At 72.6% G+C, this 56934-nt stretch carries 52 protein-coding genes, 1 tRNA gene, 2 pseudogenes and 1 riboswitch (1 of these 56 only partly in view); of the genes and pseudogenes, 20 read left to right on the forward strand and 35 right to left on the reverse strand.

The genetic code is table 11. The annotated features are described in order from the left end of the window. Positions 1 to 423 (forward strand): annotated as a pseudogene (locus QP119_RS08910) (hypothetical protein); the annotation flags it as partial. A 132-nt stretch (positions 424 to 555) separates the two neighbouring features. On the opposite strand, the gene QP119_RS08915 reads toward QP119_RS08910, so the two are convergent. The 4 genes from QP119_RS08915 to QP119_RS08930 all read right to left on the reverse strand — a co-directional run bounded on the left by QP119_RS08915 (position 556) and on the right by QP119_RS08930 (position 5294). After that, positions 556 to 2133, reverse strand: coding sequence for an ABC transporter ATP-binding protein (locus tag QP119_RS08915; protein WP_284775435.1), 1578 nt, complete (start codon positions 2131 to 2133; stop codon positions 556 to 558). Next, positions 2133 to 3716: an ATP-binding cassette domain-containing protein gene (locus tag QP119_RS08920; RefSeq protein WP_284775436.1), complete on the reverse strand. Its 1584-nt coding sequence runs from the start codon at positions 3714 to 3716 to the stop codon at positions 2133 to 2135. The genes QP119_RS08915 and QP119_RS08920 overlap by 1 nt, the downstream gene beginning before the upstream one ends. A gap of 314 nt (positions 3717 to 4030) precedes the next feature. Beyond that, positions 4031 to 4504 (reverse strand): hypothetical protein, encoded by a 474-nt coding sequence (locus tag QP119_RS08925; protein ID WP_284775438.1) that lies wholly within the window; start codon positions 4502 to 4504, stop codon positions 4031 to 4033. Continuing rightward, positions 4494 to 5294: an MFS transporter gene (locus QP119_RS08930; protein WP_284775440.1), complete on the reverse strand. Its 801-nt coding sequence runs from the start codon at positions 5292 to 5294 to the stop codon at positions 4494 to 4496. Before QP119_RS08930 ends, QP119_RS08925 begins: the two co-directional genes overlap by 11 nt. A gap of 181 nt (positions 5295 to 5475) precedes the next feature. On the opposite strand from QP119_RS08930, the gene QP119_RS08935 reads away from it, so the two are divergent. Then, positions 5476 to 5961, forward strand: a complete 486-nt coding sequence (locus tag QP119_RS08935; protein ID WP_284775441.1) for a phosphoribosyltransferase — start codon at positions 5476 to 5478, stop codon at positions 5959 to 5961. Positions 5962 to 5965: 4 nt separating this feature from the next. Here the strand turns inward: QP119_RS08935 and QP119_RS08940 are convergent, their stop codons facing one another. Both QP119_RS08940 and QP119_RS08945 read right to left on the reverse strand, forming a co-directional pair. Beyond that, positions 5966 to 7189: an NAD(P)/FAD-dependent oxidoreductase gene (locus QP119_RS08940; protein WP_284775443.1), complete on the reverse strand. Its 1224-nt coding sequence runs from the start codon at positions 7187 to 7189 to the stop codon at positions 5966 to 5968. A gap of 21 nt (positions 7190 to 7210) precedes the next feature. Next, positions 7211 to 8506: an SAM-dependent methyltransferase gene (locus QP119_RS08945; protein ID WP_284775446.1), complete on the reverse strand. Its 1296-nt coding sequence runs from the start codon at positions 8504 to 8506 to the stop codon at positions 7211 to 7213. 136 nt (positions 8507 to 8642) lie between these two features. Between QP119_RS08945 and QP119_RS08950 the strand changes: the two genes are divergently transcribed. The 5 genes from QP119_RS08950 to pflA all read left to right on the forward strand — a co-directional run bounded on the left by QP119_RS08950 (position 8643) and on the right by pflA (position 15365). After that, a complete protein-coding gene (locus QP119_RS08950; RefSeq protein ID WP_284775447.1) occupies positions 8643 to 10043 on the forward strand; it encodes an NAD(P)/FAD-dependent oxidoreductase in 1401 nt (466 codons plus the stop codon). A 33-nt stretch (positions 10044 to 10076) separates the two neighbouring features. Further along, positions 10077 to 10170, forward strand: a riboswitch (TPP riboswitch). A gap of 36 nt (positions 10171 to 10206) precedes the next feature. Continuing rightward, on the forward strand, positions 10207 to 11772 hold the full coding sequence (locus tag QP119_RS08955) for a bifunctional hydroxymethylpyrimidine kinase/phosphomethylpyrimidine kinase (RefSeq protein ID WP_284775448.1): 1566 nt from the start codon (positions 10207 to 10209) through the stop codon (positions 11770 to 11772). Positions 11773 to 12032: 260 nt separating this feature from the next. After that, positions 12033 to 14144: a pyruvate formate lyase family protein gene (locus QP119_RS08960; protein WP_284775451.1), complete on the forward strand. Its 2112-nt coding sequence runs from the start codon at positions 12033 to 12035 to the stop codon at positions 14142 to 14144. A 53-nt stretch (positions 14145 to 14197) separates the two neighbouring features. Continuing rightward, a complete protein-coding gene (gene grcA2 / locus QP119_RS08965) occupies positions 14198 to 14449 on the forward strand; it encodes an autonomous glycyl radical cofactor GrcA2 (protein ID WP_284775453.1) in 252 nt (83 codons plus the stop codon). 40 nt (positions 14450 to 14489) lie between these two features. Continuing rightward, positions 14490 to 15365 carry a pyruvate formate-lyase-activating protein gene (pflA, locus tag QP119_RS08970; RefSeq protein WP_284775455.1) on the forward strand — a complete coding sequence of 292 codons (876 nt, stop codon included), beginning with the start codon at positions 14490 to 14492 and terminating at the stop codon, positions 15363 to 15365. On the opposite strand, the gene QP119_RS08975 is transcribed toward pflA, so the two are convergent. Then, positions 15362 to 15946 (reverse strand): class I SAM-dependent methyltransferase, encoded by a 585-nt coding sequence (locus tag QP119_RS08975; protein WP_284775457.1) that lies wholly within the window; start codon positions 15944 to 15946, stop codon positions 15362 to 15364. The genes pflA and QP119_RS08975 overlap by 4 nt on opposite strands. Before the next feature lie 48 nt (positions 15947 to 15994). On the opposite strand from QP119_RS08975, the gene QP119_RS08980 reads away from it, so the two are divergent. Beyond that, positions 15995 to 17065, forward strand: a complete 1071-nt coding sequence (locus QP119_RS08980) for a magnesium and cobalt transport protein CorA (protein WP_284775459.1) — start codon at positions 15995 to 15997, stop codon at positions 17063 to 17065. 3 nt (positions 17066 to 17068) lie between these two features. On the opposite strand, the gene QP119_RS08985 is transcribed toward QP119_RS08980, so the two are convergent. Both QP119_RS08985 and QP119_RS08990 read right to left on the reverse strand, forming a co-directional pair. Beyond that, positions 17069 to 17839 carry a DeoR/GlpR family DNA-binding transcription regulator gene (locus QP119_RS08985; RefSeq protein ID WP_284775460.1) on the reverse strand — a complete coding sequence of 257 codons (771 nt, stop codon included), beginning with the start codon at positions 17837 to 17839 and terminating at the stop codon, positions 17069 to 17071. Positions 17840 to 17850: 11 nt separating this feature from the next. Continuing rightward, complete coding sequence (locus tag QP119_RS08990) at positions 17851 to 18381, reverse strand: hypothetical protein (RefSeq protein ID WP_284775461.1); 531 nt, start codon at positions 18379 to 18381, stop codon at positions 17851 to 17853. 138 nt (positions 18382 to 18519) lie between these two features. Between QP119_RS08990 and QP119_RS08995 the strand changes: the two genes are divergently transcribed. Beyond that, positions 18520 to 19719 carry a saccharopine dehydrogenase family protein gene (locus QP119_RS08995; RefSeq protein ID WP_284775462.1) on the forward strand — a complete coding sequence of 400 codons (1200 nt, stop codon included), beginning with the start codon at positions 18520 to 18522 and terminating at the stop codon, positions 19717 to 19719. Positions 19720 to 19747: 28 nt separating this feature from the next. Here the strand turns inward: QP119_RS08995 and QP119_RS09000 are convergent, their stop codons facing one another. Then, on the reverse strand, positions 19748 to 20182 hold the full coding sequence (locus QP119_RS09000) for a PaaI family thioesterase (RefSeq protein WP_284775464.1): 435 nt from the start codon (positions 20180 to 20182) through the stop codon (positions 19748 to 19750). A 104-nt stretch (positions 20183 to 20286) separates the two neighbouring features. On the opposite strand from QP119_RS09000, the gene gndA reads away from it, so the two are divergent. From gndA to QP119_RS09030, 6 genes and pseudogenes are all read left to right on the forward strand, one after another. Beyond that, positions 20287 to 21768, forward strand: a complete 1482-nt coding sequence (gene gndA, locus QP119_RS09005) for an NADP-dependent phosphogluconate dehydrogenase (RefSeq protein ID WP_284775466.1) — start codon at positions 20287 to 20289, stop codon at positions 21766 to 21768. 70 nt (positions 21769 to 21838) lie between these two features. Then, positions 21839 to 23194: a DEAD/DEAH box helicase gene (locus QP119_RS09010; protein WP_284775468.1), complete on the forward strand. Its 1356-nt coding sequence runs from the start codon at positions 21839 to 21841 to the stop codon at positions 23192 to 23194. Positions 23195 to 23213: 19 nt separating this feature from the next. Further along, positions 23214 to 24596: a hemolysin family protein gene (locus tag QP119_RS09015; protein ID WP_284775470.1), complete on the forward strand. Its 1383-nt coding sequence runs from the start codon at positions 23214 to 23216 to the stop codon at positions 24594 to 24596. 20 nt (positions 24597 to 24616) lie between these two features. After that, the gene (locus tag QP119_RS09020) at positions 24617 to 25645 is read left to right on the forward strand and encodes a hemolysin family protein (protein ID WP_423777791.1); all 1029 of its coding nucleotides are present in this window, start codon (positions 24617 to 24619) and stop codon (positions 25643 to 25645) included. 3 nt (positions 25646 to 25648) lie between these two features. Beyond that, positions 25649 to 26504 (forward strand): annotated as a pseudogene (locus QP119_RS09025) (3-methyladenine DNA glycosylase). A gap of 43 nt (positions 26505 to 26547) precedes the next feature. Beyond that, positions 26548 to 27945 carry a vWA domain-containing protein gene (locus tag QP119_RS09030; protein ID WP_284775474.1) on the forward strand — a complete coding sequence of 466 codons (1398 nt, stop codon included), beginning with the start codon at positions 26548 to 26550 and terminating at the stop codon, positions 27943 to 27945. On the opposite strand, the gene QP119_RS09035 is transcribed toward QP119_RS09030, so the two are convergent. From QP119_RS09035 to secA2, 5 genes are all read right to left on the reverse strand, one after another. Next, positions 27942 to 28487, reverse strand: a complete 546-nt coding sequence (locus QP119_RS09035; protein ID WP_284775477.1) for a MerR family transcriptional regulator — start codon at positions 28485 to 28487, stop codon at positions 27942 to 27944. The genes QP119_RS09030 and QP119_RS09035 overlap by 4 nt on opposite strands. Before the next feature lie 274 nt (positions 28488 to 28761). After that, positions 28762 to 29382: a bifunctional nuclease family protein gene (locus tag QP119_RS09040; RefSeq protein WP_284775479.1), complete on the reverse strand. Its 621-nt coding sequence runs from the start codon at positions 29380 to 29382 to the stop codon at positions 28762 to 28764. A 5-nt stretch (positions 29383 to 29387) separates the two neighbouring features. After that, entirely contained in the window at positions 29388 to 30125 is a 738-nt protein-coding gene (locus tag QP119_RS09045; RefSeq protein ID WP_284775481.1) for a MerR family transcriptional regulator, read from the reverse strand. A gap of 96 nt (positions 30126 to 30221) precedes the next feature. Next, on the reverse strand, positions 30222 to 30665 hold the full coding sequence (gene odhI, locus QP119_RS09050; RefSeq protein WP_284775482.1) for an oxoglutarate dehydrogenase inhibitor Odhl: 444 nt from the start codon (positions 30663 to 30665) through the stop codon (positions 30222 to 30224). 136 nt (positions 30666 to 30801) lie between these two features. After that, the gene (gene secA2, locus QP119_RS09055; RefSeq protein WP_284775485.1) at positions 30802 to 33102 is read right to left on the reverse strand and encodes an accessory Sec system translocase SecA2; all 2301 of its coding nucleotides are present in this window, start codon (positions 33100 to 33102) and stop codon (positions 30802 to 30804) included. 157 nt (positions 33103 to 33259) lie between these two features. On the opposite strand from secA2, the gene QP119_RS09060 reads away from it, so the two are divergent. The 3 genes from QP119_RS09060 (at position 33260) to QP119_RS11825 (ending at position 34218) form a co-directional block, all read left to right on the forward strand. Further along, positions 33260 to 33336 (forward strand) — tRNA-Pro (locus tag QP119_RS09060). Positions 33337 to 33402: 66 nt separating this feature from the next. Beyond that, the gene (locus QP119_RS11820; RefSeq protein WP_304325167.1) at positions 33403 to 33717 is read left to right on the forward strand and encodes a rhodanese-like domain-containing protein; all 315 of its coding nucleotides are present in this window, start codon (positions 33403 to 33405) and stop codon (positions 33715 to 33717) included. A gap of 60 nt (positions 33718 to 33777) precedes the next feature. Then, positions 33778 to 34218, forward strand: a complete 441-nt coding sequence (locus QP119_RS11825; protein WP_336620419.1) for a sulfurtransferase — start codon at positions 33778 to 33780, stop codon at positions 34216 to 34218. Here the strand turns inward: QP119_RS11825 and QP119_RS09070 are convergent. Genes QP119_RS09070 through QP119_RS09080 form a run of 3 tightly spaced genes read right to left on the reverse strand, consistent with a single transcriptional unit; the run spans position 34158 to position 38484 of the window. Continuing rightward, positions 34158 to 35213 (reverse strand): alpha/beta hydrolase family esterase, encoded by a 1056-nt coding sequence (locus tag QP119_RS09070; RefSeq protein ID WP_284775488.1) that lies wholly within the window; start codon positions 35211 to 35213, stop codon positions 34158 to 34160. The two genes, QP119_RS11825 and QP119_RS09070, sit on opposite strands and share 61 nt — an antisense overlap. Next, positions 35210 to 36985, reverse strand: a complete 1776-nt coding sequence (locus QP119_RS09075; protein ID WP_284775490.1) for an ABC transporter ATP-binding protein — start codon at positions 36983 to 36985, stop codon at positions 35210 to 35212. The genes QP119_RS09070 and QP119_RS09075 overlap by 4 nt, the downstream gene beginning before the upstream one ends. Continuing rightward, positions 36982 to 38484, reverse strand: coding sequence for an ABC transporter transmembrane domain-containing protein (locus tag QP119_RS09080; RefSeq protein ID WP_284775492.1), 1503 nt, complete (start codon positions 38482 to 38484; stop codon positions 36982 to 36984). Before QP119_RS09080 ends, QP119_RS09075 begins: the two co-directional genes overlap by 4 nt. Positions 38485 to 38537: 53 nt before the next feature. On the opposite strand from QP119_RS09080, the gene QP119_RS09085 reads away from it, so the two are divergent. Beyond that, positions 38538 to 39335: a class I SAM-dependent methyltransferase gene (locus tag QP119_RS09085; protein WP_284775494.1), complete on the forward strand. Its 798-nt coding sequence runs from the start codon at positions 38538 to 38540 to the stop codon at positions 39333 to 39335. Here the strand turns inward: QP119_RS09085 and QP119_RS09090 are convergent. From QP119_RS09090 to QP119_RS09110, 5 genes are all read right to left on the reverse strand, one after another. After that, on the reverse strand, positions 39332 to 40006 hold the full coding sequence (locus QP119_RS09090) for a hypothetical protein (protein ID WP_284775496.1): 675 nt from the start codon (positions 40004 to 40006) through the stop codon (positions 39332 to 39334). The two genes, QP119_RS09085 and QP119_RS09090, sit on opposite strands and share 4 nt — an antisense overlap. Positions 40007 to 40058: 52 nt before the next feature. Further along, positions 40059 to 42236, reverse strand: a complete 2178-nt coding sequence (gene der, locus QP119_RS09095) for a bifunctional cytidylate kinase/GTPase Der (RefSeq protein ID WP_284775516.1) — start codon at positions 42234 to 42236, stop codon at positions 40059 to 40061. 17 nt (positions 42237 to 42253) lie between these two features. Next, positions 42254 to 43108, reverse strand: a complete 855-nt coding sequence (locus QP119_RS09100) for a pseudouridine synthase (protein WP_284775497.1) — start codon at positions 43106 to 43108, stop codon at positions 42254 to 42256. An 87-nt stretch (positions 43109 to 43195) separates the two neighbouring features. Next, a complete protein-coding gene (gene scpB / locus QP119_RS09105) occupies positions 43196 to 43777 on the reverse strand; it encodes an SMC-Scp complex subunit ScpB (RefSeq protein WP_284775498.1) in 582 nt (193 codons plus the stop codon). Next, on the reverse strand, positions 43764 to 44609 hold the full coding sequence (locus QP119_RS09110) for a sulfurtransferase (protein WP_284775499.1): 846 nt from the start codon (positions 44607 to 44609) through the stop codon (positions 43764 to 43766). The genes scpB and QP119_RS09110 overlap by 14 nt, the downstream gene beginning before the upstream one ends. Before the next feature lie 116 nt (positions 44610 to 44725). Here QP119_RS09110 and QP119_RS09115 point away from each other — a divergent pair, with 116 nt between their 5' ends. Then, entirely contained in the window at positions 44726 to 45982 is a 1257-nt protein-coding gene (locus QP119_RS09115; protein ID WP_423777789.1) for an Nramp family divalent metal transporter, read from the forward strand. Between the two features lie 36 nt (positions 45983 to 46018). On the opposite strand, the gene QP119_RS09120 is transcribed toward QP119_RS09115, so the two are convergent. The 12 genes from QP119_RS09120 to QP119_RS09175 form a co-directional block, all read right to left on the reverse strand. Further along, complete coding sequence (locus QP119_RS09120; RefSeq protein WP_284775518.1) at positions 46019 to 46828, reverse strand: segregation and condensation protein A; 810 nt, start codon at positions 46826 to 46828, stop codon at positions 46019 to 46021. 62 nt (positions 46829 to 46890) lie between these two features. Further along, complete coding sequence (locus QP119_RS09125) at positions 46891 to 47769, reverse strand: ParA family protein (protein ID WP_284775502.1); 879 nt, start codon at positions 47767 to 47769, stop codon at positions 46891 to 46893. A 134-nt stretch (positions 47770 to 47903) separates the two neighbouring features. Beyond that, positions 47904 to 48854, reverse strand: coding sequence for a site-specific tyrosine recombinase XerD (locus tag QP119_RS09130; protein WP_284775519.1), 951 nt, complete (start codon positions 48852 to 48854; stop codon positions 47904 to 47906). Beyond that, on the reverse strand, positions 48854 to 49516 hold the full coding sequence (locus QP119_RS09135; RefSeq protein WP_284775503.1) for an NUDIX domain-containing protein: 663 nt from the start codon (positions 49514 to 49516) through the stop codon (positions 48854 to 48856). The genes QP119_RS09130 and QP119_RS09135 overlap by 1 nt, the downstream gene beginning before the upstream one ends. 22 nt (positions 49517 to 49538) lie before the next feature. After that, complete coding sequence (locus QP119_RS09140) at positions 49539 to 50555, reverse strand: copper transporter (protein ID WP_284775504.1); 1017 nt, start codon at positions 50553 to 50555, stop codon at positions 49539 to 49541. Between the two features lie 15 nt (positions 50556 to 50570). Then, positions 50571 to 51770, reverse strand: a complete 1200-nt coding sequence (steA, locus tag QP119_RS09145) for a putative cytokinetic ring protein SteA (RefSeq protein WP_284775520.1) — start codon at positions 51768 to 51770, stop codon at positions 50571 to 50573. A 94-nt stretch (positions 51771 to 51864) separates the two neighbouring features. After that, positions 51865 to 53598 (reverse strand): DNA repair protein RecN, encoded by a 1734-nt coding sequence (gene recN, locus QP119_RS09150; protein WP_284775505.1) that lies wholly within the window; start codon positions 53596 to 53598, stop codon positions 51865 to 51867. A 24-nt stretch (positions 53599 to 53622) separates the two neighbouring features. After that, entirely contained in the window at positions 53623 to 54555 is a 933-nt protein-coding gene (locus QP119_RS09155) for an NAD kinase (protein WP_284775507.1), read from the reverse strand. Continuing rightward, complete coding sequence (locus tag QP119_RS09160; protein WP_284775510.1) at positions 54552 to 55373, reverse strand: TlyA family RNA methyltransferase; 822 nt, start codon at positions 55371 to 55373, stop codon at positions 54552 to 54554. The genes QP119_RS09155 and QP119_RS09160 overlap by 4 nt, the downstream gene beginning before the upstream one ends. Further along, complete coding sequence (locus QP119_RS09165; protein WP_075663890.1) at positions 55360 to 55575, reverse strand: hypothetical protein; 216 nt, start codon at positions 55573 to 55575, stop codon at positions 55360 to 55362. Before QP119_RS09165 ends, QP119_RS09160 begins: the two co-directional genes overlap by 14 nt. After that, on the reverse strand, positions 55572 to 56567 hold the full coding sequence (locus QP119_RS09170) for an HAD-IIA family hydrolase (protein WP_284775512.1): 996 nt from the start codon (positions 56565 to 56567) through the stop codon (positions 55572 to 55574). The genes QP119_RS09165 and QP119_RS09170 overlap by 4 nt, the downstream gene beginning before the upstream one ends. Positions 56568 to 56573: 6 nt before the next feature. Beyond that, positions 56574 to 56934, reverse strand: the final stretch of a protein-coding gene (locus QP119_RS09175; RefSeq protein ID WP_423777790.1) for a hypothetical protein. Its footprint extends 713 nt past the window's final position; the window shows 361 of its 1074 coding nt (coding positions 714-1074); the start codon falls outside the window, past its right edge — the gene reads right to left on this strand; its stop codon occupies positions 56574 to 56576.

The raw sequence follows: 56934 nt of genomic DNA on the forward strand, positions 1-56934 counted from the left end.
GATCCGACGATGGGTCTTAATGCCTGGCTGACCGGTGTGCACGCGGATTGTTCGGGTCCGTCGTCGACGACGAAGACGCCTGCCACCCAGTTCGAGCACCGCATCCCCCATGGGCAGGGTGGGCCCACCGCGTTGGATAACGCCTCGAGGCTCTCCCAGTACTGGCACAACCTGAAGACCGACGGGCAGGTGAAATACCTCCATGACCCGGTGTCGGGCATGACGATCTGGTTGCTGCCGAACAACATCTTCCAGGTAAGCGTCCCGGACGGTCCTCTGACTCCGGGTGGTGCGCGTCTTGCGATGACGGTCGCGGAGCATCGCCGGGAGGCCGAGGAGCGGGCGAGGGTGCGTGGTGAGGCGAATCGGGCGGCCTATAACGAGGAGATCGGTTACGACCCGGAAGCACCTGTGCCGTTCTGAGCCGATCCCGTTCCAATGGCCCCTGCCCGGCGACGTCTGCGGCCGGCTGAGGGGAAGCACCGCGCAACCGTGGGGTCGGTCGCCGACGGCGACCGACGGGACGTCGGAAATTGAAGGAGAGGAGGGGAGCGGTCAGTGACCCGGACGATGAGGAGTCGCCTTGGGGCGGCCGGCGATCTCGAGCACGTCGTCGACGTGGACGAGGGCGCTGCGGCGGTGCGCGACGACGATAACGGTGACGTTCTTCAGGCGCGCGAGCATATCCGTCAGCTCCTTCTGGCCGAGCGCGTCCTGGTGGCTCGTGGCCTCGTCGAGGATCAGGATCCGCGGCGAACGCGCGAGCACCCGGGCGAGGCCGACGCGCTGCTGCTGGCCGCCGGAGAGTTCCTCGGCCTGGGCGTCGAGGGCGATCTCGCGGGCGTGCGCGGCGACGAGGGCACGGCGGGCGTCCTCCTCGCCAAGGTCGGGCTGACCCATGCGCAGGTTCTCGAGCACGCTGCCGCGCAGGATCGCCGGCGACTGCTCGACGAGCCCGACCGCGGAACGCAGCTGGCGGGTGGCGACCTGCCGGACGTCGACCTCGCCGTCGGCGCCCGTGAGCACCACGCGGCCAGCCTGCGGGTCCAGCTGACGCACGAGGGCCGAGACCAGTGTAGACTTGCCGCCGCCCGAGGGGCCGACGACGCCGAGGCTGCCGCCGGCGGGCACCTCCAACGAGAGATCCGCGACGATCGGGCCGTGTCCATAGCCCAGCGAGACCGACTCGAGGCGCAGGCCGAGGGGTCCGGCGGGAAGCGGGCGGGGATCCTCGGGCTCGGGGATCTCGACGGGTCGGTCGAGCTCGTCAAAGTAACGGCGCGCGGAGCCGAGGGTGATCGGCAGGATGCGCGCGAAGCCCTCGACACCGTCGAAGACGGGACCGAGCGCGAGCACGACGGCGGCCGCGGTCAGGCTGCCGGTCGCCCACCACATCAGCCCGGCGCCGAGCCAGGGCCAGATGGTCGCCAGACCACGGCGCAGGCCGTTGACCACGCCCGTCGCGGTGACGTCGCGGGACAGCCGGTCCTCGACCTCGGCGAGGCCGCGCAGGCGGGCCGGCCCGGCGCCCAGCGAGGCGATCTCCTCGCGGCCGCGGGCGTCCTCGCTCATGCGCTGGGCGATCTCACCGCGCAGCGCGGACTCCGCGCCGCGGCGGCGGATGAACGGCAACGCCCAACCGAGCGCGAGGCAGGCGACGAGCACCACGACGGCACCCGCACCCGCCGCCGGGTCGACGACGGCCCAGATGAGCGCGGCGACGGTGGCGATGGCCGCACAGATGGTCGGCGAGATCGTGTGGGCGAAGAAGACCTCGATGACGCCGATGTCGCGGGTGGCGACCGCCATCACCCGCCCGCCGGCGGCCCCGCCGGGCGCGGCACCGCGGGCGACCAGCGCGTCGTAGAGGCCGACGCGCATGTCCGCGAGCAGGCGGAACGCCGCCGAGTGGCCGCAGACCTGCTCGGCCCAGCGGCAGCCGGCGCCCACCAGGGCGAAGAAGACCATGCCGAGGATGAAGCCGCCGAGGCCGAAGTCCGGGCGCGTCGAGTAAACCCACGCCGGGAAGATGATCAGCCCCGCGGTGCCGGACTGGGAGAGGACACGGAAGACGGAGCAGGCGGACAGCCGCCCGCCGGCGCGGGTGGCCAGACGGAGAAGTCGGGCGATCATCAGTGGGCCTCCTCGCTGGAACGGGCCGCGTCCAGGAACGCGGCGGGGTCGGTCAGCTCGCCGTCGACGACGGCGACCACGGCGTCGGCGTCCGCGGTCTCGCTGACCCGGTGGGTGACCTCGATGATCGTGGCCCCCGTCGACTTCGCCGTCGCGCGCACCGCGGCGGCGGTGTCCCAGTCGAGGTTCGCGGTCGGCTCATCGAGGAGCAGCACGCCGGCGCCCTGCAGCAGGCCGCGGGCGATGGCCACTCGGACGGTCTCGCCGCCCGAGAGTGCGCGGCGCTCGGAGATCGGCTGGTCGAGGTCGAAGTCGAGCCCGACGGCCTCGGCGACCTCGCGAAGACGGGCCGGAGGGTACCCGTGACCTGAAAGATCGAGGTTCTCCGCGAGCGTCCCGGTGAAGAGCACCGGCCGCTGCGGGACGTAGCAGCACACGGCGGCGAGCTCCTCGCGGGAGACCGCCCGGCCGCCGACGAGGACCTCGCCCTCGACGGACAGCAGGCCCCCGAGAGCGAGCAGCAGAGTCGACTTGCCCGACCCGCTCGGCCCCACCACGGCGAGGTGCGAACCGGCGGGAACGTGCAGGTCAGAGACCCCGAGCACGGTCCGGTCGCCGCGGACGACGCACAGGTCACCCACGGTGACGGAGGGCGCGGCGGCGAGCTGCGGGACGTCGACAATCTCGGGCTGCGGAGCGCTGCCGAGCAGCGCGCGGATCTTGCGCAGCGAGGCCTTGCCGGACGCACCCGTGTAGAACGTGCGGCCCATGTCGTTGACCGGCACGATGACCAGGCGCGCGAGCAGAACGCAGGCCAGCGCCTGGGCGGGGGAGAAGGCCCCCGAGCGCAGGAGGAAGAGCCCCGAGGCGGCGGCGACGGTCATCGTGGCCAGGCCGAACGCGCCGTCGGTGACCAGGATCATGACCTGGTTGCGGTAGAGCAGCCCCATGACCTTGCTGCGCATGTGCTCGGCGAGCCCGGCGATCTGGGCGCGGCGCTGCGCGGTCGCATTCAGGATCAGCGCGCTGCGCAGGCTGCGCACGCCCGCGAGGAACGCCCCGGCCAGCATGCCCGAGGACCGCCCGTAGGCGGCGCCGGCGCCCTTGAGACCGCGCACGGCCCAGGCGACCAGGAGCGGCACCATCAATGTAGTGAGGAGCAACAAATCGGCCACGGGCCACGAGAGTCCCAGCCCGATCAGGAGGAGGACGCACAGCGGGGCGACGGCGGCGGCGACGAGGGGCCCGAGGAAGGTGACCGTGTAGACGGAGGACTTCTCGGCGGCCTCGGTCGCGGCCTGGATGAGATCGGCGTCGTCGTCGCGGTCCAGCTCGAGGTTCGCGGCGGCGAGCTCGGTGCGCCAGCGTCGTTCCTGGGCGGCGCGCAGGCGGTCCGGCAGGACCTGTTCGAGCGCGGCCATCACCACGCCAAGCGCCAGGACGAAGACCGCGACGGCCACGCGGGTCGGGTCGGCACCGTGGTCGATTATCGACGCGCCGGTGAGGATGACGCCGCCGAGCGCGGTGATGCGCGCAGTGATGACTCCGGCGAGGAGCCATCCGAAAGTAGGAATGTCGTGCACGGAAATCAGTGTAACCTTAGTTCCGCCAAGCTCCGTAACGGCACTCCGGCGCGGTGGCGTTCGGCGGCGTCCGTGTCCGGAGATTTTGTTCATTATTGTCACAGTGACGTATTATGGTTGAGTTCCCGGTCATGGGAAAGTGGGGCGTAAGGGGCGGTTTTCGGGGCATCCGGGAGATTGACGACGTCTCGGTGGCCGGCGCGGGCGGTCCCGTGTCGGGTCGGCGGGCTCGAGGGATTGCGGTGAGGTCTCGGGGCGGATGGGATGGAGCGAGGCGCGACTGAGGCGGGCGGGAGCGCGTTGAGTGCCGGCGTTCAGTGCCCGGAATGCCGGCAGGCGCCAATCACCGCACGTAGAAGACCCACTCTCCATAATGGTCCGATAATGTACATTATGTCATTTCGGCTTGGTGGCCGCTCTCCGCCCAGCACCATGACCGTCACCACGATCTGCGGGATGACGGTGACGGCCAGATACGCCGGGACCGTCGCAAGGCCCAGCATCCGCACCAGAGCCGAGAACGCGGCCCCGCCGGCCATCTGGATGAAGAAGAACAGTCCCGCGGCCACGCCCGGGTAGTCGAGCTCGAGGCCCAACAGGCCCGCCTGGGTGAACGGGATCGTCGCCCCGACGCCGATGAAGGTGACCGCCATCGCCACGACGACGGGCACGGGGCGCTGCGTGACACCGAGCGCCGCGAGCACGAGCGCGCCGGCGACGCCCACCGCGCCGGGGCCCAGCCCGCGGACGACCGCCCGGGAGGCGTCGGAGGAACGCTTAACCAGCATGCTGCCCGAGAGATACCCGAGCGCCGGCACGGCCATCAGCGCCCCGTAGGCCACCGGCGACTGCCCCATCAGGTCCTGCAGGATCGTCGTCGAGGAGCTGACGAACCCGAAGTAGGTCATCCACACCAGCGATGTCGCGCCCGCGTACCAGCGGAAACTCCCGTTCGTGAGCGCCTGGCCGATGGCCGCGGAGAACTGACGCGGCGAGGGCAGGCGCGGGTTGTCCGCCCCTGCCCCGCCGAGCATGAGCATCAGCGGGGACGAGAGCCACGGCGAAGACGGCCAGCACCAGGAAGAGCGCCCGCCAGTCGAGCACCTGGGCCGCCAGTCCCCCGACCAGCGGCGACAGCGACGGCGTGAGCGAGATGACCATGGACATCGAGGTCAGCAGGCTGATCCGGCGGTTGGCCGGGTAGCGGCGCTGCACGATGATCCGGCACAGCACCGTCGTCGACGTCCCGCCCAGGGCCTGCAGGAAGCGGCTGAAACCGAGGAATGCGACCGTCGGCGCGAGTGCGGCGAGCACGAAGCCGGCGGCGAAGAGCCCGAGGCCGACGGCCTGCAGGCGGGTCGCGTCGAAGCGGTCCGCGAGCGTGCCCGAGACGAACATGCTCACCGCGTAACCGACCATGTAGACGGTCAGCGTGGCCTCGACGGCGGCGACCGAGGTGCCCAACTCCCCCGCGATCGCCGTGTTCGACGGGTTGGCCAGCGTCAGCCCGAGCTGCGGGACCATGACGACCAGGAGCAGGATCCAGGCCGCCTGAGGCGGTGTGCGGTTCGGGGCCACGCTGCGACCCTCCCTTTGCCGGGAATATGGGACGGGCGTCACACTAGCACCGCGGCGCCGGCGCGAGACCCGCGACCCGCGGGAGGACCCGGGCGCCTCTCCCTGACCTCTCCCCTGACTCTCCCCCGGTGTCCGCCGAGCCGAGCGGTCACATTCCGGTGCCGACCGCTAAACTGACTGCATGGCTGAAGAGCGCGAGAATCTGACCTACGAACGATTCGGGACCGCGGTGCGCGAACTCGCCCGCCAGGTGCTCGAGGAGTACCAACCCGACGTCATCCTCTCCATCGCCCGCGGTGGCCTGCTCATCGGCGGCGCCCTCGGCTACGCGATGGACATCAAGAACGTCTCGGTGATCAACGTCGAGTTCTACACCGGCGTCAACGAGCGCCTCGAGCAGCCCGTGATGCTCCCCCCGACCCCGAAGGCCGTCGACCTGACCGGTATGAAGGTCCTCATCGCCGACGACGTCGCCGACACCGGCGAGACGCTGCGCCTGGTCCAGGACTTCTGCGCGGCCACCGTCGCCGAGTCGCGCACCGCGGTCATCTACAAGAAGCCCCACTCGGTCATCGAGCCGGACTTCGTGTGGAAGGAGACCGACCAGTGGATCAACTTCCCCTGGTCGGTCCTGCCCCCGGTCACCTCGGACGTCGAGAAGCCGTAGCGCCTCAAGCGCCCGGCGTGATCCGGTCCTCGAGGTCCGCCGGGCCGATCTTGCCGGCCTGCGAGTCGGCGATGGTCTCGAGCGCCATGCCCACGGAGTCCCAGGTGTTCCAGTTGAGCACGCCGCGCACCTCGTGGCCGTCGAGGTAGTAGACCACGGCGGCGGTGTGGGCGTCGTTCCAGAACTCCCGGGTCTGAAGCTGCGTGTCCAGCAGGCCGACGGCCTCGTAGCCGTCGTCGAAGAGGTCCGAGAAGAACATTGGGGTGTCCGTGTACTCGGTGTGCGTTCCGGCCATGTTCGCCCCGGCCGTCTTGCCGGTGCCGCCGGCGCCCACCACGTGCTCCACGCGGCGGCGCCCGAAGAGCCCGTCCGGGAAGGCGGCGATGTCGCCGGCCGCCCAGACGTCGACGGCGCTGGTCGCCATGGTCGCGTCCACGCGCACCCCGCCCGCGGCGGTCTCCAGGCCCGCGTCGGCCGCCAGCTCGACGGCGGGTTCCGCGCCCAGGGCGAGCACCACGACGTCGGCAATCACCGTGCGTCCGTCCTCGGCGAGGACGGTCGGGCGCTCGGGGTCGGCGACGTCAATCTTCTCCGCGCGGAAGCCGGACTCGAGGGTGATCCCCTTGCCGCCGTAGACCTCGGAGACGTGCGTGGCGATCGAGTCGGGCAGCATGTGGGCGAGCAGCTTATCGTCCGGGAAGCAGAGCGTGACCTCGGCGCCGACGGCGCACAGCCCCGCCGCGAGCTCGGAGCCGATGTAGCCGCCGCCGACGACGGCGACCTCGGTGCCCTCGCTGACCAGCGAGCGCAGGGCGACAAAGTCCTCGGTCTCGCGCAGCGTGAGCACGCGCGGGCTCTCCGGCTGTCCCGGCAGGCGCCGCGCCCGGGAGCCGGTGGCCAGCAGGAGCCGGCCGTAGGAGATCTCGCGCCCCTCGACGGTGACGGTGTGGCGCTGCGGGTCCAGCGCGGTTGCGCGCGCGTCATTGACGACGGTCGCGCCCGTGCGCTCGGTGCCCAGGTAGACGTCGGCGAGTTCCTTGTCGGGGTTCATCCAGAGCGTCTTCGAGAGCGCCGGGCGGCCCACCGGCGGGTGCTGCGAGCCGTTGACGACGAGCACCTCGGTTTCGGGGGCGGCGTCGAGGATGGCGCGGACGGCGGCGTCGGCTGCCTCGCCCCCGCCGACGATGACGTGCGGGTAGGAGTCCTTCAGCTGTGAGACATCGGTCATGGGACCGAGTGTAGGCGCACCTCAGCGCCGGCCGCGGCGGTGGCGGTGCACGGCGGTCAGCTGCACCAGGTCGAGCATGCCGAGGTCGACGAGCGCGCGGCGCAGCGCGAACTGGTAGCGCCACAGACGCCGGAAGACGGCGTCGAAGCCCTCGGCGGCGGCCTCGCGGTGGTGCGCGGCGAAGGTCTCCTCCTGCAGGCGCAGGGTCTCGCCGAGGTGCGAACCGAGGTGACGCTCGGCGAGGACGCGCAGCGCCGAGCCGCGATCGAAGCGTCGGTAGAGGTCGGTCAGCAGCGGGTAATCGAGCGCGGGCCACAGGTAGGCGCGCAGCGGGTCGAGCGCGCGGCGGGCCGTCGCCGTGGTCTTGTCGGTGGCCACCACGGTCTGCATGGCCAGGCGCCCGCCGGGGGCGAGCAGGTGGTCGACGGCGGTGAGGAAGGGCGGGCGGTCCCTGGCGGAGAGCTGCTCGTAGCGCTCGACGGAGACGACGGCGTCGTAGCGGCCGCGCCAGCCGACGGGCACGGCGGAGTCGATGAGCTCGGTGGCCACGGAGTCACGCACGCCGGCCAGGGTGAGCTGCTCGACGGTGGCCTCGAGGTGGGCGCGGTCGGCGGTGAGCGTGTCGACGGTCGCGCGGCGCTCGGCGGCGGCGACGGCGAGCGTCGAGCCGGTGCCCGGGTACTCCAGCAGATGGGTGCCGGGGTGGCAGTCCACGGCGTCGAGCAGGAGCTCGAGCGCGCCGCGCTGGGCGGGGCCGAGGTCCGGGCGGGCGACGTCGACGGGCGCGGAGTGCTCGGTGACGTCGACGAAGTGGCGGGCGGGCTCGTCGCCGTGCCCGGCGCCGCGCACGAAGGACTCCACGGCGGTGCGCACGGTCGTCGGCACCCCGGAGCTGAAGGCGCCCGCGGCGAAGGTGACCTGGTCGCCGGAGCTGAACTTGACCAGCTCGGCAGGCAGCTCGGCGCCCTGGTAGTCGCCGGGCTCGACGCGGGGGCGCGCGCCAACGGCCGGGCGGTAGCCGGCCGAGACCAGGGCGCGCAGGACGGACGAGAGGTCGTCGGCGCGCCACTCCCCCGCCATAAAGGACTCGGCCAGCCCCAGCCAGCCGGAGGCGCCCAGGCGGGCGAAGAGCTCCTCGTGCTCGACGACGAGGTCCGGGGAGCCGGCGGGGTCGAGGGAGAGGCCGGCCTTCGCGCAGGCGTCGGCGAAGCGCGCCTCCGCGCGGCGGGCCCGGATGCGGGCGGCGGTGCCGAGGGGGACGCGGGCGACCCCGGGCCAGCGGCCGGGGTCGATGCTCTCGAAATGCTCGCTCGTCATGACGTGTCAGAGGTTACCCGGCGAGAGGCCCGCCACGCGTCCGGCGCGCGCGTGTGACCCCACCGGGGTGTCGCGGGAGTGAGGTGGGTCTATCATTACGCCGTGCATGAAAGCTGAACCAGAGGAGCATTGCCGCATGACTGAACAGCCGTACCGCCCGGCCGGCGGCCGCCACCACGTCGTCATCATCGGATCGGGCTTCGGCGGCCTGTTCGCCACCCGCGAGCTCGATGGGGCGAACGTGGACGTGACCTTGATCGACCGGAACAACCACCACCTGTTCCAGCCGCTGCTCTACCAGGTGGCCACGGGCATCCTGGCCTCCGGCGAGATCGCGCCGCAGACCCGCCAGATCCTGGCGAAGCAGGACAACGCCTCGGTGGTCGAGGGCGAGGTCGTCGACATCGACACCGAGAAGCAGACCGTGACCACCGTGCTCGGCGACTACCGCCGCACCTACGAGTACGACTCCCTGATCGTCGCCGCCGGCGCCGGTCAGTCCTACTTCGGCAACGACCACTTCGCCGAGTTCGCCCCGGGTATGAAGACCATCGACGACGCCCTCGAGATCCGCGCCCGCGTGGCCGGTGCCTTCGAGCGCGCCGAGCAGACCGACGACCCGGCCGAGCGCGAACGCCTGCTGACCTTCGTCGTCGTCGGCGCGGGCCCGACCGGCGTGGAGCTGGCCGGCCAGCTCGCCGAGATGGCCCACCGCACCCTGGCGGGCGCCTACCGCAACTTCTCGCCGAACTCCGCGAAGATCGTGCTGCTCGACGGCGCGCCCCAGGTGCTGCCGCCCTTCGGCAAGCGCCTCGGCCGCAAGGCCCAGCGCCAGCTCGAGCGCCTCGGCGTCGAGGTCAAGCTCAACGCCATGGTCAACAACGTCGACGAGAACTCGGTGACCTACCACTCCGGCGACGCCGACCACACCATCGAGACCTACACCAAGATCTGGTCCGCCGGCGTGGCCGCCTCCCCGCTGGGCAAGCTCATCGCGGACCAGGCGGGCGCCGACGTCGACCGCGACGGTCGCGTGCAGGTCAACGACGACCTGACTGTGGGCGACCTGGACAACGTCTTCGTCGTCGGCGACATGATGGGCAAGGACCGCCTGCCGGGCGTGGCCCAGGTGGCCATGCAGGGCGGCGAGTACGCCGCCGAGCAGATCGCCGCCGAGGCCGCGGGCCGCGACAAGTCCGCCCGCGAGCCCTTCGAGTACTTCGACAAGGGCTCGATGGCCACCGTCTCCCGCTTCTCCGCCGTGGTGAAGATGGGCAACGTCGAGGTCGCCGGCTTCATCGGCTGGGTCCTGTGGCTGGCGGTGCACGTGATGTACCTCGTCGGCTTCCGCAACCGCTTCGTCGCGGCCTTCTCCTGGGGCCTCAACGCGATCTCGCGGCACCGCTGGAACCTGGCGACCACCTCGCAGCAGATGCACGGGCGCACCGCCCTGCGAAAGCTGACCGAGCTGTTCGACCCGAAGGACGCGGACAGCCCCATCGAGGTGCGCGACTCCGCGCAGTACCCGAACCTCTGACCCGGAGGGACGTTGTGCGCTGCTAGGGTGGCGTCCAAGACAACGGGGTGCCCCGCCAGGGGCTGAGAACACACCCGTGGAACCTGCTCTAGCTCGCACTAGCGGAGGGATTGTCTCCTCGACGCGCGCGGGCCGGGGCCTTCGATACGGAAGGACACCGCCCATGGCCAGCACACAGATCCCCACCGTCCTCGCGATCGCGGGGACGGACCCCACCGGGGGCGCGGGACTCCAGGCCGACATCAAGGCGATCAGCGAGACCGGGGGTTTCCCGCTGAGCGTGGTGACCTCGCTGGTCGCCCAGAACACCTGCGGCGTGCGCGAGGTGCACACCCCGCCGGTCGAGTTTCTCCTCGCCCAGCTCGACGCCGTCTTCGACGACGTGCGCGTCGACGCCGTCAAGATCGGCATGCTCGGCACCGCCGAGGTCACCGAGGCCGTGACGGAGTACCTGGACGCCCACCCGGTCAAGACGCTGGTGCTCGACCCCGTCATGGTGGCCACCAGCGGCGACCGCCTGCTCGACTCCGCGGCCGAGGCCGCACTGCGCGAGCTGTGCCGCCGCGCCACCGTGATCACCCCCAACCTGCCCGAGCTGGCCGTCCTGGCCGGGGAGCCCGAGGCGCAGGACCTCGACGCCGCCGCCGCGCAGGGGGCGAGGTTGGCCGCCGAGCTGGGCTGCGCGGTCGTCGTCAAGGGCGGGCACCTCAGTGAGGAGCGCGCCGACAACGTCTGGGTCTCCCCCGACGGCGCCACCCACCCCGCGCCCACGGCGCGGGTGGCCACGCGCAACACGCACGGCACCGGCTGCTCGCTGTCCTCCGCGCTGGCCGGGCGCCTGGCCGCCGGCGACGAGCCCGCGGCCGCCCTGGCCTGGGCGACCGGCTGGCTGGCCGAGGCCATCGGCTACGCCGACGCACTCGGCATCGGCACCGGCAACGGGCCCGTCGACCACACGCACCGCTCGCGGCGCCTGGCCGCCGCGGCGTCGACCACGCCGTGGCCGGAGCCAGCCGCCGTCCCGGAGGTGCTCGAGACCCCGGAGGACCTCGACGCGCTGGCCGCAGAGGGACTCGAGGCGCGCATCGCCGCCGTCGGTCCCTGGACCGCCGCGCTGTGGCGGGCCGCCGCCGGGGTGGCCGAGGCCGCGACCACCGGCGAGTTCGTGCGCCGGCTCACGGGCGGCTCGCTGGCCGAGGCCCAATTCGACTTCTACCTGCACCAGGACAAGCTCTACCTGGACGACTACTCCGAGGCGCTGGCCGAGGTGGGCACGCGCACCCCCACGGGCGAGGACCGGCTGGCCTGGTTCCACGACGCCGCGGAGACCATCGAGACCGAGGCCGCGCTGCACCGCGCCTGGTTCCCCGAGGGCGGCGCCGACGCCGAGGACCCCTCCCCCGTCACGCTCGGCTACACCAGCTTCCTGCGCGCCACCGTGCGCTCCGAGGAGCCGTGCGTCGGCGCCGCCGCCGTGCTGCCCTGCTACTGGCTCTACTCGGAGATCGGGCTGCGCATGGCCGACCACATCCGCGCCGACCACCCCTACCGCGCCTGGCTGGAGACCTACTCCGACGAGGGCTTCATCACGCAGACGAAGGCCGCCATGGCCCGCGTCGAACGCGCCCTAGCCGCGGGCTCCCCGCGCGGGCGCGCGCGGGCCGTGCGCGCCTTCCTGAACTCCTGCCACTGGGAGCGGGAGTTCTTCGACCAGGCGTCCCGAGCCTGACCTGCGGCGACGCACGGCGGTGTGAGGTGGGAAAGTCACCGCAGACAAAATGACGCGTCGCGCCTTAAGGTCCGACCATTGCGGTGTACACTGAGCTGTGGTAATCACCCGCACCGCCAGTGCGGCCGTGAGCCCGCGGGTCAGAGTCCCGCGGAAGAGACTGCATAGGCAATCTGATTGACACGCGCGGGAGCGTGAACACCCCGTCTGGCCACCGTCACACCCGGCCCACGCCCTCGCCCGGAAGGATGTGTGCCCACGTGACCACCACGACCGCCCCGGACGAGACGTCCTCCGCCTGGGCCGGCTTCACCGCCGGCGACTGGCAGGACGAGATCGACGTCCGGGACTTCATCCAGCGCAACTACACCCCCTACGACGGTGACGCCGGTTTCCTGGCCGGGCCCACCGACAAGACCCGCAGGGTGTGGGACCACCTCGAGGAGAAGTACCTCTCCGTCGAGCGTGAGCGCCGCGTCTACGACGTCGACACGAAGACCCCGGCGGACATCGACGCCTTCCCCGCCGGCTACATCTCCGAGGACGACGACGTGGTCGTCGGCCTGCAGACCGACGTCCCGCTCAAGCGCGCCATGATGCCCTTCGGCGGCTGGCGCATGGTGCAGACGGCGATCAAGGAGGCCGGCAAGGAGGTCGACCCGGACGTCCGGGAGATCTTCACCCGCTACCGCAAGACCCACAACGACGCGGTCTTCGACATCTACACCCCGCGCATCCGCGCCGCGCGCTCCTCACACATCGTCACCGGCCTGCCGGACGCCTACGGCCGCGGCCGCATCATCGGCGACTACCGCCGCGTCGCGCTCTACGGCGTGGACCGGCTCATCGAGGAGAAGCAGCGCGACAAGGACTCCGTGGCCGACAAGCCCTTCTCCGAGCACTGGGCGCGCTACCGCGAGGAGCACGCGGAGCAGATCAAGGCGCTCAAGAAGCTCAAGCACATGGCGGAGCTCTACGGCTTCGACATCTCCGGGCCGGCGACCACCGCCCAGGAGGCCGTGCAGTGGACCTACTTCGCCTACCTCGGCGCCGTGAAGTCCCAGGACGGCGCCGCCATGTCGATCGGCCGCCTGTCCGCCTTCTTCGACATCTACTTCGAGCGTGACCTGACCGCCGGCCGGATCACCGAGGAGGACGCCCAGGAGATCATCGACGCGCTGGTGATCAAGCTGCGCATCGTGCGCTTCCTGCGCACCGAGGACTACGACCAGATCTTCTCCGGCGACCCGTACTGGGCCACCTGGTCCGACGCCGGCTTCACCGAGGACGGCCGCAACCAGGTCACCAAGACCTCCTTCCGCCTGCTGCAGACCCTGCGCAACCTGGGCCCCGCCCCGGAGCCGAACATCACCGTCTTCTGGGACCCGGAGCTGCCGGAGGGCTACAAGGAGTTCTGCGCGGCGATCTCCATCGAGACCTCCGCGATCCAGTACGAGTCCGACAGGCAGATCCGCAAGCAGTGGGGCGACGACGCCGCCATCGCCTGCTGCGTCTCGCCTATGCGGGTGGGCAAGCAGATGCAGTTCTTCGGCGCCCGCGTCAACGCCGCCAAGGCGCTGCTCTACGCGATGAACGGCGGCCGCGACGAGGTCACCGGCAAGCAGGTCACCGAGGAGGGCCTCTTCTCCCCCATCACCACCGAGGGCCCGCTCGACTTCGACGAGGTCTGGCAGAAGTACGAGGAGATGCTCGACTGGGTGGTGGGCACCTACGTCGAGGCGCTCAACATCATCCACTACTGCCACGACCGCTACGCCTACGAGGCCGTCGAGATGGCGCTGCACGACTCCGACATCGTGCGCACGATGGGCTGCGGCATCGCGGGCCTGTCGATCGTCGCCGACTCGCTGTCCGCCATCAGGTACGCGAAGGTCACCCCGGTGCGTGACGAGACCGGCCTGATCGTCGACTACGTCACCGAGGGCGACTTCCCCGTCTACGGCAACGACGACGACCGCGCCGACGACATCGCCGCGACCGTGGTCTACACCGTCATGGAGAAGATCCGCCAGATCCCGCTCTACCGCGACGCGATCCCGACCCAGTCGGTGCTGACGATCACCTCGAACGTCGTCTACGGCAAGGCCACCGGCGCCTTCCCGTCCGGCCACGAGGCCGGCGCCCCGTTCGCGCCGGGCGCGAACCCGGAGAACGGCGCCGACAACCACGGCATGGTCGCCTCGATGCTGTCGGTGGGCAAGCTCAACTACGAGGACGCCCTCGACGGCATCTCGCTGACCAACACCATCACCCCCGCCGGCCTCGGCCGCAACCGCGAGGAGCAGGTCAACAACCTGGTCGGCGTGCTCGACGCGGGCTTCGTGATGAACCCCGAGCAGTGCGCGAACTGACTTCCCCGTCCCCCGATCCCCTCAACCACCCCGCATCCCTGAAGGAGCCAACCATGACCACCCTCACCTTCGACGAGCGCCAGGCCGCGATGAAGGCCGCCCGCACCGAGGCCAACCAGGGCGCCGGCCTCTACCACGCCAACATCAACGTCCTCGACGAGTCGACCCTGACCGACGCGATGGAGCACCCGGAGAACTACCCGAACCTGACGGTGCGTGTCTCCGGCTACGCCGTCAACTTCGTCAAGCTCACCGAGGAACAGCAGCGCGACGTCATCTCGCGCACCTTCCACCACTCCAGCTAGACAGCACCGCTGGCAGCAGCCCAGCTAGAAAGGCCTTCCCGTGGCCAACGACGGCATCTCCGGAGTCGTCTCCCTCGAACCCGAGGCGGGCGAGCGGGTCCGCGGCGCGGCCGCCGGGCTCGGCGTGGGCCTCGAACTGCCCGAGAGCGAGATGGACCGCGCCCAGCTCCTGGAGGCCCGGCGCACCGGCGAGGTCGCGCTGGTCCACTCCTGGGAGCTGGTCACGGCCGTCGATGGGCCGGGCACCCGCCTGACCGTCTTCCTCTCCGGCTGCCCGCTGCGCTGCCTGTACTGCCACAACCCGGACACGATGCAGATGCGCACGGGCACCCTGGAGTCGATCGACGACATGGTGCGCAAGGTGCTGCGTTACAAGGCGGTCTTCCGCGCCTCCGGCGGCGGGCTGACGATCTCGGGCGGCGAGCCGCTCTTCCAGATCGCCTTCACCCGCCGGCTGCTCGCCGAGGTGCACGCCGCCGGGGTGCACACCTGCGTGGACACCTCCGGTTTCCTCGGCGCGCGCCTGCGCGACGAGGACCTCGCCAACGTCGACCACGTGCTGCTCGACGTGAAGTCCGGCGACCCGGAGACCTACCGCAAGGTCACCGGCCGCGACCTGGCCCCCACCATCGCCTTCGGCGACCGGCTGGCGCGGCTGGGCACGACGGTCTGGGTGCGCTTCGTGCTCGTGCCGGGGCTGACCGACGACCCCGACAACGTCGCCGAGGCGGCCGACATCGTCGCCCGCTGGGACAACGTCGAGCGCGTCGAGGTCCTGCCCTTCCACAACATGGGCGCGGACAAGTGGCACGAGCTCGACCTGCACTACACCCTCGACGGCGTCAGCCCGCCGAGCGAGGAGTCGCTGGCGGCGACCCGGGAGATCTTCCGCTCCCGGGGCCTGACGGTCTTCTAGCGGCGCGCGAGTATCGCGACCAGGAACCCCGACATCGGGGTGTACGGGTCGAGCTGCCAGGACTCGTAGGCGTTCTGCAGCTCGAAGCCCGCGCGCGCGGCGGTGTCCAGGAAGTCCGGCGCCGCCCAGCCGCGGTTGAGCCCGAAGCCGACGAGGAAGCGCCCGCCGGGGCGCAGGGAACGGGCGATGTTGGCCAGCGCCGGCTCGCGGCCCTCCTCGGAGAGGAAGCCCATCACGTTGCCGGCGGAGACCGCCACGTCGAAGTTCCCCTCGGGGATCTCGTCGGTCTCGAGGTCGCCGACCTCGAAGCGCACGTCCGGGAAGTCCTTGCGCGCGTAGCCGATGAGCACCGGGTCGACGTCCGTGCCCACCACGTGGTGGCCCCGGGCGGCCAGGTAGCCGGCCACGCGCCCCGTGCCGCAGCCGGCGTCGAGGATGCGCGCGCCGCGGTCGGCCACGGCGTCGACCAGTCGCGCCTCCCCGTCGATGTCCCGGCCCTCGGCGACGAAGTTGCGCCAGCGGGCCGCGTAGTTCTCCGAGTGCATCGGGTTGGCCTCGGTGATCTGCTTCCAGGTAGCCATGGGCGCTAAGTTTAGTGCTGTCCTGTCCGCCCCGCCCAGGAGGTGCCCGTGCCGAACGACCGCCGCCCCGCCCGCCTGCCCCGGTTCACCACCCGGAGCCCCCGGCCGGCCGGCCCTCCGGTGCCCGCCCAACGCGCCGTGTCCCACTGCCGCGTCTTCCGCGACGGAAAGCGGGTGGCCGGCGAGTTCACCCCGGCCCGGGCGCGTGCGGAGGTCGCCGCGCACGGCGGCTTCGTCTGGCTGGCCCTCCAGGAGCCGGACGAGACGCAGATGCAGCAGGTCGCCTCCGAGTTCGGCATCGACGAGCTGATCGTCGAGGACGCCGTGGCCGCCCACCAGCGGCCGAAGGCGGAGCGCTACGACGACCAGCTCTTCCTGGTCGTGCGGCCGGTGGTCTACGCCCGCGCCGAGGACGTCTCCGACTCCCGCGACATAATCTCCACCGCCGAGATCCAGACGGTCATCGGCCGCGACTTCGTGCTCACCGTCCACCACGGCCCCGAGGTGCCGGGCCTGTCGCGCCGCCTCGACGGGGACCTCGAGCTCAACGACCCCTCGCCGCTGTCGCTGGTGTGGGCGCTGACCGACCACGTCGTCGAGCTCGACCGGCAGATCATGGGCCGCCTCGAGGACGCCGTCGACCGCCTCGAGGAGGAGGTCTTCGCCCCGGTGCGCAGCACCACGATCGAGCCGGTCTACCAGTTCAAACGAGAGGTCCTCGAGGCCCGCCACGCGGTCACCCCCTTCACCTCGGCACTCAAACTGCTCATCCAGAACAACCGTGACCTGATGGACAAGCAGCAGCGCTCCTACTTCCGCGACGTGCTCGACAACACGCAGATCGCCGCCGATTCCACGATGGCGCTCGACGAGCGCCTCTCCGCGCTCATCGACGCGGGCACGGCGAAGGTGAGCATGCAGCAGAACCAGGACATGCGCCGGCTCTCCGCGCTGGTCGGCATGGTCACGGTGCCGACCCTGATCGCGGGCATCTACGGCATGAACTTCGACGACATGCCGGAGCTGCACTGGACCTTCGGCTACCCGCTGGCCCTGGGCCTGATGGCGTTGTCGGTCGCCGTCATCTACTGGTACTGCAAGCGCTCCGGCTGGCTCTGAGAACTACCCGGCGACGTGCAGGCGCACGCCCGCGCCCTCGCACCAGGAGACTAGCTCGGGGTCGGCGGCCTCGGTGACGATGTCGTCGACCACGCCGAGCGGGACCAGGAACGAGAAGTCCACCTGGCCGACCTTGCTCGAGTCGCAGGCGACGACGACGCGCCGCGCCGAGCCGATGACCTGCTTCTTCAGCTCACCCTCGTTGACGTCGCTGACGGTGATGCCCTCGGCGGTGATCCCGGAGATCCCGACGAAGGCGACGTCCACGGTGAAACGCTCGAGGTTCTCCAGCGCGATCGGCCCGACCACGGACTCGCCGACGCTGTGGTAGCGCCCGCCGAGCAGCGTGTGCCGGATCTGGCCGCGCGGGCCGAGGATCTGGGCGACGGGCACGGAGTTGGTCACCACGTTGAGGTAGGTGTCCGGCAGCTCCTCGGCGACCATCGTCGTGGTGGTGCCGGCGTCGACGTAGACGGACTGGCCCTCGCCCACCAGCGTCGCGCAGGCCTTCGCGATGGCGTGCTTGGCCTCGACGTTGACGGTCTCGCGGTGGCCCGGGGCGCGGTCGGGGCGCGGCTCGACGGCGATGGCGCCGCCGTGGGTGCGCTTGAGCACCTTGCGCTCCTCGAGGTAGCTGAGGTCCTTGCGCAGCGTCGGCTCCGAGACCCCCATGGGCTCGACGAGGTCGACGATGCGCACGCTGCCGCGGCGGCGCACGAGCTCGGCGATGCGGCTGCGGCGTTCTTCGGCGAATTCGGGGCGGTTCTCGGTCACGGACACCGATACTACTCGATCACATTCGGAAGCCAGCGGCGCACGGTGTCGGCGGCCACGCCCGTGCCCTCGACGCGTGCGGGCACCCGTGCGGCGGCGCACAGCCGCTTGCCGACGTCGCGCCCCGTCAGGCGGCGGACGACGTCACCGTCGGCGGTGTCCAGCGCCTCCGTCGGCGCCCGGCCGGCGCGCACGGCCGCCCAGAGGGCGGCGAGCGCCCGGCGCGGGTCTCCTACCGGCGAGGTCCAGGGTCCCTCGGGCGCGGGCAGGCGGACGGTGAGCACGCGGACGCGCTCGGGCACCATCCCGGCCAGGCGCAGGGCCTCGCGGTCCCCGACCACGTCGACGCGCACGGCGGGCAGCACGCCGAAGGCGACCAGCTCGTCGCGCACCTCGAGCGCAGCCTCGGCGCGGGCCCCGGGCTCGAGGATGACGCTGCGGCGCCCGGGCGGGCCGGCGGCTCCGTCGAGGACGAGGGCGGGCTCGCCGGTGCCCTCGATCCGGTAGTCGGCCAGGGCCGTGATCCTCTTCGTCGCCTGCATCGCGCTCCTCCGCATGCTTCCGTTTGTCGGTTTCACTTGGTTCCGATTCCGAGCGTAACCTTTCGGAAAAGCACCCGCAACAGAACGCGCGCATCCGAAAGTCCCGCGCGCCGGGCGCCGGGCCGATAGGGTGCGGGCATGAGCGACGTGACCGTCTACGGCGCCACCGGCTTCGTCGGCCGGCTGGTCGCCGCGTACCTGACCGAGAACCACCCCGACGTCTCCCTGACGCTGGCCGGCCGCGACCGGGCCCGCCTCGAGGCCGTCGCCGCCGAGCTGGGCGTCGAGGCGGAGATCGCCGTGGCCGACGCCTTCGACCGCGCCGCGCTCGACCGCATGGTTGCCGGAACCGGCGTGGTCATCAGCACGGTCGGGCCCTACCTGCGCTTCGGCGCCGACCTGGTGGCCGCCTGCGCGGCCGCCGGCCGCGACTATGTGGACCTGTGCGGCGAGTCCCCCTTCGTGCGCCGGATGATCGACGCCCACCACGTCGGGGCCGCCGCGAGCGGGGCGCGCGTCGTGCACTCCTGCGGCTTCGACTCGGTGCCCAGCGACCTGGGCATGCTCGCGAACCACCACGCGGCGGACGGCCCCTTCGAGGAGGCCGTCATGGTCGTCCACGACCTGCGCGGCGGGCTGTCGGGAGGCACCCTGGCCTCCATGCGCGGCGTCGTCAATGCCGCCCGCGACGACGCGCGGGTCGCACGCGTCGTCGGCGACGCCCACGGGCTGTGCCCGGACCCTGAGGCGGAGGCCGAGGTGCCGGGGCTTGACGACGACTCCCGCGTGGCCGACCTGGGTGCGAAGGGCGTGCCCGGGCTGGCGCGGGCGTGGGCGGGGCCGTTCTTCATGGCCTCCTACAACACCCGGGTGGTGCACCGCTCGAACGCGCTGCTGGGCCACGCCTACGGCGCCGCACTCGACTACCACGAGTACATCCTGACCGGGCGCGGGCGGCGCGGCCGCGTGCTCGCCGAGGCGCTGCGCGCGGTGACCGGGGCGGCCTTCGCGCTGGCGGCCAGCGAGAGCGCCGCTCCCCTGCTCGACCGGGTGCTGCCCGGCCCGGGCGAGGGCCCGGACGCCGGGGAGCGGGTGGCCGGCGGCTTCGCCGTGGTGCACTCGGGGCGCACGGCCTCGGGGGCGGTCTACCAGACCACGGTGGCCGCCGAGGGCGACCCGGGCTACGAGGTGACCGTCACGATGCTCGCCGAGGCGGCGCTGCACCTGCGGGAGAACCCCGGCGAGGGCGGTGTGCTCACCCCGGCGACGGGACTGGGGCTGGGCTACCTGGAGCGCCTGCGCGGGCGCGGCCTGCGCGCCTACACGCGGCGCTGCTGAGCGCGGCTGAGGTGGGCCCCGGGGGAGACTAGTGCTGCACCATCGTGCGCAGCGTGCCGCGGGCGACGAGCCGGTCGCCCTCGGTGCAGGCGACGTCCCACAGCTGGGTGCGGGAGCCCTGCTGGACCGGGGTGACCTCGGCGCGGATCACGCCGTTCTTCACCGTGCTGATGAAATCGGTCGAGTTGTGCACGCCGACGACGAGCTTCCCGGTGAAGACGAAGGCCGCCGTGGAGCCGGCGGACTCGACGAGGCTGGCGTAGACGCCGCCGTGGACCAGGCCCACCGGCTGGCGGTGGGCGTCGGTGACCTCGAGGGCGGCGACCACGCGGTCCGGGCCGATGGCCTCGTAGCGGATGCCCAGGGTCCGCTCGAGACCGTGGAGGTAGTCGTTGACCTCGCCGATCTCGGACTCGGTGAGCGCCGTGTCGTGCGCCTTCTGGAAGAGCTCGATGATTCTCATGGGAAACCACTCAACCACACCCGCCGCGGAAAGGCGCGCACCACACCCCGCAACTCCTGGCAACCGCGCGACCGCCACGCAGGCGCGCCGGTATTGTCGGGGCCATGACCAACGCAGAAGAGACCTTCCCGCAGGCCGCCGAGGGCACGGCCCAAATCGGTGTCGTCGGCCTGGCAGTCATGGGCTCCAACCTCGCCCGCAACTTCGCCTACCACGGGCACACCGTCGCCGTGTTCAACCGCACCACGGCCAAGACCGAGAAGTTCATCGCCGAGCACGGTGACGAGGGCGAGTTCGTGCCGTCCGAGACGATCGAGAAGTTCGTCGCCTCGCTGGAGAAGCCGCGCCGCGCGATCATCATGGTCCAGGCAGGCAAGGCCACCGACGCGGTCATCGGCCAGCTGGCCGACGCCATGGAGGACGGCGACGTCATCATCGACGGCGGCAACGCCCTGTTCACCGACACCATCCGCCGCGAGCGCGAGATGGCCGCCCGCAACCGCCACTTCGTCGGCGCCGGCATCTCCGGCGGCGAGGAGGGCGCGCTCAACGGCCCGTCGATCATGCCGGGTGGGCCCAGGGAGTCCTGGGAGTCCCTCGGGCCGCTGCTCGAGTCCATCGCCGCGCGCGCCGAGGACGGCACCCCGTGCGTGACCCACGTCGGTCCCGACGGCGCCGGGCACTTCGTCAAGATGGTCCACAACGGCATCGAGTACGCCGACATGCAGGTCATCGGCGAGGCCTACCAGCTGCTGCGCTTCGGCGCGGGCCTGGAGCCGGCCGAGATCGCCGACATCTTCACCGAGTGGAACTCCGGCAAGCTCGGCTCCTACCTCATCGAGATCACCGCCGAGGTGCTCCGCCAGGTCGACGCCGAGACCGGCAAGCCGCTCGTCGACGTCATCCTCGACGCCGCCGGCCAGAAGGGCACCGGCCGCTGGACCGTCAAGGAGGCCCTGGACCTGGGCATCCCGACCACCGGCATCGGCGAGGCCGTCTTCGCCCGCGCCCTGTCCTCCTCGCTGGACCAGCGCGCCGCCGCCCAGGGCAACCTGCCCGCCGGCACCCTGAAGACCTTCGAGGACCTGGGCGTCGACCGCGACGAGTTCGTCGAGAAGGTCCGCAAGGCCCTCTACGCCTCCAAGCTGGTCGCCTACGCGCAGGGCTTCGACGAGATCAAGGCCGGCTCCGCCGAGTACGGCTGGGGCGTCAACCCCGGCGACATGGCCATGATCTGGCGCGCCGGCTGCATCATCCGCGCGGTCTTCCTCGAGCGCATCAAGGAGGCCTACGACAACAACCCGGAGCTGACCAGCCTGCTGCTCGACCCGTACTTCAACAGCGAGCTGACCGACCTGGTCGACGCCTGGCGCGACGTCGTCGTCTACGCCACCCGCCTGGGCCTGCCCGCCCCGGTGTTCACCTCCTCGCTGTCCTACTACGACTCGCTGCGCGCCGAGCGGCTGCCCGCGGCCGTCATCCAGGGCCAGCGCGACTTCTTCGGCGCCCACACCTACAAGCGCGTCGACAAGGAGGGCACCTTCCACACGCTGTGGTCCGGCGACCGCAGCGAGGTCGAGGCCTGAGCCGGCCTGAACCTGTGAGCCCGAGGGACCGCCCTCGGGCCGCACCGCGGGGAGCGCTAGACTCTCCGCGGTGACCTCATTCTCCGATCTCGGCCTGCCCGCACCCGTGGTGCGGGAACTGGGCCGACAGGGCATCACCGAGCCCTTCCCCATCCAGGCCGCCGCGATCCCCGACGCACTCGCCGGGCGCGACGTGCTCGGCCGCGGCCCCACGGGCTCCGGCAAGACCTTCACCTTCGGTCTGCCGATGCTCGCCCGTCTCGAGGGCGCGCCCTCACGCCCCGGCTACCCCCGCGGCCTCATCCTCGCGCCGACGCGCGAGCTGGCCGCCCAGACCCACGAGCGCCTCACCGGCCCCGCCGCCGCGCTGGGCCTGCGCGTCCTCGAGGTCGTCGGCGGCGTGCCCGTCAAGCGACACATCACCGCGCTGGCCGCCCCCGTCGACCTGCTGGTGGCCACCCCGGGGCGCGCCCAGGACCTCATCGACCAGGGCGTGCTGCACCTCGACCACGTCGAGGTCACCGCCGTCGACGAGGCCGACCAGATGTCCGACATGGGCTTTCTACCCCAGGTCCGCCGCCTGCTCGACCGCACGCCGTCCGACGGGCAGCGCCTGCTCTTCTCGGCCACCCTCGACGGGCAGGTCGACTCGCTGGTGCGCGGCTACCTGACCGACCCGGTCACCCACTCCACCGCCCCGGCCGAGGCCGCCGTGGACACCATGGTCCACTACCGCCTGCTCGTCGAGGGCCCCCAGGAGCGCAACGCCGTGGCCGTGCGCATCGCCGCGCGCGCGGGCCGGACCATCATGTTCGCCCGTACCCGCCGCGGGGTGGACCGCCACGTCAAGCGTCTGCGCAAGGCCGGCGTCAACGCCGCCGGGCTGCACGGCGACAAGGCGCAGTCCACCCGCACCCGCGCGCTGGCCGGCTTCGCCGACGGCTCGGTGCCCGTCCTCGTGGCCACCGACATCGCCGCCCGCGGCATCGACGTCAAGGACGTCTCCCTGGTCGTCCACGTCGACCCGCCGGCCGAGCACAAGGCCTACCTGCACCGCGCCGGGCGCACCGCGCGCGCCGGCACCGGCGGCACGGTGGTCACCCTGGTCACCCCCGACCAGCGCGACGAGGTCGCCGGTCTGCTGCGCAAGGCCGGGGTGGCGGCCAGCGACGTGGCGGTCACCCCCGACTCCCCCGAGCTGGTTAGAATCACGGGTGCACGTCAACCGTCCGGCCCGGCCCTGCCCCCGTTCGGGCAGCAGCCGCCGGCCCGCGACACGCACGCCCGGGGCGCCCACGGCGCCCACGGCGGCGGCAAGGGGGGCGCCCGCCGCAACCACCGCGGGCGTCGAAACCCGCGCAACCAGCACGGCGGGCGCGGTCGGCGGGACGTCGGAAATCGAAGGAAGAGACAAGGTGGTTCCTAGGCCCTGACGGCCGCGCACCATGGACATACTGATCAGCATCCTCGCCCTGCTGGGCTTCGTCGCCCTGACCGCGAGCACCGGCCTGTTCGTCGCGATCGAGTTCGCGCTGACCGGGCTGGAGCGCTCGACGGTGGACAACCACGTCCGGCACACCGGTGACACGTCGGCCAAGGCCGTCAAACGGGACTTCGAGAACCTCTCGTTCGTCCTCTCCGGCGCCCAGCTCGGCATCACCGTGACCACCCTGGCCACGGGCTTCCTCGCGGAGCCGATCCTGGCGAAGTTCTTCACCCCGCTGCTCGAGCTGGTGGGGCTCTCGGAGAGCTCCTCGTCGGTCGTGGCGTTGATCCTCGCGCTGGTCGTCGCGACCGTGCTGTCCATGGTCTTCGGCGAGCTGGTGCCCAAGAACTGGGCGATCACCTCGCCGCTGCCGGTCGCCCGCTTCGTGGTGCACCCGGTCAACGCGTTCAACGTCGTGTTCAAGTGGTTCATCAACTGGCTCAACGTCTCGGCCAACTGGGTGGTCCGCCGCCTGGGCATCGAGCCGGCCGACGAGCTGGCCAGCGCCCGCTCCCCCGAGGAGCTCTCCGCCCTGGTGCGCCACTCCGTCGGCGAGGAGGGCCTCGACGAGACGATGGCGGAGGTGCTCGAGAACTCGCTGGAGTTCGGCGAGACCGCCGCCGACGAGCTGATGACCCCGCGCTCGACCGTCGACCTGCTGCGCGACGACGACACGGTGGCCGACCTGGTGGAGCTGGCCCGGACCTCCGGGCACTCGCGCTTCCCCGTCGTCGTCGGCGACCTGGACGAGACGATCGGCGTGGTGCACGTCAAGGACGCCTTCGACGTCCCGCGCGACAAGCGCGCGTCCACGCCCGTGGGCCCGCTCGCACGCAAGATCCCCACGGTGCCCGAGTCGCTCGACGGCGACGCGGTGCTCAAGGCCGTGCGCTCGGCGGGCTCGCAGATGGTGCTCGTCGCCGACGAGTACGGCGGCACCTCCGGCATCATCACCATCGAGGACGTCGTCGAGGAGATCCTCGGCGAGGTCTACGACGAGCACGACGACGCCGCCGCCGAGCGCGAGATCCAGCAGTTCGGCACCAGCTGGGAGGTCTCCGGGCTGGTACGCGCCGAGGACCTCGAGGAGGAGGTCGGCTACCCCGCCCCCGAGGACGGCCCCTACGAGACCCTCGGCGGGCTGATCATGGCCGCCATGGGCCGCATCCCCGCCGTCGGCGACGTGGTGGTGCTGCCCCAGGGCCCGCGCCACCTGCTCGACGAGATGCACCCGGACGCCGGCGGGCGCTGGCTCGCGCGCGTCTCCGCGATGGACGCCCGCCGCATCGACCGCGCCGTGCTCACGCCGGTCTCCGACGAGGAAGCGGAGGAGTACCTGTGAACATCGTCACCACCGTCGCCATGATCGCGGGCCTGCTTTTGGCCAACGCGTTCTTCGTCGCCAGCGAGTTCTGCCTGATCTCCTCGCGCCGCGACCGCATCGAGTCCCTGATCGCCCAGGGCAAGCCCGCGGCCAAGAAGGTCCTGCACGCCACCGAGCACCTCTCCATCATGCTGGCCGGCTCCCAGTTCGGCATCACGATCTGCTCGCTGGTGCTCGGCAAGGTCGCCGAGCCCGCCGTCGCCCACTTCATCGAAGAACCCTTTTTGGCGCTGGGCCTTCCCGAGGGCCTGCTGCACCCGATCTCCTTCGCCGTCGCCCTGGCCGTGATCACCTTCCTGCACATCCTCTTCGGCGAGATGGTGCCCAAGAACATCGCCATCGCCGGCCCGGAGCGCCTGGCCATATGGCTGGCCCCGGCGATCATCGGCTGGGTCAAGATCACCCGCCCGTTCATCGAGTTCCTCAACTGGCTGGCCCGCGTCACCCTGCACGCGGTGGGCATCGAGCAGAAGGACGAGCTCAACTCGACCGTCGACCAGGAGCAGCTGGCCACGATGCTCGCGGAGTCGCGCGCCGAGGGCTACCTCGACGCCGAGGAGCACGCGCGCCTGAACAAGGCGCTGCGCACGGAGAACCGCAGCCTCGGCGAGGTCGTCATCCCGCTGGAGAAGGTGCGCACCCTCGACTTCGGCGCCGACGGTCCCACCTTGGGCGAGCTCGAGGACCTGCTGGTCGAGACCGGCTTCTCCCGCTTCCCGGTCACCGGCCGCGACGGCTCCTTCCTCGGCTACGTCCACGTCAAGGACGTCCTGGACCGACTGACCGACGGCGACCCCTCCGAGACCATCCCGCACGACCGCCTGCGCACCCTGATCACAGTCGACGCCGACCAGCCGCTCGACGAGGCGCTGCACACCCTGCACGTGCGCAACGCCCACATGGCCCAGGTGCGCAAGCTGGGGCGGCTGACCGGCGTGGTCACCCTCGAGGACCTCATCGAGGAGTACGTCGGCACCGTCTCCGACTGGACCCACGAGGAGGCCTGAGCCGTGCTCGTCCTCGACGAGTCGACCTGGCGCGAGCGCGCGGCGGCCCACGACGCGCGCGCCGAGGAGTTCACCCGCGACCACCTGGCGCGGCGCGCCCGCGGCGAGAAGCACCCGGTCTTCGACTTCCTCTTCGACTACTACCCCGTGCGCCCCTCCCACCTGCACCGGTGGCACCCGGGTGTCGGCGTCGCGTTGGCCGGGGACGCCCCGCAGCGCGGCTGGCGCGACTACACGGAGCTTGACGACGGCAGCGTGGCGGCCGACGTGGGCGGGTTCCTCGCCCGTCACGGGCGCGCACTCTCGCACATCCGGCGGCTGCTGGAGGCCACGGCGGCGCGACCGGCGCACTTCGACTGCTTCGGGCTGCACGAGTGGGCGATGGTCTACCGCACCGACCGGCCCCGCCACGACCTGCCGCTGCGCCTGGGGGGCGCGGGGCACGAACGAGGTGGTCGAGTCGCACCAGCTGCGCTGCACCCACTTCGACGCCTTCCGCTTCTTCACCGAGCCGGCCCGACCGCTGAACATCACGCCGCTGACCCGGGCGGACCAGCCCGAGCGCGAGCAGTGCGGCTGCCTGCACGCGACGATGGACCTCTACAAGTGGGCCTGGAAGATGGGCCCGCTGGTGCCCGGCGAGCTGTGGCTGGACACGTTGGCCCTGGCGTGGAAGGCGCGCGTGCTGGACATGGAGGCCAGCCCGTACGACTGCCGCGGCCTCGGCTTCGGCGTGGTGGCCGTGGAGACCACCGAGGGCAAGGCCGAGTACGTCGCCCGCCAGCGGGAGCTGGCCGAGGCCGGCCGTGCGCTGCGCTCCCGGCTTGTCGCGGTCCTGGACGCGGCCGGGGCGCGATAGACTGGCCCACCACACGGGAAAGTTGACGGAAGGAAACCCAACAGTGGCAGGCCGGCACAGGACGGACACGGACTCCCCCAAGGTCGCGGGCTGGCTGATCGTCGCGGTGATCCTCGTCATCGCGCTGATCGCCGCGCTCGTCGCGTGGTTCGCGCTGCGCGACAGCGAACGCGACGCGCGCAGCGAGGCCGAGAGTGACTGCATCGAGGGCGAGCTGACGCTGCCGGTCGCCGAGGCCTTCCCCGGCGCCGCCGAGGAGCTGATGAACGCCTACCGCGACTCCGCGCCGGTGGTGCGCGACCACTGCATCGTGCCCGAGACGGCCCCGGTGGCCGACGCCGCGGTGTTCGTGGGCGTGGACTCGCCGGCCGCGGACGCCGCGCTCAAGGCCGCCGACCGCTCGCGCGGCACCGCCTCGCCGCAGCCGGCGGGCACGAAGGCCGTGGGCCTGGCCGCCCGCGAGGCCGCGGATCCCAAGGACACGGCCGCCGACCAGGTGGTCTACCCCGCCGGGGACCAGACCGACATCGCCGTCACCGCGGCGGCGAAGCTGGCCGGCGACAACGCCGCCGAGCTGCTCACGCGCGACCGCGGCGAGAAGCTCGCGGACGCCGACGGCTCCCGCCCGGTCGTCGCGACCGAGGCCACCGCGCCGGAGGGCACGACGTTCACGCCGATCGAGGGCGCGGAGCTGAGTCTTGCGGCCATCCCGCTCGACGCCGCCGGCGCCGAGGCGGACGAGGAGGTCACCCGCGCGGCGGCCGACTTCACCGAGTTCGCCGGTAAGCAGGAGGGGGCCGAAGCTGAGACCGAACGCCCGGACGACGCGCTCTACGCGGCGGCGGGTAATGGCGCAGTTGCCGGCGGTGAACGGGCCTCGGAGTCGGCTGACGGCGCCGCGCACGACACGCTCTTCCTCGTGGACACCTCCGCGGCCATGGAGCCGCAGGCCGACCACCTGGGCGCGGCGGTGGGCAAGCCCGCCGCGGAGCTCGCCTCCGACGGGCACGCGGTGGCGCTGTGGAACTACTCCTCGCCGCTGAACCCCGGGGTGACCGTCCCCTACCGCACCAACCTGGGCTTCGGCGACGGCTCCCAGGTCGAGGGCGTGGTCGACGCGCTGGGCACCGGCGGCGTGCCGATGACGCGCACCTCCGTGCTCGCGGCACTGGGCAGCGTGCAGTCGCAGGCCGCGCAGACCGGAAAGCCCGTGGGCCTCGTCGTGGTCACCACGGGCACCGCGCCCGGCGACATGGACGACGAGTCCTTCCGCTCCGCGCTGAAGGACGCGCTGGGCGAGAACGTCGAACTCGCTGTCGTGCACGTCGGCGACGGCGAGACCGACAAGGTCCTGTCCGAGAACGCGAAAGCCACCGCCAAGGCTGACGGTGGCAGGGCTCTCGATGAGGCGGTCGCCCGCCTCGCGGGAGTGGAGAGCTAGGAGCTCTGGCGGGCGCGCCGGCGGGCGGCGAGCTCGTCGACGCCGATGACGGTGGCCTCGTCGTCGGCCACGCGCTCGGAGGGGAACGCCTGGATGGTGCCGCTGAGCTCGCGGACGATGCCGGGCACGGCGATGCCGAACACGCCCTGGCCGCCGCCGAGGAGGTCGACGACCTCGTCGGCCGAGCGGCACTCGTAGACGGTGGTGCCGTCGGAGACCAGGGTGATCTCGGCGATGTCGTCGACGCCGCGGTCGCGCAGGCTGGCCACAGCCAGGCGGATGTTCTGCAGCGAGATCCCGGTGTCGAGCAGCCGCTTGACGATCTTGAGGACGAGGATGTCGCGGAAGGAGTACAGGCGCTGCGATCCGGAGCCGCGGGCCCCGCGGATCGACGGCTTGACCAGGTCGGTGCGTGCCCAGTAGTCCAGCTGGCGGTAGGTGATGCCGGCGACCTGGCAGGCGATCGGCACCCGGTAGCCGACCTCGTCGCTCGTTCCGACGTCGAACAGCGACTCCTGGACGGGGTGCTCGTTGGTGGTCACGTAATTACTCCCATGGCGTTCGATTCACGGCGCGTGTCCGTGCTCTTTCATTCAAGGCCAAGATTAGAGGGCCGTCAAGCGCGGACGTGGCGACACGCCCAAACCTTCAACCTTTACTTGAAGCTTAGACCGGAATGCCACGGTTGTCATCACGTTTAACAGCAGTAACAGCTTTAACCGCGTTTACGTGATGTGTGCCACATTGAGAGCGGCGGGGATGAAAGTTTTTCACTCCCCCGCGGTGAACCCCGGGGACCGACCCGGCCGAGGCCGCTCAGTCGTCGGAGTCGCAGTCGTCGGCGGAGTCAGGGCCGGCGCCCGTGTCGGGGCCGGCCGCGCCGAACTCGGACTCGTCGACGCCGAGCTCGCGCATCATCTCGGCGAAGTCGGCGTCGGCCTGCGCGTCGCCGGAGGCGGAGTCGGGGCTGACCTCGTCGTCGCCGGCGGCCTCGGGGCCGAAGTCCGCGTGGAAGTACTCGCGGGCCTGCTCGGGCGGCAGGAAGAAGGCGTACTGGTCGAGCACCTCGGCCTCGGCGGTCAGCCGGGCGTCCACCAGCAGGGAGAGCACCAGAGCGTCGGAGACGCGGGCGTCGAGACGCTCACCGCCGTTGAGCACGATCGTCGCCATGAACACGCCCTCGCTGGCGGCGTTGACCACGATGTCGGTGACCCCGGGGCCGGGCTCGGCCAGGGCGTCGGCGAGCAGCTCGTGGGTGCCGGGGCGGCGCGGCGAGTAGCCGGCCGCGCGGGCCTCGAGGGCAGCGGCGGCGACGGTGGAGATCCACACCGGCATGATCCGGTTGGTCTCCGGGTCGCGCAGCACGGCGCAGCAGAAGCCCTCGGGCCCCACGGAGAAGACGCCCTCGAAGGTGATGTCGCGCAGGTCGTCGGCCATGCCGCTCAGAGCTCTTCGCGCAGCGCGTTCTTGATCAGCGCCGCGTCGAGCGAGATCAGCAGGGCGCTGAGCTGCTGCGCGGTCTCCTCCGCGCGCTGGCGCGCACCGGCCGAGGAGCTGTTGGCCAGCGGGCCGGCGGCGCGCACGATCAGGTCGGCCTGGCGGCGGGCCTGGTTGCGCACGCTGCGCAGGTGGCGCACGTCGATGCCGAAGCCGTGCAGGGCGTCGGCGGTGGTGACCACGGAGACGTCGTTGGCGGTGAAGAAGCCGGCGGCGTCCGGGGTGATCAGGCCCGCGTCGATCAGCGCGGCGACGGTCTCCTCCGCGACGCCGGCCTGCTCGGCGACGTCCGAGTCGGTCAGCCGGGTGGCCACCGGGGCCCGGAAGCTCTCCGGGTCGACGATGGTGGCCGTCTCCCCCGCCGTCAGGATCGCGGTGACCTGACCGGAGTCCATGGCCTCCAGCTGCTCGCGGATGACCTTCAGCGGCAGGTAGTTGTCGCGCTGGGTGACCAGGATGTAGCGCAGGCGCTGCACGTCCTCGGCGGTGAAGCGCCGGTAGCCCGAGGCGGTGCGCTGCGGGGTGACCAGGCCCTCAGACTCGAGGAACCGGATCTTGGAGACCGTCACGTCCGGGAACTCGGCGCGCAGCTTCTCCAGCACCACGCCGATCGACATCGTCTTCGACGAGCCGGTACCGGTGGTCTTCTTGCGCACTGCGGCGGACTTGGGTGCTGCACTCACTTCGTCGGTCACATCTCTAACTCGGGGGTTTCCAGGGGCCCGGACCGCCCACGGGGCGGCCCGGCGGGTGCGGCGCGCTCAAGCGCCGCGGCGCCGTCAGTTGTTCGGCGAGGCGAGGAAGACCAGACGGAACTTGCCGATCTGGATCTCGTCGCCGGTGGCGAGCACCTGGGAGTTGCGCGGCTCGCGGTTGACGTAGGTGCCGTTGAGGCTTCCCACGTCGACGACCTCGTAGCCGCCGTCCTCGGTGCGACGGAACTCCGCGTGGCGACGCGAGACGGTCACGTCGTCGAGGAAGATGTCCGACTCCGGGTGGCGGCCGGCGCTGGTGGTCTCCTGGTCGAGAAGGAACCGGGCGCCCGCGTTCGGGCCACGCTTGACCACGAGGAGCCCGGCGCCGGCGGGAAGGTTGTCCGCGCTCGTGGCGGAGGCGTCGGAACCGGCCGACGACTCCATCTCCTTGAGCAGGTCCGCACGGAAGACCGACGTGGTCTCCACCTGCGGGTCCAGGGACCCCGTGTTGCCGGAGTTCTCGCTCATGTCTCTCAAACCTCCACATCGACGAAGAAATACTGACTACATGATAGCGGTCTGTCGCACTCACCGGAGGCGGTGTGGGCCGCCCTGGGGGCATTCCCCGCCGTCCGCCCAGCTCAGCGCGGCGCAATAAACCTGATCAGCGGAAGATGTTGCCGATCGAGCTGATCACCGAGCCGTGCGAGGACAACGGGTTATCAGAGACCATATACGTCCACGTCGCCGACGGCCGGACGAGGCCGCCGTCGGCCAGGTGCGCGCCCTCGGCGTCGATGATGACCTCGCGGAAGGTCGCCACCGCCTCGTCGACAGCGCGCTGGGCCAGGTCCTTGAACTCACGCACCGCGATGCGGTGGTACTCGTCCAGGGGCGTCTCGCGGGCGATCGCGCGCAGGTGGATCGACTCGCGTACGTCGTCCATGAGCGCCAGGTGCTCGGCCCAGGCGTCGTCGAGGTGGTAGAGCATGATCTCCCGGGCGGCGGCCACCAGCGTCGCCTCGTCCAGCTCAGAGAGCTCCGCGGCGCGCTCGGGAGCGCGCTCGGAGAGCTCCCGCCAGGCCTGGTCGGTGTCGAGCAGGCGGTCGCGGCGGCCGTCGATGATCTCGCGCTGGTCGGTCAGCAGCTTGTTGTAGCGCCAGGTCTGCGCGTGGATCTCGAGCAGCTGGCCCTCCGTGACGCGCTGGCAGTGGTCCACGAACTCCTGGATGCGCTTCTCCTCGATCCGGCCGTCCGCGGCCGGGTGGGCCACGACCTTCTCGTCGGCGCCGCCCGCGGCGACCACGTCATCGTCGAGGGCGACGAAGAAGAGCGTCAGGCCCGGGTCGCCCTGGCGGCCGGCGCGGCCGCGCAGCTGGTTGTCCAGGCGGGCGGTCTTGTGCCGGGAGGTGCCCAAAACGGCCAGGCCGCCGCGGGCGACCACGGCGTCGTGGTCCGTCTCGTCGGCGCCGCCGAGGCGAATGTCCGTGCCACGGCCGGCCATCTGGGTGGAGACGGTCACCCGGCCCAGGTCGCCGGCCTCGGCGATGATGCCGGCCTCCTCGGCGTCGTTCTTGGCGTTGAGCACGTTGACGTCGACGCCGCGCTCGCGCAGCACCTCGGCGAGCTGCTCGGACTCGGCGACGTCGTGGGTGCCCACGAGCACCGGGCGGCCCTCCGCGTGCAGCAGGGCGATCTCCTCGACGATGGCGCGGTTCTTCTCCGCGGCCGTGGCATAGATGCGGTCGGCCTCGTCGAAGCGGGTCAGCTCCCGGTTGCGCGGGATGACCGAGACGCCCAGCCCGTAGAACTGGCGCAGCTGGTCGGTGGCCTCCACGGCGGTGCCGGTCATGCCGCAGACCATCGGGTAGCGGCCCATGAGCGCCTGGATGGTCATCGTGTCCAGGATCCGGCCGCCCTCGGTGACGTCGAGGCCCTCCTTGGCCTCCACGGCGGCCTGGATGCCGTCGGGCCAGCGCTGCAGGTCCGCCACGCGGCCGCGGGAGGCGTCGACGAGGCGGATCTTGCCGTCGCGCACGATGTAGTCGACGTCGCGGTGCAGCAGCGCCTCGGCGTGCAGGGCCAGGTTGACCTGCACCAAGGTGGTGCCCACGTGCTCGTCGTCGTAGAGCGAGTCGATGCCGAGGGCACGCTCGACGCGCCCGGCGCCTTCATCGGTGAGGAAGGCGGTGCGCCCGTCGGCGTCGACGGTGTAGTCGCGCTCGGCGCGCAGGCGGCGGACCACCTCGGTGATCCGGCCGGCCGGGGCGGTCCCCGGGGCCGCACCCGCGAGCACGAGCGGGACCAGGGCCTCGTCGACGAGCACGGAGTCGGCCTCGTCGACGAGGGCGACGTCGGGGGCGGCCTGGACCTCCTCGGCGCGGTCGGTGACCTGGCGGTCGCGCAGCAGGTCGAAGCCGATCTCGTTGACCGGGCCGTAGACGATGTCGCAGGCGTAGGCCGCGCGGCGCTCGGCGGGGGTGGAGTCCTCCCCCACCGAGCCGACGGTCAGCCCGAAGAACTCGACGAGCGGGCGCATCCACTCCGCGTCGCGGCCGGCCAGGTAGTCGTTGACGGTGATGACGTGCACGCGCTTGCCGGTCAGGGCGAAGCCGGTGGCGGCCATCGCACCGACGAGCGTCTTGCCCTCGCCGGTGGCCATCTGGATGACGTCGCCGGCGACCAGGCGCAGCACCGCCTGAGCCTGCACCGGGAACGGGCGCAGCCCCACGGTGCGCCCGGCGGCCACGCCGAGCGCGGCCAAAAACGTCGGCTCGTCGGCCACGACGGTCTCCCCGCCGCGCTCGCGCAACGAGTCGCGCGCGGCGGCGACCACCGCGGCGTCGTCAAGCGTCTCGATCTCCCGGGCGCGCTCCCCGGCCTTGCCGGCGGTCGCCTGGCCGCGCTTGCGGTCGCGGCTGCCACTCGCGCCCATGGCGCGCCAGAACCAGTCGAATGCTGCCACCGTGGAACCTCCCGGTCGTGGACCCGTCTTCCCGCCCAGCCTAACCGCACCGCGGTTTCACCCCGCACTTCGCCTCGCCACCAGCCGTTTTCATTTGTGCGGGGTCGTGTTGTATTCTGGGGCAGTTGCGAACGCCGGGTGACCGGGTTCGCGGCGGCGGACTGTGGCGCAGTTTGGTAGCGCACTACACTGGGGGTGTAGGGGTCGCAGGTTCAAATCCTGTCAGTCCGACCAACCGGCGGGTCGGCGCGAGAGCGTCGGCCCGCTTTTCGCGTGCCGTGGGGCCGGTAGACTTCTGCCATGACCGACAACGAGCAGCAGAACGCACAGCACACCGTCGAACTCCCCGGGCCCGTCGTGGCCGCCGGGTGGCTTTCCGCCCATCTCGACGACGTGGTGGTCGTCGACGTGACCACCGTGCCCGGGGGCACCCCGACCGGCCGCGAGGTCTACGAGTCGGGCCACATCCCCGGCGCCGTGCACGCCGACTTGGCCGGCGCCTTCTCGCGCACCGACACCGACCTGCCGTTCATGGCGCTCGACAGCGCCGACTTCGCCGTGCAGGCCGGCACTCTGGGGATCGGCGACGGCGACACCGTCGTCGTCTACGACTAGGGCCCGACGCTGTGGGCCGCGCGCCTGTGGTGGAACCTGCGCCTCGAGGGTCACGACGCGGTGGCCGTCCTCGACGGCGGGCTGCCCGCCTGGAAGCAGACCGGCGGGCTGATCGCCGCCGGCTTCGAGAACCGCGCGCCCGCCGAGTTCACCGCGCGGCGTCGCCCGGAGCTGATCGCCTCGACCCCCGAGGTCGACGCGGCCGCCGACGACGACCGGGTGGTGCTCGTCGACGCGCTGAGCCCCCAGGAGTACGCCGGGGCCGGGCACATCCCGGGCGCGGTGAACCTCCCGGCGATGAGCGGCTACCCGCGCGAGGAGGCCGAGGCCTGCGGCGCGCTGGATCCGGGGAAGCGCACGATCACCTACTGCCACGGCGGGATCACCGCCGCGATGGACGCGCTGCGCCTGGCGCAGCTGGGGCGTGACGACGTCGCGGTCTACGACGGCTCGCTGGCCGAGTGGCTGGCGGCCAGCCCGAAGAACTCGAGGACCGTGTAGGAGGCGAAGCCGGCCGGGGCGGGCGAGCCGGTGTCCGCGGGCGAGCCCGTCCAGGCGTGGCGGCCGCCCTCGACGCGGTAGGCCTCGGCCGGCACCGGGCACTCCGGGTGGTGGGACCACACGACGCCCGGGGCGGCCTCCTCCTCGCGCGGCCGGCCGCCGCAGCCGTTGATGCGTGCCCGCTCGGCGACGACCTCGGCCGGGGAGCGGTAGTGCGCGCCGTGGCGCTCTCCCCCGCCGTAGCCGATCGTCTCGTCGGCGGTGCCGTGGATGTCGAGCAGGCCGACGGGGCGCTCGGCGCAGTCGGTGAAGACGCCGTCGTAGTAGGCGCCCGAGACCACGGCCACGCGCCCGAAGACCTCCGGGGCGCGGCAGGCCAGAAGCGCCGTGAAGCCGCCGCCGTTGGAGAAGCCGGCGGCGTAGACGCGGTCCCGGTCGACCGGGTAGGTCGCCGCGAGCCGCGAGAGCAGCTGGCGCACGTAGGCGACGTCGGCGTCGGTGGCCCCGGCCGGCGAGTAGGGCGCGCCCTGCCAGGAGGGCCGGCCCTGCGAGGACGGCAGGCCCGTGCCGTAGACGACGATCGCGCCCGTGCCGTCGAAGCCGGTGTAGCGCCGGGCCGTCTCGGCGTCCTCGCCGAGGCCGTGGAAGACGAAGACGACCGGGAGGCCTTCCGCCGGCGCCGGGGTGTCCGGCACGTGGACCAGCGCGCTGCGGTCCCAGCCGGCGGCGGAAAGCTCCACGCGCTCGGTGGCGCCCGGGGCGGGGCCGGTCAGCGGGACGGCGTCGTCGCGGATGAAGGCGTCCGGGTCACCGTGCGCGTAGTCGCGGGCGTGTTCGGGCGGCTGGGCCTGGTGCGTCGGTTGCGGTTGCCGCGCGTCGTCGTGGTCGCTTTCCGACGCCGCGCTCAGCACGCCCGTGAGCAGTGCACCCGCTGCCAGCCCGGCCAGCGCGACGCGCACCGCGAGCGTGCGGTCGATGCCGCGGATGACCCTCATGTCCGGCCCCGGCTCCAGGCGTCCCAGAGGCGCGCGTAGGCGCCGCCGGCGGCGACGAGCTCGGCGTGCGGGCCGGACTCGACGACGCGCCCATCGTCCATGACGAGCACGCGGTCGGCGCGGGCGGCCTGGTCGAGGCGGTGGGCGATGACCACCGCCGAGCGCCCGCGGGTGACCTCGGCGGCCGCGGCCTCGAGTGCCTCCGCACCGGCGGAGCCGGCCTCGGCGGTGGCCTCGTCCATGACGACGATCTCGGGGTCGAGCAGGAGCACGCGGGCCAGGGCCAGTTGCTGGGCGGCCACCGGGTCGAGCTGCTCGCCGCGGGCGCCGACCTCGGTGTCCAGGCCGTCGGGCAGGTCGCGGTACCAGCGCGCGCCGACGCGGGCCAGCACGTCCTCGAGGGCGCCGTCGGCGGCGTCGGGGCGGGCCAGGGTGAGGTCGTCGCGCAGGGTGCCGGAGAAGACGTGGACGTCCTGGCTGATCAGCGCCAGGCGGCGCACGCGCTCGGCATCGGAGAGGCCGGCGACGTCGACGCCGTCGATGAGCGCGCGGCCCGAGTCCGGCACGCGCAGGCCCGCCAGCAAGGCGGCCACGGTGGTCTTGCCGGCCCCGGAGGCGCCGACGACGGCGAGCGCCTCCCCCGCCGCGAGCTCCAGCGAGACGTCGCGCACAGCGGGCCCGTCGGTGCCCGGGTAGGTGAAGGTGACGTCCTCGAGGCGGGCGGTGCCGCCGCGCACGGGAGCGCAGGAGTCGGCGACGGGCTCGGGGGCCTCGACGACGACGCCGACGATGCGCGCCAGCGACGCGTAGGCCGACTGGACGGTGTCGAGCACGCGCATGAACATCAGCAGCGGGCCGCGCAGGCGCACCAGCATCAGCACCGCGGCGGTGACGGCCCCGACGCTGAGCACGTCCGTGCGCGCGAGGTGGAAGCCGACGGTCAGGGCGGTGGCCAGCAGCAGGAACTCACAGAAGGTCACCCAGGTCTGCAGGGTGAGCATGGTGGTGCGCGCGCTCAGGCCGGTCTCGACGACGCGGGCGCTGGCCTTCCCGATGCGCCCGTGGACGCGGTCCTCGGTGCCGTAGGCGCGCACGGTCTCGCGGCCGTGGATGGCCTCGAGCACGCGGCGGGCGCGGTCGGCCATGCTCGCGCGCTCCTCGGCGTAGCGGCGCGGGGCGCGGGCCAGGTAACGCTTCCCGGCGATCCAGTAGAACGGCAGCGCGACCAGGGGCACCAGCAGGAACTGCCAGTCCAGGCCGGCCAGGGCGACGACGGTCGCGGCGATCATGAACACCGAGCGCGAGAGGATGGGCACCGTCTCGCTGACGGCGGCGGAGAGCTCGGCGACGTCGTCGGTCGAGCGGCTGACCAGGTCGCCGGAGCCGGCGGCCTCGACCTCGTGGACGGGCAGGCCGAGCGCGGTGCCGACCATGCGCCCGCGCAGCGCGGCGATGACGCGCTCGACCTCGCGGGAGACCAGGAAGAACCCGCCGGCCTGCAGCACGGCGGCCACCACGGCGGCCACGGCGAGCCAGAGCGCGACGCGCACGAGCCCGCCGGCGCCGTCGCCGGCGGTGACGATGTCGACGACCACCCCGAGCAGCCGCGGGACCATGACGTTGGCCCCGGCGCCGGCGGCGAGCAGCAGCACGGCGATGAGCCCCCGTCGGCGCGCGCCGGGGAGGTCGCGCAGGCGGGCGGCGACCTCGGCGCGCACCTGGGCCCAGGTGGCCAGCGGGAAGCGCGCGCCCGTGCTCTCCGGCGCTCTCACAGCTCGATCTCCTCGACCGTGCGGTCGGCCACGGCACGCCAGGCCGGCGAGTCGGTGACCACGACGGTGTGGCGGCCGGCCCGGGCGCGGGCGACGGCGGCGACGATGAGCTGTTCGGTCACCGAGTCCACGGCCGTGGTCGGGTCCTGCAGGATCAGCTGGTCCGCCCCCGTGGCCAGGGCGCGCGCGAGTGCGACACGCTGGCGCTGCCCGCCGGACAGGGCACGCCCGCCCTCGCCGACCTCGCGGTCGGCCCCGCCGGGGATGTCGGTCGCGCAGGCGGCCTCGAGTGCGGCGGCGGCACGCTCCGGGTCGGGGTGGACGTTCTCGCCGACGGTGCCCTCGAAGAGGCGGGCGTCGTGCGGGGCGACGACGACGTCGGCGGGCAGCGTCGCCAAGGTCTCGGCCGCGGGGGCGCTGCGCACGACGGTCAGCCCTTCCGGCAGGCGCACGGGGTCCGTGCGCCGCTCGCCGTGGGCGGGCGGGGCAGTGAGCACCTCGACGATGCGCTGGGCGGAGGCCTGCGCGGTGGCCCAGTGGGAGGCGAGGTTGCGCCCCAGCATGGTCATCGGGTGGATGATGAACTGGGTTAGGCCGATCAGGGTGATCAGCTCGCCGACACTCAGCCGGCCGGTGGCGCCGAGCCACCCGGCGGCCAGGGCCACGCCGATGACGTAGCAGGAGCCGACGACCTCGGTGCGCACGTTGAGCCCGGCCCGTGCCGCGTCGGCGGCGACGGTCGCCCGGTAGGCCTCGGCGGAGGCGCCGGCGTAGCGGCTGTCCACGACGTGCACCGCGCCCAGGCCCTTGAGCGTGCGCAGGCCCTCGACGACGTCGGCGGCCAGCCCCGCGGTCTTGGCCAGAGCGCGCTGGCGCTCACGCGAGCGACGCTTGAGCGGGCGGGCGGCGCGCAGCGAGACGGCGACGATCAGCGGGCCGCCGACGAGGATCGCCAGGCCCAGCGGCGGGGAGATCACCGCCATGGCCACGGCGACGTAGAGCACGGAGACGACCTCGGCGACCGGGAAGACGGTCATCATCACCACGTCGGCCACGCGCTGGGTGTCGGTGGAGGCCACCGAGAGCAGCGCGCCGGGGGTGCGCCGGCGCCCGCCGACCCCGCGCGGGTCCATGATGCGGTCGGTGACGGCCATGCGCAGGTCGTGCCCGACGAGCAGGCGCGAGTAGGTCAAGAGCCACCGGCCGACGTAGCCGGCGGCGGCGTTGAGGGCGAAGACGCCGGCGAGCACGCCCAGCCAGGTCACAAGTGCCCGGGTGGACCCGGTGGCCACGGCGGCGTCGACGGCGCGGCCGAGGATGACGGGGGTCAGCCCGTTGCAGACGAAGACCACGGACATCAGGGCCGCGGAGATAAAGGACCAGGGCCGCTGCGAGATGGCGGTCTTGATCAGCCAGCGCCGGTCGGTGGGCGCCGGCAGCTTCGAGGGGCGCGGCCGCGGTCCCGGGACGGTCGGGACGGGGTTCACGGCGGCGGTCACGACCATTCATCGTAGACAACCTGGGCGGGCGGCGCGCTAGAGTGTCTCCCGCCATGACCCAGCCGCCCGCAGACCACTACCCCGCCTACCGCCCGCCGTCGACGGTCAACGCGCCACGCTTCCGCGACGCCGGCCACCGCGCGGCGTCGGCACGCGCCTTTAGGGCCGGTGCACGCGCCTACGACGACGCCCGCCCCGGCTACCCGCCCGAGGTCGCCGCGCTTCTCGAGGGTTGCGCCCGCGTGGTCGACGTCGGCGCCGGCACCGGCAAGCTGACGGCCTCGCTGATCGCGGAGGGCCGCGAGGTCTGGGCGGTGGAGCCCGCCGCCGACATGGCGCGCACCCTGGCCGAGCGCGTCGACGTGCCCGTCTGGCGTGCCACGGCCGAGGCGACGGCGCTTGCCGACGCCGCGGTGGACGCCGTCGCGTGCGCCCAGACGTGGCACTGGGTGGACGTGGCGGCCGCCTGCGCGGAGCTGGACCGGGTGGTGCGCCCCGGCGGGCGCGCGGTGCTGGCGTGGAACACGCTGGACGTGACGGACCCGTGGGTGCTGCGGCTCGCGCGCATCATGCACTCCGGCGACGTGCTCGCCGAGGGCTTCACCCCCGAGGTGCGCGCGCCGTGGCGGATCACGCGGCGCTGGACGGGGCGCTGGCGCGACCGGCTGGACACCGACGGCATCTTTGCGCTGACGGCCACGCGCTCCTACTGGCTGCGCAACGGCGAAAAGGTGCGCGCGCGGGTGCGCGGCAACCTGGAGTGGTACCTCTTCGAGCACACCGGGATGAGCCCGGGGGACGCGGTGGAGCTGCCCTACCGCACGGACGCGTTCGTCCTCGAGCGGGCCTAGGAGCGGGCGCGGGACTGGCGCCAGGCGCGCCAGAAGACGACGGCCAGCAGCGCCAGGGTGACCCAGAGCAGGTAGCGGTTGACCACCTGGACGACGTCGAGGACCTGGTCGCCGAAGGTCCACCCGAGCCACATCATGACACCGTTGACGAGGACGACGCTGGCGGCGTTGAGGGCGAGCATGGCGGTCAGCGAGACGCCGAGGAGGCCGAGCACGGCGTTGACGACGTTGTTGGGCACCGGTCCGGGCGCGTAGCCGAGCGGCACGAGCCCGCAGGTGACCAGGGTGGCCTTGCGCGAGCGCGAGCCGAGGGCGCGCAGGATGAGCTTGCGCATGCGCGGCATGTACTGCACGGACATCTCGATGAAGTCCATGCCCCAGCGCCGGCCCATGCACCAGTAGAGCGGCATGAACTTCACCGCGCCGAAGACGGTGCACAAAAGGTAGACCCACCACACGCCGTTGCCCACCGAGGCGTTGGCCCCGGAGACCACGGCCGAGGTGTAGCCGCCGACGAGCAGCGTGTAGGCCAGCGGGTGCGAGAGCAGGTAGGCGCGCAGCGGGATCATGGCGAACCCGTAGATGACGACGGCGAAGAGCCCGACGAAGAGCCAGATGTCGACCTTGTCGGGCTTCTCGAGGAACCGTGGCAGTTCGGGTTGCTCAGTCACGGCGACTCACTCTACCGCCCCGCGGGCGCGCGCCGGCGGTGGCGGCGCCCGGTCACCGGCGTTGGCGACGCTCGCGCACGCGGACGGCCACGCGCACCGGGGTGCCGTGGAAGCCGAACTGCTCGCGGAACTTGCGCTCCAGGTAGCGCCGGTAGCCGGCGTCGAGGAAGCCGGTGGTGAACAGCACGACCGTCGGCGGGCGGGTGCCGGCCTGCGTGGCGAAGAGGACGCGCGGCAGGCGGTTGTTCTTCATCGGCGGCGGGTTTTGCGCGATGGTCTCGCGCAGCCAGTTGTTCAGCCGGCCGGTGGAGACGCGCTGGTCCCAGCTCTCCAGGGCCTCGAGCATGGCGGGCTCGAGCTTCTGCAGGGCGCGCCCGGTCTTCGCGGAGATGTTGACCCGGGTCACCCACGGCAGGTGGGCGAGCTGCAGGTCGATCTCCCGCTCGAGCTCGGTGCGGCGGTCCTCGTCGACGAGGTCCCACTTGTTGAAGGCGAGCACGAGCGCCTTGCCGGCGTCGACGACGGCGCTCAGGATGCGCTGGTCCTGCTCGGTGACCGGCTCGGAGGCGTCGATGAGCATGACGCAGACCTCGGCGGCCTCGATCGCGTTCTGCGTGCGCAGCGAGGCGTAGTACTCGTGGCCGCGGGCCTGCTTGACCTTGCGGCGCAGGCCGGCGGTGTCGACGAAGCGCCACAGCTTCTTGTCCAGCTGCACCAGGGAGTCCACCGGGTCGACGGTGGTGCCGGCGACGTTGTCGACGACGCTGCGCTCCTCGCTGGCCATCTTGTTGAGCAGCGAGGACTTGCCCACGTTCGGCCGGCCGACCAGGGCCACGCGGCGCGGGCCGGAGACCACGGAGGTCTCGCGGGGGTGCTCCGGGAAGGCCTTGAGCACCTCGTCGAGGACGTCGGCGCCGCCGCGGCCGTGCAGGGCGGAGACGGGCCACGGGTCGCCGAGGCCGAGCGCGTAGAGCTCGGCGACGTCGCCGAGCTGCATCGGCGAGTCGACCTTGTTGGCCACGAGGATCACCGGCACCTTCGAGCGCTGCAGCTTGCGGGCCATGACCTCGTCGGTCTCGGTGATGCCGACCTTGGCGTCGACCACGACGACGATGACGTCGGCGGTGGCCATCGCACTCTCGGCCTGGCGGGCGATGGCGGCGTGGATGCCCTTGACGTTGGGGTCCCAGCCGCCGGTGTCCTGCACCCAGAAGCGGCGCCCGGTCCACTCGGCCAGGTACTTCACGCGGTCGCGGGTGACGCCGGGGGTGTCCTCGACGACGGCTTCACGCCGGCCGAGGAAGCGGTTGACCAGAGAGGACTTGCCCACGTTCGGCCGGCCCACCACCGCGACGGTGCACAGGGCCTCCTCCTCGTGGTGCTGGACGCCGAAGGCGTCCTCGACGTCGTCCCAGTCGGTGCCGGCGAGCTGCTCGGCGTCGGTGGCGGAGAGGTCGAAGTCGTCGGCGCCGTAGGCGGCGGCGTCGTCGAAGCCCGCCTGGATGAACTCGGTCTCGGCGGCGTCGACCTGCGCGGCGTCGTCAATCCCGTCGCCCGCCGAGGCGGCGACGATTTCGGTGAGCCGGTCGAGCACCTCGTCGGGGGTCAGCTCGGAGGTGTCGACGGTCACGGCGTCGTCGGCCGGGCGCAGCGGCGAGGTCTCCCGCGAGGAGTCGGCGGCGTCGCGGCGCTGCACGTCGGCGAGAACGGCGTCGAAGTCGGCCTCGCGGCCGGCGGCGACGTCCTGGTCGAAGCGTCGCTTCGCGCGCACCTCGGGGGCGGCGGTCAGGTACACCTTCGCCGGGGCGTCGGCGAGCACGACGGTGCCGATGTCGCGACCCTCGACGATGGCGCGGTGGGCGCGCTCGGCGAGCTCGCGCTGCAGGGCGACGAGGTTCTCGCGCACCTGGGGGATCGCGGAGACCGCGGAGACGTGGGCGGTGACCTCGGGGCCGCGGATCTCGCCGGAGACGTCCTCGCCGGCCAGCCACACGGCGGTCGACTGCGGGTCGTCGCTGACGTCGAGGCGCAGGCGCGCGGTCTCGGCGGTGACGGCCTCGGTGTCGGCGGGGTCGATGCCGGCGCGCAGCACGGCGAGCGTGGCGACGCGGTACATGGCACCGGTGTCGACGTACTTGGCGTCGAGGCGCTCGGCGAGCGCCCGGCAGGTGGTCGACTTGCCGGTGCCGGAGGGGCCGTCGACGGCGAGGATCAGGCCGTCGTCGGGCATGTTGGAGTAGCGCTCGGTCACAGTCCCACCGCCTTGTAGAGGCTCGTCAGTTCGGCGCGGTTGAGCGCGCGCAGGACGCCGGGGCGCTGCTCGCCGAGCGCCACGGTGTGGATCTTGGTGCGCACGAGGCGCTGGACCGGGTAGCCCAGGGCCTTGAGCAGGCGGCGCACGACGTGCTTGCGGCCCTCGTGCAGCTCGACGCGGACCAGCGACTCGCCGTTGTAGGTGTCGATGATCTGCGCGGAGTCGGCCTTGACCGGGCCGTCGTCGAGCTCGACGCCCTCGCACAGGGCGCGCACGAGCTCGCGGTCGGCCTCGCCGAGCACAGTGGCCACGTAGGTCTTGGAGACCTCGTAGCGCGGGTGGGTCAGGCGGTTGGCCAGCTCGCCGTCGTTGGTGAGCATGATCAGGCCCTCGGTGTCGGCGTCGAGGCGGCCGACGTGGAAGAGGCGCTGGCCGGCGGCGGTCTGCTCGGCGACGAAGTCGCCCACGCAGGGCCGGCCCATGTCGTCGGACATGGTGGAGTGGACGCCGCGCGGCTTGTTGAGCACGAAGTAGCGCAGCGACTGGTCGGTCTGCACGCGCACCCCGTCGACGCGGATGACGTCGGTCTCGGGGTTGACGCGCACGCCCTGGCGGGTCACGGTCTCGCCGTTGACCTCGACGCGGCCGGCGTCGATGAGCTGCTCGGAGTGGCGGCGCGAGGCGACGCCGGCGCGGGCGAGCACCTTCTGCAGGCGCTCGCCGTCGGAGCGCGACCCGGAGGCCTCGGCCAGGGCGGCGCGCAGCTCCTCGTCGCTGAGGTGCTGGTGGCGTGCGGGCCGGGCGTTGGATACCTGCGGAGTGCCGTCTCGGCTTGCGGGTGGTGTCACGGGGTGAACATCCTTATTCAATACGGGATTCTGACGGGCCCGATCGTACCCCGCGTGTGCCCCGGAAACCCCATCCGCGCGTGAGGCTCAGTCGCCGCGGGAGGCGGCGTCGAAGGCCTCGAGCTCGTCGATGTCGTCGATGTCCGGCAGCAGCGGGGCCAGGTCCGGCAGCGCCTCGAGCGAGTCGACGCCGAGCAGCTCGAGGAAGAGCTCGGTGGTCGCGTAGCGGTGCGCGCCGGTGGCCGGGTCGGCCTCGACCTCGCGGATCAGCCCACGCAGGGCCAGGGTGCGCATCACACCGTCGACGTTGACGCCGCGCACGGCGGCGACCTGGCGGCGGGTCACCGGCTGGCGGTAGGCGACCACGGCGAGGGTCTCCAGCGCGGCGCGCGAGAGCCGGGTCTGCGAGCCGTCGAGCAGGAAGGCCTCGACGGCCGGGGCGTTGTCGCGGCGGCTGACCAGGCGGTGGCCCTCGGGCGTGCTCGCCACCTCGAAGCCCATGCCGCGGGCGTCGTACTCGGCGCGCATCTCCTCCACCGCGGCGGCGACGTCGGACTCCTCGGCGGCCAGGGCGGAGGCCAGCGCGGCGGTGGTCACCGGCTGGTCGACGACGAGCAGCACCGACTCGACGCGCGAGCGCAGCTGGCCGACGGGCTCAGGCGCGACCATCGAGGTCCTCTCCCCCGTCGCCGGTCACTGCCGGAAACTCGGCCGGGTCGTTGTCCACGTGGCCCCACTCGGTCCAGGACCCCTCGTAGACCTCGACGTCGCCGTAGCCGGCCAGCGTGGCGGCCAGGGCACCGACGCAGGCGGTCACCCCGGAGCCGCAGACGAAGGTCGCCGCCCCGGCCGGGCCGAGGACGGTCTCGAGCAGATCGCGCATCTCGTCGACGTCGCGGTAGCGCCCGTCGGCGGTGCGGAACTCGGTAAAGGGCAGGTTGACCGCGCCCGGCATGTGGCCTGCCCGGACGTTCTCGCGCGGCTCGGGCTCGGTGCCGGCGAAGCGGGCGGCCGGGCGCACGTCGACGACGTGGCGGTCGCCCAGGGCGAGCGCCTCGCGCACGCCGTCGGCGTCGGTGAGCAGCTCCCAGGAGGGCGCGGCGGTGATCTCGCCCGGCGTGGCATCGTCAACCGACTTCGGCTCGGCGAGCGGGCGGTCGGCGGCGCGCCAGGCTTCGAGCCCGCCGTCGAGGACGGCGACGTTGCGCAGGCCGGCCACGCGGGCGAGCCACCACACACGCGGGGCGAGCGGGGTCCCGGAGTCGTCGTAGACCACCACCGGGGTCGTGTCGCTGACGCCGTAGGCCTCGAAGACGCGCGCGGGGTCGACCGGCACCGTGTTCGGCAGCGGGTGGGTGGGGTCTGAGAAGTCGCCGTCGAGGTCCGCCACGAAGGAGCCGGGGATCGCCTCGGTGGGGCGCGCCCCGCCCGCCGTGGCGAAGAGCAGCACCGCGCGGCGGCGCACCGAGGACAACTGGTCGACGTCGATGATGGCAGCCATGGGCCGGATTATACGGCCGCCCGTCCACCCCCGGATTGAGGCCTTTCGTCGCCTTTCCGGCCGACGCCCGGGTCTCCGTTTCCCTGACGGACACACCGCGACTAGAGTTCAATACCATGAATTCTGTTCGCCAGGTCCACGAAATTACCGGCCCTTACACGCCGGACCACAACCGCATGTTGGTCCTGCTCGGCCCCGCCTTCGTCGCCGCCGTCGCCTACGTCGACCCCGGCAACGTGGCCGCCAACATCACGGCCGGCGCCAAGTACGGCTTCCTGCTGGTGTGGGTGCTCGTGCTGGCCAACGCCATGGCCGTGTTCATCCAGTACCAGTCCGCCAAGCTCGGCCTGGTCACCGGCCACAGCCTGCCCGAGGTGCTCGGCACGCGGTTGAAGAAGCCCGCCCGCCTCTCCTTCTGGATCCAGGCCGAGCTGGTCGCCGCCGCGACCGACCTCGCCGAGGTCGTCGGCGGCGCCATCGCCCTGCAGCTGCTCTTCGACCTGCCGCTGCTGGCCGGCGCCGTGATCACCGGCGTCGTCTCCATCGTGCTCCTCGCCTTCCAGGCCCGCGGCCTCCAGCACGTCTTCGAGCGCGTGATCATCGGCCTGCTGCTGGTCATCTCGATCGGCTTCCTCACCGGCCTCGTCGTCGACCCGCCCGTGCCCGCCGAGGTCGCCGAGGGACTCATCCCCCGCTTCGACGGCGCCGAGACCGTCCTGCTGGCGGCCTCCATGCTCGGCGCGACCGTCATGCCGCACGCGATCTACCTGCACTCCTCGCTGGTCAAGCACCGCTTCGGCCACGCCGACGACGCCCGCCTGCCGCGGCTGCTGCGCGCCAGCAAGTTCGACGTGACCTGGGCGCTGGTCATCGCCGGCCTGGTCAACATCGGCCTGCTCGTCCTCGCCGCCAACTCGCTCTACGGCGTGGAAGGCACCGACACCATCGAGGGCGCCCACGCCGCTGTCGTCGCCAATCTCGGTGACGCCGTGGGCGTCGTCTTCGGCCTCGGCCTGCTGGCCTCCGGCCTGGCCTCGACCTCGGTGGGCTCCTACGCCGGCTCCGAGATCATGGACGGCCTGCTGCACGTGCGCGTGCCGCTGCTCACCCGCCGTGTGGTCACGCTGATCCCGGCGCTGATCATCGTCGGCGTCGGCATCGAGCCCACGCTCGCGCTGGTGTGGAGCCAGGCACTGCTCTCGGTCGGCATCCCCTTCGCCATCGTCCCGCTCTTCCTGGCCACCGGCAGCAGGAGGGTCATGGGCAAGTACGCCGACGGCACCGCAGTCAAGGTCCTGGCCTTCATCATCGCGGCGCTGGTGATCGTGCTGAACATCGCGCTGCTCGTCCTGACCGCGATGGGCATCGGCTGACGCCCGCGGGGCCGGCGCCGCAGAGCGCCGGCTGATTCAGTCCCAGTTGGCGGCGGCGACGACCGCCGGATCCACTTCGAGGCCCGTCCAGGCCACGGCCAGCTCACCGAGCGGCTCCGGCTGGCGGGCCTCGACCGCGTGCGCCTTGTAGAGCTCAAGCAGTGCCAGGAAAGTGCCCACGGCCTGGATGGTCGAGGTGCACGAGCGGGTCAGCCGCTCGAAGGTCAGCCACTGCTCCACCCCGGCGAGGTGCAGCGCCTCGAGCACGCGCCCGGCCTCGTGCGGCACGGAGACCTCCGCGTGGTGCAGGTGGTCCACGCCGACCTCCTCGGGCGGGCGCGGCCGGAAGACACCGGCGGCCAGCTCGGCGAAGGACTGCGCGTCGTGGCCCAGCTCCACCGGGGGCAGCAGGTGGCGGAAGCGCTCCTCGAGCCCACCGGTGCGCGCGTAGCGGCGCCGGGCGCCCCGCTGCCATTCTGCGAAGAGCGCGGCGACCTTCTTGTACGCGCGGTACTGCACCAGGCGGGCGAAGAGCAGGTCGCGCGAGCTCAGCAGCTCCAGGTCGGCCTCGTCGTCGACGTCGCCGCGCGGGATGAGGCGCGCGGCCTTGAGGTCGAGCAGCGTGGCGGCGACCAGCAGGAAGCCGGTCGTCTCCTCGAGCTCGGCGCGCTCGCCGAGCTGGCGGGTGTAGGCGATGAACTCGTCGGTGACCTCGGCCAGCGCGACCTCGGTGACGTCCAGCTTGCGCACCTGGATCAGGTGCAGCAGCAGGTCGAAGGGGCCGGTGAAGTTGTGCAGCGCGACGGTGAAGCCGGTGATCTCCGGCTGGACGGACCCGTCCGGCAGCCGCTTCTCCGCGGGCGACGCGGCGGTGGCGCCGGAGTCCGCGCCCGCGCCGGCGCGCCGGCTCACGGCAGCTCGGCGCAGCGCTCCACGACCTCCTTGGCGAGGTTGCGGTACTGCTCCGCGCCCTGGGACTTCGGCGCCCAGGAGGTGATCGGCTCGCCGGCCACGGAGGTCTCCGGGAAGCGCACGGTGCGCGTGATCACGGAGTCGAAGACCTTGTCGCCGAAGACCTCGACCACCCGCGACATCACCTCGCGCGAGTGGGTGGTGCGCCGGTCGAACATGGTCACCAGGATGCCCAGGATGTCCAGGTCGAAGTTGAGGCGGTCGCGGACCTTCTCGACGGTGTCGGTCAGCAGCGCCAGGCCGCGCAGCGAGAAGTACTCGCACTCCATCGGGATGATCACCCCGTGGGAACAGGCCAGGGCGTTGACCGTGAGCAGGCCGAGCGAGGGCTGGCAGTCGAGGATGATGAAGTCGTAGTCGCGGATCACCGGTCGCAGGGCACGCGCCAGGGTCTGCTCGCGGCCGACCTCGTTGACCAGCTGGATCTCGGCGGCCGAGAGGTCGATGTTGGCGGGCACCAGGTCCAGGCCGGGCACGCGGGTGTGCATGAGCGCGGAGTGGATCGAGGCCTCGTTGTCGACGAGCAGGTCGTAGACGGAGGTGTCCAGGTCCGCCAGGGAGACCCCGAGGCCGGCGGAGAGGGCGCCCTGCGGGTCGAGGTCGACGAGCAGCACCTTGCGGCCGAGGTCGGCCAGGCAGGCGCCGAGGTTGATCGTCGAGGTGGTCTTGCCCACCCCGCCCTTCTGGTTGCACATCGCGAGGATGCGCGCGGGCCCGTGGCGGTCGACGGGGCCCGGCTCAGGCAGCTCGCGCACCGGACGGCCGGTCAGGCCGACCTCGACGTCCGCGGAGTCGAACAGTCCTCCGTCTCCCATGGTCAAACCCTCTCCCTTGACTTTTGGCTACCCGCCTTCCGGTCGGATGACACGCGTGTCATTCTACCCGGCGCCCCCGGCACCGCGCTGGCGGGCACGCGGACTTCGTCCACTCAGGCGCCGTGCTCAAGCGCTCAGGCGCGCGGATGCGCCAGCCGCCAGACCTCGCGCAGCCCGTCGGCGGTGACGTGCGTGTAGATCTGCGTCGTGGTCACGGAGGAGTGCCCGAGCAACTCCTGGACCACGCGCACGTCCGCCCCGCCGGAGAGCAGGTGGGTGGCGAAGCTGTGCCGCAGCGTGTGCGGCGAGATGTCGCGCTCGATGCCGGCGCGCGCGGCCCGTTTCTTCAGCACGCCCCACGCGCTCTGCCGGGAGAACGCCCCGCCTCGCTGGTTGAGCAGCAGCCGGTGGCTGCGCCCGCGGGCGAGCACCGGGCGGGCGCGCACCAGGTAGGCCTCGACGGCCGCGCGCGCCGAGCGCCCCACGGGCACCAGCCGCTGCTTGCCACCCTTGCCGAGGATGCGCAGGAAGGCGGTGTCCTCCCCCGCCTCCTCGGCCTCGGCCAGCGGCCCGGTGAGGTCGTCGACGTCGAGGCCGACGACCTCAGAGACGCGCGCACCGGTGGCGTAGAGCAGCTCGAGCAGCGCGCGGTCGCGCAGGTCCACCGGGGTGGCCGTCTCCCCGTCGGGGGCGGCCTCGATCAGCCGGGTGACCTCCTCGACGCTCAGCGTGTCCGGCAGGTGGCGCCCGGTCGTCGGCGGCGAGACCTCGGCGGCGACGTCGACGTCGAGCTCGCCCTCGGTCAGCCCGAACTTGTGCAGCCCGCGCACAACCACGAGCGCCCGCCCGGCCGAGGAGGCCGACAGCGCGCGCCGGCCCTCCCCGCCGCGGCGCAGGTCCGCGACGTAGGCCTCGATCTGGGCGGAGGTGACCGCGGCGAGGTCGGTGACCCCGGCGTCGGTGAGCCAGTCCAGGTAGCGCGCGGTGTCGCGCCGGTAGCCGGCCAGCGTGTTGCGGCTGAGCCCCTTCTCGACGGCGAGGTGGTTCAGCCAGGCGCGCCCGAGCGCGTGTGGGTCGACGCGGATCACAGCTTCTTCATGTCCGGGGCAATGCCCGCCGCTTGACGACGTCGCGCCAGTGCCTGCGGTCGCAGCGTGAACTCGGCGTCGGCGGGGCGCACAGCTGCGCCGTGGCGCAGCACGTCGTGGGCGGCGAGCACGCCGGCCACGGCGATGGAGTTGGCGACCTCGCCGGCGTGGACGGCGTCGCGGGCGGCGTCGAGGCCGATCCACTCCAGCGACATGTCCGCCTCCTCGTCCTCGGGCTCGGGGCGCTCGACGGCGCGCAGGTCGCGGGCGAGGAAGACGCGCACGGCCTCGTCGCAGAAGCCGGGGCTGGTCACCAGGTCGACCAGGCTGTCCCAGCTCCCGGCGTCGAGGCCGGCCTCCTCGCCGAGTTCGCGGCGGGCGGCGGTCAGCGGGTCCTCGCCGGCGAAGTCGAGGATGCCGGCGGGCAGCTCGAGGAGCCGGGTGCCCACGGCGTGGCGGTACTGGCGCACCATGGCCACGGCGCCGCGCTCCGCGTCGTAGGCGACGACGGCGACGGCGCCGAAGTGCTCGACGATCTCGCGGTCGGCGGTCCCGCCGCCGGGCATGACGACCTGGTCGCGGCGCACGGCCAGGATCGGGGCGTCGACGAGGGTCTCGGAGTCGGTGACGGTGAAGGTGTGGGTGCCGGGGGTGCTCATGGTCCTCAAGTCTAGGCCCGCGTCAGGCCTGCGGGGCCTCCGCCGCCGGGGCCCCGGAGCCGTCGCCGGAGTTCTGCCCGGACCCGGCGTCCGGGACCTGCGGGGTGGCGGCCTCGGCGGACTCGGCCGAGCCGTAGGCGCCGGAGCGGCCCTCGAGCTGCTCGGCGACGGCGAGCACGGTGGCGATGCGGCCCCAGGAGCGGTCGACGGAGTCGACGGTCGACGGCGCGCGGTCCGCGCCCTCGTCGCCCTGGCCGGCCGCACGCGTCAGGCCGATCGCGCCGGTGTCGGAGGCGGAGCCGATGCGGCCGGCGAGCACGACGCCGTTGCCGCGCTCCTGCATGGCCTCGACGAGGTTGGAGACGACCTGGGCGCCGAAGCCGGTCTCGCCGGCGCCGTCCGCGCCGCCGGTGACCACGACGACGACCTGGGCCGGGCGGATGGTGCCGCGCTCGTACTCGAGGTACCCGGCGTCGGCCAGTGCGCCGAGCAGTGCCTCGCGCTCGTCATCGTCGGCCTGGGGCTCACCGCTGTCGGGAGCGAGCATCAGCGCCGAGCCGAGCGCCTGGCCGGCGTGGGTGCCCGGGTCCAGGTGCTCCTCGGAGAGCTGCGCGCCGGCCGGCAGCGTGTTGGTCACGATGGTCTTGAGCTTGTCCGCGCCCTGCTGGTCGGTGAACTTCTCGGTCAGCGTGATGGTGCCGGCCTCGACGGCGTCGGCCTCCCGCAGCAGGCGGGAGATCCCGTCGACGTCCTCGTCGGCGGCGTCGGCGGTGCGCAGTACGAGCACCGGGCGGTCGGTGAGTGTCCCGGCGACGCTCTTGCCCGCCAGCTCGGAGACGACGGCGTCGGCCGAGGAGGCCTGCGCCTCGGCGACGGCGACCTCCTGCTCGGAGGCGCCGTCGTCGGCGGCCGCGGAGGTGTGCCCGCCGTCCGGGGAGTTCGGGGCGATGACGAGCGCGCCGAGGGCGACGCCCACGGCCACGCCGAAGCCGAGTCCCGCGATGAGGACGCCGGTGCGTCCCTGCTTGTTCTTGGCCATTGTTACGTCGGCTCCTTACTTGAACCAGCTCTGGACGGTCAACGCGATGTTGTTCCAGGTGTCGATCAGATTCTCGGTGAACCCGCCGTCACCCGCGGTGCCCGCGACGAGCACGACGACCGCGACGGCGACCAGGATGCCCAGGATCGCCCACAGCCACGCCGTCCCGCGGCCCGAGGGCACGTGGTAGAGGTCGATGACGGCCTCGGCGTCGATGAGGCGCGCGCCGACCTTGGAGCGGGTCAGCAGCGCGGCCGGGGTGGCCTCGGGGCGGTCGGCGAAGATCGCGTCGAGGTCCAGCGGGGCGCCGGCGTTGACCACCAGCTCCGCGCCGTGGTACTCGGCCAGCAGCAGAGCCAGGTCGGTCGCCGAGTCGGTGGCCGAGGGGAAGGTCATCGCGCCGATGCCGAGGTCCTGGATGCGCTCCAGCCCGGCGGCGTGGCCGTCGGGTTCGGCGGGCAGCACGACACGCGCGCCGCTGCGCAGGGTCTCGGACTCGATACCGGCGGGGTTACCCACGATCAGGTCGGGGGTGTAGCCCTCGCGCACCAGGGTGTCGGCGGCGGAGTCGACGCCGATGAGGACCGGGTCGTACTCGCGGATGAAGTTGCGCAGGCGCTTGAGCTGGTCCGCGTGGTCCGCACCGGGGCTGACCACGACGACCTTGCGGCCCTTGACGGAGGCGCCGGTGTCCGGGATGCCGAGGCCGTCGATGAGCAGCGGGGCCTCCGAGTGGATGAACTGGATGGTGTTGCCGAAGAACGCCTCCATGTGCTCGACGAGGTTGCGCTGGGCCTCGTTGAAGCGGGTCTCGGCGGCCGCGCCGTCAACGGGGGCGGCGGTGCCCACGGCGTCGTTGCCGAGGAAGAGCTCGCCGTCCTCGGTCACCCGGCCCTTCTTGCCGCCGCGCAGCTTCGCGTGCGCCTCGGCGCCGAGGTCCTCGAACAGCGGGATCTCGGCGTCGATGAGCATCTGCGGGCCGAAGTTCGGCACCGCGCCGGTGCTGAACCGGGCGATGTTGACCACGGCGGCCGGGCGCAGGTCGATGAGCTGCTGGGCCGCCGGCCGGGAGATGTCGGGGGCGTCGACGACGGCGATGTCGCCGTCGGAGAACTTCTTCAGCCCCTTGGCCAGGGCCGCTCCGGTCAGGTCACGGACCGTGCCGTGGATGCCGGGCAGGTCGTCGGTGCGGGAGAACAGACTCATGGGCCATATTTTGACGCGCCCACCGCGCGGCGTGGCGGAGGCGCGCCGTGCGCTCCGGCCCGCGATCCCGCCCGCGATCCGGCCTACCAGCCGACCCGCGGTCTCAGTCTCCCATCGCGGCGACCTCGGCCTGCGCGCGCTCGAGCAGCTCGGCGGCATGCGCCCGGCCCGTGTCGGTGTCGGCCAGGCCGGCGAGCATGCGCGCCAGCTCGGCCACCCGGCGCTCACCGGTCAAGGTGGTGACCTCGGAGGAGTCCGCGGTGGCCTTCTCGACGTGCAGGTGGGTGTCCGCGTAGGCGGCGACCTGGGGCAGGTGGGTGACCACGATGACCTGGTGGCTGCGGCTCAGCCGGGCCAGGCGCCGGCCGATCTCGGCGGCGGCGTGCCCGCCGACCCCGGAGTCGACCTCGTCGAAGACGAGCGTGGTCCCGCCGCTCTCGCCTGCCAGGATCACCTCGAGGGCAAGCATGACGCGCGAGAGCTCGCCGCCGGAGGCGGACTGGGCCAGAGGCCGGGCCGCCGCGTCGGCGGCCGGGGCGAGCATGAGCTCGACCTCGTCGGCCCCGCGCGGGCCGGGCGTGGCCGGGCGCACCTCGACGGTCAGTCGCGCGTCCCCCATCGCCAGGCCGGCGAGCTCGGCGGAGACGGCCTCCCCCAGGCCGGACGCCGCGCTCGTGCGCGCGTCGGTGAGCGCACGCGCGGCGTCGTCAAGCTCTTTTCCGGCGGCCTTCACGGCGGCGGTGAGATTCTCGACGGCGTCGGAGGAGACGTCGATGCGCTCGAGGCGGGCGGCGGCCTTGTCGCGCCAGGCGAGCACGCCGGCGGCGTCGGGGGCGTACTTGCGCGTCAGGGTCTTCAGCTCCTGCTGGCGCAGCAGGGCGTGCTCGAGGGCCTCGGGGTCGGCGTCGAGTTCGCCGAGGTAGCCGCCCAGTTCCGCGCTGACCTCGGAGAGCTCCGTGGTCACGGCGGCCAGCCGGCGGCCGAGGGCGACGAGTTTCTCGTCGCCGGAGCCGGTGAGCGTGCTCGCGGCACGGCCGAGGGCGACGGCGGCGGGCTCGGCGCTCGAGTCGTCGTAGCCGCCGAGAGCCTCGGCGCCGTCGATGAGGCCGAGCGCGCCCGAGGCGGACTCGCGCAGGACGTCGACGTCCTGGAGGCGGCGAATCTGCGCGATCAGCTCGTCGTCCTCGCCGGACTCGGGGGCGACTTTGTCGATCTCGTCGAGGGCGAAGCGCAGGCGGTCGACTTCCTGGGCCAGCTCGCGGCGCTTGCCGGTGCGCTCGGCGAGGTCCTTGGCCAGGCGGCGGTGCTCGCGGTAGGCGCGGGCGTAGGCCTCCGCGAGCGGGGCGATCGCGGGGTCGAAGCGGTCGAGGGCGGCGAGCTGCTCGTCGGCGGAGAGCAGGCGCAGCTGGTCGTGCTGGCCGTGGATGGCCAGCACCCCGGAGGCGAAGTCTGCCAGCGTGCCGGCGGGCACGCTGCGCCCGCCCAGGTGGGCCCGGGAGCGCCCGGCGCCGTCGGCGGTCACACTGACGGTGCGGGAGGCCAGCCAGTCGCCGTTCTCGTCGTCGCGCCCGCCGGCCTCGGCGACAACGGCGTCGGCGGCGGCCGCGACCGACTCGGGCATGCCCTCGCGGGAGAAGCGGCCCTCGACGCCGGCGCGCTTCTGGCCGGTGCGGATGCGCGAGGCGTCGGCACGCCCGCCGGCGAGCAGGCGCAGGCCGGTGACCACCATGGTCTTGCCCGCACCGGTCTCACCGGTGAGCACGGTCAGGCCAGGCGAGAACTCCGCGGCGGCGCGCGGGATCGCGCCCAGGTTCTCGATGGTGATGTCGGCGAGCATGGGCCCTACCCTAGCGCCGCGCGCTCAGTGGCTCGTGCGCCGCGGGTTGGGACCACGCCAGCCCTCGACGGGCAGATGCAGCTTGGTCACGAGCCGGTCGGTGAAGGGGCGGTCGTCGAGGCGCACCCAGCGCACGGGGCGGCGGCCGCGCACGACCTCGACGCGCGAGCCCGGCGGCATGGCCACGGGCCGGAAGCCGTCCATGACGGCCAGCGCCGGGGTGGCGTGCCGGGCGGACTCGACGGCGACGGTCGAGGACGGGCTGACCACCAGCGGCTTGGTGAACAGGGCGTGGGCGTTGTTGGGCACCACGAGCAGCGCGTCGAGCTCGGGCCATAGCACGGGGCCGCCGGCGGAGAAGGCGTAGGCCGTCGACCCGGTCGGCGTGGAGATGAGCACGCCGTCGCAGCCGAAGGAGCTCACGGGCCGGCCGTCGACCTCGAGGACGGCGTCGAGCACGCCGCGGCGGTTGAGGTTCTCCACGCTGACCTCGTTGAGGGCCCAGCCGGTATCGATGGTCTCCAGGTTCTCGTCGAGCACGCGCACGTCGACGGTCATGCGGCCCTCGACGCGGTAGTCGCGGTCGATGACGCGCTGGGCGGCCAGCTCGAGGGACTCGGCGTCCCACTCGGCCAAGAAGCCGACGTGGCCGAGGTTGACGCCGAGCACGGGCAGGTCGGCGGCGTGCGCCAGGTCGGCCGCGCGCAGGAAGGTGCCGTCGCCGCCGAGCACGAGCACGAGCTCGACGCCCTCGCCGGCCTCGGCGGCCGGGTAGCGCGGCAGGCGCGCGAGAGCGGGCTCCTCCTCGAGGGGCTCGGCGTCGTCGAGTTCGAGGGTGCGCACCCGCACGCCGCCGGCCTCGAGCAGCTCGGCGACCCGCGCGGCCGCCTTGAGGTTGCTGCGCCGTCCGACGTGCGGGACGAGCAGGACCTCGCGGTCGTGGGCGGGTGCGGTCATTGAGGTCCCTCCTCGACGGCGGTGCGGATCATCTCGGCGGTCCTCTCGGCGCCCGGCTCGCTCGCCCCGGCGTCGTTGACCAGCCACAGGAAGTATTCTACGTTCCCGCTCGGTCCGGGCAGCGGCGAGGCGACCACGCCGCGCAGGCTCAGGCCGAGTCCGGCCGCGGCGGCGGCGACGTCGGCGGTGACCTCGGCGCGCAGCTCCGGCGAGCGCACCACCCCGCCGTGGCCGAGGCGGTCCTTGCCCACCTCGAACTGCGGCTTGACCATGGGCAGCAGGTCCGCGCCCGGGGCCATGACCTTCGCGATGGCCGGCAGCGTCAGCTTCAGCGAGATGAAGGAGAGGTCGCCGACCATCACGTCACAGGGCCCGGCGGTCTGCTCGAGGTCGAGGAAGCGGATGTTGGTGCGGTCGAGCACGCGCACGCGCTCGTCGTCCTGGAGGCGCCAGATCAGCTGGCCGTAGCCGACGTCGACGGCGACGACCTCGCGGGCGCCCCGGTCCAGCGCGACGTCGGTGAAGCCGCCGGTGGAGGCCCCGGCGTCGAGGACGCGGCGGTCCTTCAAGCTCAGCCCCTGCGGTTCGAAGGCCTCCAGGGCCCCGAGCAGCTTGTGGGCCCCGCGGGAGGCCCAGCGGTCCTCCTCGGCCTCTGTGACGCGCACGGAGACCTCCGGGGTGACCTGGGTGGCGGGCTTGGTGGCGGGCAGGCTGTTGACGCTGACCCGACCCTCCTTGATCATCGTGACAGCCTGCTCGCGGGAGCGGGCGATCTTGCGGCGCACGAGTTCGGCGTCGAGGCGTCTACGGGCGGGCATGTGCCTCCTCCTCTGCGCCGCGGTGCGGCTGGTCCTTCAGCGCCGCCTGCAGCAGCGCGTGCGCCTCCTCGAGGTGCGCGGCCTCGGCGTCAGCGTTCTCTGCGGCGTCGGCGCGGCGCAGGAGATTTCCGACGCCCGCGCGCACCTCCTCCGGGCGCACACGTGTCGCCGTCGGGTCGTGCGGGACGGGCGCCGGTGTCACGGGCGCCACCCCTTCGCGGCGCGCTCGGCGTGGGTGCCCTCGGCGTGCACTCCGCTCGCGGGCTCGCCGGCGTCGGCGGCGCGCCAGGCGGCGGCGAGCACGGTGCGCAGGCCCTGGGTGGGCGTGGAGTCGGCGTTGCCGCCGCGCAGGACGACGGTGCCGTCCTCGACGTCGGCGGTAAAGCCGCCCTGGGCGCCGACCTCGAGCTCGGCGGGCTCGGCGAAGAGCCCGGACATGTCGTCGGCGATGTAGGTCGGGCGCTGCTCGGGCGGGGCGGCCAGGAGCTCGGCGGCGCCGGAGACGCCGGTGAGCACCTGGAGGGTGTCCAGGCCGGCGGCGTTGCCGCCCTGGATGTCGGTGTTGAGGCGGTCGCCGACGGCCAGGGGTCGCTTGGCGCCGAAGCGGCGGGCGCCGACGTCGAACATGGCGGCCTCGGGCTTGCCGGCCGACAGCGGGGTGACTCCGGTGGCGGAGACGACGGCAGCGACCATGGAGCCGTTGCCGACCATCAGGCCGCGCTGCATGGGCAGCGTGGCGTCGAGGTTGGTGGCGATGAAGCGCGCGCCGGCGTGGATCGCCAGCGCGGCCTCGGAGAGCTGCTCCCAGCCGGTGCGCGGGTCGTGGCCCTGCAGCACGGCGGCGGGTTGTTCGTCCGCGGAGTCGACTACCTTGAGGCCCGCGTCGGCGGCCAGCTGGCGCAGCGTGTCGGCGCCGAGGACGAGCACCGGGGTGCCCGGCTCGAGTTCGGCTCGGACGAGCTCCACGGCGGCCTGGGCGGAGGTGACTATCTTTTCGGAGGTGGCGTCGAGCCCGATGGCGCTAAGCATCTCCGCGACGGTCTCGGGGGCCCGCGAGGCGTTGTTGGTGACGTAGACGTCCGTGAGCCCGGAGGCCGTGATGGCCTCGACGGCCCCGGGGATGGCGTCGCCGCCCTCCCAGACGGTGCCGTCGAGGTCGAGCAGGAGGGCGTCGTAGTTCTCGGCGATGGTCATCGCGGTCTACTCCACCCCGCCGCGGTCGAGCTCGGCCAGGCGGTCCTCGACGTCGGTGACGCCGAACTCGTCCTGGCGTCGGGCGGCGAGGAACCACTCGCGGGCCTCGGCGCGGCGGTCGACGTTGAGCAGCGCGTCCGCGTAGGCGTAGCTGAGGCGCGCGCCCTCGGGTCCCTTGGCCTTCTTGTCGGGCCCGGCGGCCTCGATGGTGGTCACGGCGGAGTCGTGGTCGCCCATGTCGGCGCGCGCACCGGCGACGACGATGGCCAGCTCGATGGCGGAGTCGTCGTCGAGCTTCTGGGCGTCCTCGCCGCGGGCGAGCTCGAGGGCGCGCTCCGGGCGGCCGAGGCCGCGCTCGCAGTCGGCC

The sequence above is a fragment of the Corynebacterium frankenforstense genome (assembly GCF_030211955.1).
GTDB classification, from domain to species: Bacteria; Actinomycetota; Actinomycetes; order Mycobacteriales; family Mycobacteriaceae; genus Corynebacterium; species Corynebacterium frankenforstense_A.

Bases quoted from the DNA above. Each gene is read 5' to 3' on its own strand.
- QP119_RS08915 (WP_284775435.1), bottom strand. From the start codon at position 2,133: ATGATCGCCCGACTTCTCCGTCTGGCCACCCGCGCCGGCGGGCGGCTG.
- QP119_RS08925 (WP_284775438.1), bottom strand. From the start codon at position 4,504: ATGCTGGTTAAGCGTTCCTCCGACGCCTCCCGGGCGGTCGTCCGCGGG.
- QP119_RS08935 (WP_284775441.1), top strand. From the start codon at position 5,476: ATGGCTGAAGAGCGCGAGAATCTGACCTACGAACGATTCGGGACCGCG.
- QP119_RS08940 (WP_284775443.1), bottom strand. From the start codon at position 7,189: ATGACCGATGTCTCACAGCTGAAGGACTCCTACCCGCACGTCATCGTC.
- QP119_RS08945 (WP_284775446.1), bottom strand. From the start codon at position 8,506: ATGACGAGCGAGCATTTCGAGAGCATCGACCCCGGCCGCTGGCCCGGG.
- QP119_RS08950 (WP_284775447.1), top strand. From the start codon at position 8,643: ATGACTGAACAGCCGTACCGCCCGGCCGGCGGCCGCCACCACGTCGTC.
- QP119_RS08955 (WP_284775448.1), top strand. From the start codon at position 10,207: ATGGCCAGCACACAGATCCCCACCGTCCTCGCGATCGCGGGGACGGAC.
- grcA2 (WP_284775453.1), top strand. From the start codon at position 14,198: ATGACCACCCTCACCTTCGACGAGCGCCAGGCCGCGATGAAGGCCGCC.
- QP119_RS08975 (WP_284775457.1), bottom strand. From the start codon at position 15,946: ATGGCTACCTGGAAGCAGATCACCGAGGCCAACCCGATGCACTCGGAG.
- QP119_RS08990 (WP_284775461.1), bottom strand. From the start codon at position 18,381: ATGCAGGCGACGAAGAGGATCACGGCCCTGGCCGACTACCGGATCGAG.
- QP119_RS08995 (WP_284775462.1), top strand. From the start codon at position 18,520: ATGAGCGACGTGACCGTCTACGGCGCCACCGGCTTCGTCGGCCGGCTG.
- QP119_RS09000 (WP_284775464.1), bottom strand. From the start codon at position 20,182: ATGAGAATCATCGAGCTCTTCCAGAAGGCGCACGACACGGCGCTCACC.
- gndA (WP_284775466.1), top strand. From the start codon at position 20,287: ATGACCAACGCAGAAGAGACCTTCCCGCAGGCCGCCGAGGGCACGGCC.
- QP119_RS09015 (WP_284775470.1), top strand. From the start codon at position 23,214: ATGGACATACTGATCAGCATCCTCGCCCTGCTGGGCTTCGTCGCCCTG.
- QP119_RS09020 (WP_423777791.1), top strand. From the start codon at position 24,617: ATGATCGCGGGCCTGCTTTTGGCCAACGCGTTCTTCGTCGCCAGCGAG.
- QP119_RS09040 (WP_284775479.1), bottom strand. From the start codon at position 29,382: ATGGCCGACGACCTGCGCGACATCACCTTCGAGGGCGTCTTCTCCGTG.
- odhI (WP_284775482.1), bottom strand. From the start codon at position 30,665: ATGAGCGAGAACTCCGGCAACACGGGGTCCCTGGACCCGCAGGTGGAG.
- QP119_RS11820 (WP_304325167.1), top strand. From the start codon at position 33,403: ATGACCGACAACGAGCAGCAGAACGCACAGCACACCGTCGAACTCCCC.
- QP119_RS09070 (WP_284775488.1), bottom strand. From the start codon at position 35,213: ATGAGGGTCATCCGCGGCATCGACCGCACGCTCGCGGTGCGCGTCGCG.
- QP119_RS09085 (WP_284775494.1), top strand. From the start codon at position 38,538: ATGACCCAGCCGCCCGCAGACCACTACCCCGCCTACCGCCCGCCGTCG.
- der (WP_284775516.1), bottom strand. From the start codon at position 42,236: ATGCCCGACGACGGCCTGATCCTCGCCGTCGACGGCCCCTCCGGCACC.
- scpB (WP_284775498.1), bottom strand. From the start codon at position 43,777: ATGGTCGCGCCTGAGCCCGTCGGCCAGCTGCGCTCGCGCGTCGAGTCG.
- QP119_RS09110 (WP_284775499.1), bottom strand. From the start codon at position 44,609: ATGGCTGCCATCATCGACGTCGACCAGTTGTCCTCGGTGCGCCGCCGC.
- QP119_RS09115 (WP_423777789.1), top strand. From the start codon at position 44,726: ATGAATTCTGTTCGCCAGGTCCACGAAATTACCGGCCCTTACACGCCG.
- QP119_RS09125 (WP_284775502.1), bottom strand. From the start codon at position 47,769: ATGGGAGACGGAGGACTGTTCGACTCCGCGGACGTCGAGGTCGGCCTG.
- QP119_RS09135 (WP_284775503.1), bottom strand. From the start codon at position 49,516: ATGAGCACCCCCGGCACCCACACCTTCACCGTCACCGACTCCGAGACC.
- QP119_RS09140 (WP_284775504.1), bottom strand. From the start codon at position 50,555: ATGGCCAAGAACAAGCAGGGACGCACCGGCGTCCTCATCGCGGGACTC.
- recN (WP_284775505.1), bottom strand. From the start codon at position 53,598: ATGCTCGCCGACATCACCATCGAGAACCTGGGCGCGATCCCGCGCGCC.
- QP119_RS09155 (WP_284775507.1), bottom strand. From the start codon at position 54,555: ATGACCGCACCCGCCCACGACCGCGAGGTCCTGCTCGTCCCGCACGTC.
- QP119_RS09160 (WP_284775510.1), bottom strand. From the start codon at position 55,373: ATGCCCGCCCGTAGACGCCTCGACGCCGAACTCGTGCGCCGCAAGATC.
- QP119_RS09170 (WP_284775512.1), bottom strand. From the start codon at position 56,567: ATGACCATCGCCGAGAACTACGACGCCCTCCTGCTCGACCTCGACGGC.